The 56,432-nt window shown below is 72.7% G+C and carries 55 protein-coding genes and 1 tRNA gene (1 of these 56 running past the window's edge); 20 read left to right on the top strand and 36 right to left on the bottom strand.

What is annotated here, in order from left to right:
- Positions 1–125, bottom strand: the 5' end (the start) of a protein-coding gene (locus ACIPYW_RS12875) for an SDR family oxidoreductase (protein WP_400414133.1). It extends 1,408 nt beyond the left edge of the window; only the first 125 of its 1,533 coding nucleotides appear in the window; its start codon is at positions 123–125; its stop codon lies off the left edge, out of view.
- A gap of 42 nt (positions 126–167) precedes the next feature.
- Here ACIPYW_RS12875 and deoC point away from each other — a divergent pair, with 42 nt between their 5' ends.
- From deoC to ACIPYW_RS12860, 3 genes are all read left to right on the top strand, one after another.
- The gene (deoC, locus tag ACIPYW_RS12870; protein ID WP_400414130.1) at positions 168–911 is read left to right on the top strand and encodes a deoxyribose-phosphate aldolase; all 744 of its coding nucleotides are present in this window, start codon (positions 168–170) and stop codon (positions 909–911) included.
- Positions 912–1,002: 91 nt separating this feature from the next.
- On the top strand, positions 1,003–1,968 hold the full coding sequence (locus tag ACIPYW_RS12865; RefSeq protein ID WP_400414128.1) for an ROK family protein: 966 nt from the start codon (positions 1,003–1,005) through the stop codon (positions 1,966–1,968).
- Between the two features lie 302 nt (positions 1,969–2,270).
- Positions 2,271–2,681 (top strand): type IV toxin-antitoxin system AbiEi family antitoxin, encoded by a 411-nt coding sequence (locus ACIPYW_RS12860; protein WP_400414126.1) that lies wholly within the window; start codon positions 2,271–2,273, stop codon positions 2,679–2,681.
- Positions 2,682–2,742: 61 nt separating this feature from the next.
- Here the strand turns inward: ACIPYW_RS12860 and ACIPYW_RS12855 are convergent, their stop codons facing one another.
- The 18 genes from ACIPYW_RS12855 to ybaK form a co-directional block, all read right to left on the bottom strand.
- Complete coding sequence (locus ACIPYW_RS12855) at positions 2,743–5,070, bottom strand: bifunctional (p)ppGpp synthetase/guanosine-3',5'-bis(diphosphate) 3'-pyrophosphohydrolase (RefSeq protein ID WP_290131745.1); 2,328 nt, start codon at positions 5,068–5,070, stop codon at positions 2,743–2,745.
- Between the two features lie 72 nt (positions 5,071–5,142).
- Complete coding sequence (locus ACIPYW_RS12850) at positions 5,143–5,490, bottom strand: rhodanese-like domain-containing protein (RefSeq protein ID WP_400414124.1); 348 nt, start codon at positions 5,488–5,490, stop codon at positions 5,143–5,145.
- Positions 5,490–6,491 (bottom strand): protein translocase subunit SecF, encoded by a 1,002-nt coding sequence (gene secF, locus ACIPYW_RS12845; RefSeq protein ID WP_400414121.1) that lies wholly within the window; start codon positions 6,489–6,491, stop codon positions 5,490–5,492. The genes ACIPYW_RS12850 and secF overlap by 1 nt, the downstream gene beginning before the upstream one ends.
- A complete protein-coding gene (secD, locus tag ACIPYW_RS12840; protein ID WP_400414118.1) occupies positions 6,491–8,245 on the bottom strand; it encodes a protein translocase subunit SecD in 1,755 nt (584 codons plus the stop codon). The genes secF and secD overlap by 1 nt, the downstream gene beginning before the upstream one ends.
- Positions 8,246–8,334: 89 nt before the next feature.
- The gene (yajC, locus tag ACIPYW_RS12835; RefSeq protein WP_400414115.1) at positions 8,335–8,733 is read right to left on the bottom strand and encodes a preprotein translocase subunit YajC; all 399 of its coding nucleotides are present in this window, start codon (positions 8,731–8,733) and stop codon (positions 8,335–8,337) included.
- Between the two features lie 102 nt (positions 8,734–8,835).
- A complete protein-coding gene (gene ruvB / locus ACIPYW_RS12830) occupies positions 8,836–9,867 on the bottom strand; it encodes a Holliday junction branch migration DNA helicase RuvB (protein ID WP_400414113.1) in 1,032 nt (343 codons plus the stop codon).
- Positions 9,864–10,484: a Holliday junction branch migration protein RuvA gene (ruvA, locus tag ACIPYW_RS12825; RefSeq protein ID WP_290131751.1), complete on the bottom strand. Its 621-nt coding sequence runs from the start codon at positions 10,482–10,484 to the stop codon at positions 9,864–9,866. The genes ruvB and ruvA overlap by 4 nt, the downstream gene beginning before the upstream one ends.
- Entirely contained in the window at positions 10,481–11,146 is a 666-nt protein-coding gene (ruvC, locus tag ACIPYW_RS12820; RefSeq protein ID WP_400414111.1) for a crossover junction endodeoxyribonuclease RuvC, read from the bottom strand. The genes ruvA and ruvC overlap by 4 nt, the downstream gene beginning before the upstream one ends.
- Positions 11,147–11,148: 2 nt before the next feature.
- Complete coding sequence (locus tag ACIPYW_RS12815) at positions 11,149–11,916, bottom strand: YebC/PmpR family DNA-binding transcriptional regulator (protein ID WP_290131753.1); 768 nt, start codon at positions 11,914–11,916, stop codon at positions 11,149–11,151.
- Between the two features lie 157 nt (positions 11,917–12,073).
- A complete protein-coding gene (pdxT, locus tag ACIPYW_RS12810; protein WP_400414108.1) occupies positions 12,074–12,679 on the bottom strand; it encodes a pyridoxal 5'-phosphate synthase glutaminase subunit PdxT in 606 nt (201 codons plus the stop codon).
- On the bottom strand, positions 12,669–13,589 hold the full coding sequence (gene pdxS, locus ACIPYW_RS12805; protein ID WP_175350594.1) for a pyridoxal 5'-phosphate synthase lyase subunit PdxS: 921 nt from the start codon (positions 13,587–13,589) through the stop codon (positions 12,669–12,671). Before pdxS ends, pdxT begins: the two co-directional genes overlap by 11 nt.
- 12 nt (positions 13,590–13,601) lie before the next feature.
- Complete coding sequence (locus tag ACIPYW_RS12800; protein WP_400414105.1) at positions 13,602–14,255, bottom strand: HIT family protein; 654 nt, start codon at positions 14,253–14,255, stop codon at positions 13,602–13,604.
- A complete protein-coding gene (thrS, locus tag ACIPYW_RS12795; protein ID WP_400414102.1) occupies positions 14,255–16,291 on the bottom strand; it encodes a threonine--tRNA ligase in 2,037 nt (678 codons plus the stop codon). Before thrS ends, ACIPYW_RS12800 begins: the two co-directional genes overlap by 1 nt.
- Before the next feature lie 135 nt (positions 16,292–16,426).
- Positions 16,427–16,969 (bottom strand): adenine phosphoribosyltransferase, encoded by a 543-nt coding sequence (locus ACIPYW_RS12790; RefSeq protein ID WP_400414100.1) that lies wholly within the window; start codon positions 16,967–16,969, stop codon positions 16,427–16,429.
- Between the two features lie 88 nt (positions 16,970–17,057).
- Positions 17,058–17,291, bottom strand: a complete 234-nt coding sequence (locus ACIPYW_RS12785; RefSeq protein WP_290131757.1) for a hypothetical protein — start codon at positions 17,289–17,291, stop codon at positions 17,058–17,060.
- Positions 17,292–17,626: 335 nt separating this feature from the next.
- Positions 17,627–17,749, bottom strand: a complete 123-nt coding sequence (locus ACIPYW_RS12780; RefSeq protein ID WP_400414097.1) for a hypothetical protein — start codon at positions 17,747–17,749, stop codon at positions 17,627–17,629.
- Positions 17,750–17,920: 171 nt separating this feature from the next.
- Positions 17,921–20,575: an ATP-dependent Clp protease ATP-binding subunit gene (locus ACIPYW_RS12775; RefSeq protein ID WP_400414094.1), complete on the bottom strand. Its 2,655-nt coding sequence runs from the start codon at positions 20,573–20,575 to the stop codon at positions 17,921–17,923.
- Positions 20,576–20,688: 113 nt separating this feature from the next.
- A complete protein-coding gene (gene ybaK / locus ACIPYW_RS12770; protein ID WP_290131760.1) occupies positions 20,689–21,174 on the bottom strand; it encodes a Cys-tRNA(Pro) deacylase in 486 nt (161 codons plus the stop codon).
- Positions 21,175–21,240: 66 nt separating this feature from the next.
- On the opposite strand from ybaK, the gene ACIPYW_RS12765 reads away from it, so the two are divergent.
- Together ACIPYW_RS12765 and yidC are read left to right on the top strand one after the other, a co-directional pair.
- Entirely contained in the window at positions 21,241–21,537 is a 297-nt protein-coding gene (locus ACIPYW_RS12765; protein WP_400414091.1) for a DUF6412 domain-containing protein, read from the top strand.
- Between the two features lie 56 nt (positions 21,538–21,593).
- A complete protein-coding gene (yidC, locus tag ACIPYW_RS12760; RefSeq protein ID WP_400414088.1) occupies positions 21,594–22,343 on the top strand; it encodes a membrane protein insertase YidC in 750 nt (249 codons plus the stop codon).
- Here yidC and ACIPYW_RS12755 read toward each other — a convergent pair.
- A complete protein-coding gene (locus ACIPYW_RS12755) occupies positions 22,340–22,558 on the bottom strand; it encodes a hypothetical protein (protein WP_290131763.1) in 219 nt (72 codons plus the stop codon). The genes yidC and ACIPYW_RS12755 overlap by 4 nt on opposite strands.
- A 92-nt stretch (positions 22,559–22,650) precedes the next feature.
- Here ACIPYW_RS12755 and ACIPYW_RS12750 point away from each other — a divergent pair, with 92 nt between their 5' ends.
- Complete coding sequence (locus tag ACIPYW_RS12750; protein WP_400414086.1) at positions 22,651–23,574, top strand: hypothetical protein; 924 nt, start codon at positions 22,651–22,653, stop codon at positions 23,572–23,574.
- 12 nt (positions 23,575–23,586) lie between these two features.
- Here the strand turns inward: ACIPYW_RS12750 and ACIPYW_RS12745 are convergent, their stop codons facing one another.
- The 3 genes from ACIPYW_RS12745 to ACIPYW_RS12735 form a co-directional block, all read right to left on the bottom strand.
- Entirely contained in the window at positions 23,587–24,963 is a 1,377-nt protein-coding gene (locus ACIPYW_RS12745; RefSeq protein WP_400414083.1) for an MFS transporter, read from the bottom strand.
- Positions 24,964–25,232: 269 nt separating this feature from the next.
- Positions 25,233–27,251: a collagen binding domain-containing protein gene (locus tag ACIPYW_RS12740; RefSeq protein WP_400414080.1), complete on the bottom strand. Its 2,019-nt coding sequence runs from the start codon at positions 27,249–27,251 to the stop codon at positions 25,233–25,235.
- Positions 27,252–27,369: 118 nt separating this feature from the next.
- Positions 27,370–27,831: an NUDIX domain-containing protein gene (locus ACIPYW_RS12735; protein ID WP_400414078.1), complete on the bottom strand. Its 462-nt coding sequence runs from the start codon at positions 27,829–27,831 to the stop codon at positions 27,370–27,372.
- Positions 27,832–28,081: 250 nt separating this feature from the next.
- Here ACIPYW_RS12735 and ACIPYW_RS12730 point away from each other — a divergent pair, with 250 nt between their 5' ends.
- The gene (locus ACIPYW_RS12730; RefSeq protein ID WP_400414075.1) at positions 28,082–28,930 is read left to right on the top strand and encodes a universal stress protein; all 849 of its coding nucleotides are present in this window, start codon (positions 28,082–28,084) and stop codon (positions 28,928–28,930) included.
- Positions 28,931–28,948: 18 nt separating this feature from the next.
- Here ACIPYW_RS12730 and ACIPYW_RS12725 read toward each other — a convergent pair whose 3' ends face one another.
- From ACIPYW_RS12725 to ACIPYW_RS12715, 3 genes are all read right to left on the bottom strand, one after another.
- The gene (locus ACIPYW_RS12725) at positions 28,949–29,995 is read right to left on the bottom strand and encodes an SGNH/GDSL hydrolase family protein (protein WP_400414072.1); all 1,047 of its coding nucleotides are present in this window, start codon (positions 29,993–29,995) and stop codon (positions 28,949–28,951) included.
- A gap of 117 nt (positions 29,996–30,112) precedes the next feature.
- Positions 30,113–30,469, bottom strand: a complete 357-nt coding sequence (locus tag ACIPYW_RS12720; RefSeq protein WP_400414070.1) for a PRC-barrel domain-containing protein — start codon at positions 30,467–30,469, stop codon at positions 30,113–30,115.
- 48 nt (positions 30,470–30,517) lie between these two features.
- Positions 30,518–31,513 (bottom strand): glycosyltransferase family 9 protein, encoded by a 996-nt coding sequence (locus tag ACIPYW_RS12715; RefSeq protein ID WP_400414067.1) that lies wholly within the window; start codon positions 31,511–31,513, stop codon positions 30,518–30,520.
- A gap of 102 nt (positions 31,514–31,615) precedes the next feature.
- Between ACIPYW_RS12715 and ACIPYW_RS12710 the strand changes: the two genes are divergently transcribed.
- The 7 genes from ACIPYW_RS12710 (at position 31,616) to ACIPYW_RS12680 (ending at position 38,379) form a co-directional block, all read left to right on the top strand.
- On the top strand, positions 31,616–32,167 hold the full coding sequence (locus tag ACIPYW_RS12710) for a D-glycero-alpha-D-manno-heptose-1,7-bisphosphate 7-phosphatase (RefSeq protein ID WP_400414065.1): 552 nt from the start codon (positions 31,616–31,618) through the stop codon (positions 32,165–32,167).
- The gene (locus ACIPYW_RS12705; RefSeq protein WP_400414063.1) at positions 32,164–33,231 is read left to right on the top strand and encodes a glycosyltransferase family 9 protein; all 1,068 of its coding nucleotides are present in this window, start codon (positions 32,164–32,166) and stop codon (positions 33,229–33,231) included. Before ACIPYW_RS12710 ends, ACIPYW_RS12705 begins: the two co-directional genes overlap by 4 nt.
- Before the next feature lie 71 nt (positions 33,232–33,302).
- Positions 33,303–34,319, top strand: a complete 1,017-nt coding sequence (locus ACIPYW_RS12700) for a glycosyltransferase (RefSeq protein ID WP_400414061.1) — start codon at positions 33,303–33,305, stop codon at positions 34,317–34,319.
- Positions 34,316–35,617, top strand: coding sequence for a glycosyltransferase (locus tag ACIPYW_RS12695; protein WP_400414059.1), 1,302 nt, complete (start codon positions 34,316–34,318; stop codon positions 35,615–35,617). The genes ACIPYW_RS12700 and ACIPYW_RS12695 overlap by 4 nt, the downstream gene beginning before the upstream one ends.
- Positions 35,614–36,234, top strand: coding sequence for an SIS domain-containing protein (locus ACIPYW_RS12690; protein ID WP_290131776.1), 621 nt, complete (start codon positions 35,614–35,616; stop codon positions 36,232–36,234). The genes ACIPYW_RS12695 and ACIPYW_RS12690 overlap by 4 nt, the downstream gene beginning before the upstream one ends.
- On the top strand, positions 36,231–37,610 hold the full coding sequence (locus tag ACIPYW_RS12685) for a PfkB family carbohydrate kinase (protein WP_400414056.1): 1,380 nt from the start codon (positions 36,231–36,233) through the stop codon (positions 37,608–37,610). Before ACIPYW_RS12690 ends, ACIPYW_RS12685 begins: the two co-directional genes overlap by 4 nt.
- A gap of 64 nt (positions 37,611–37,674) precedes the next feature.
- Positions 37,675–38,379 (top strand): SDR family oxidoreductase, encoded by a 705-nt coding sequence (locus ACIPYW_RS12680; protein WP_290131778.1) that lies wholly within the window; start codon positions 37,675–37,677, stop codon positions 38,377–38,379.
- A 164-nt stretch (positions 38,380–38,543) separates the two neighbouring features.
- Here the strand turns inward: ACIPYW_RS12680 and ACIPYW_RS12675 are convergent, their stop codons facing one another.
- A complete protein-coding gene (locus tag ACIPYW_RS12675; protein WP_400414054.1) occupies positions 38,544–39,638 on the bottom strand; it encodes a glycosyltransferase family 9 protein in 1,095 nt (364 codons plus the stop codon).
- A 119-nt stretch (positions 39,639–39,757) separates the two neighbouring features.
- Here ACIPYW_RS12675 and ACIPYW_RS12670 point away from each other — a divergent pair, with 119 nt between their 5' ends.
- Genes ACIPYW_RS12670 through ACIPYW_RS12660 form a run of 3 tightly spaced genes read left to right on the top strand, consistent with a single transcriptional unit; the run spans position 39,758 to position 43,523 of the window.
- The gene (locus ACIPYW_RS12670) at positions 39,758–41,182 is read left to right on the top strand and encodes an aldehyde dehydrogenase family protein (protein WP_400414052.1); all 1,425 of its coding nucleotides are present in this window, start codon (positions 39,758–39,760) and stop codon (positions 41,180–41,182) included.
- Positions 41,179–42,669 (top strand): D-glycero-beta-D-manno-heptose 1-phosphate adenylyltransferase, encoded by a 1,491-nt coding sequence (gene rfaE2 / locus ACIPYW_RS12665; protein WP_400414050.1) that lies wholly within the window; start codon positions 41,179–41,181, stop codon positions 42,667–42,669. Before ACIPYW_RS12670 ends, rfaE2 begins: the two co-directional genes overlap by 4 nt.
- The gene (locus ACIPYW_RS12660; RefSeq protein WP_400414048.1) at positions 42,666–43,523 is read left to right on the top strand and encodes a glycosyltransferase family 2 protein; all 858 of its coding nucleotides are present in this window, start codon (positions 42,666–42,668) and stop codon (positions 43,521–43,523) included. The genes rfaE2 and ACIPYW_RS12660 overlap by 4 nt, the downstream gene beginning before the upstream one ends.
- A gap of 113 nt (positions 43,524–43,636) precedes the next feature.
- On the opposite strand, the gene phoA is transcribed toward ACIPYW_RS12660, so the two are convergent.
- The 8 genes from phoA to ACIPYW_RS12620 form a co-directional block, all read right to left on the bottom strand.
- Positions 43,637–45,319: an alkaline phosphatase gene (gene phoA, locus ACIPYW_RS12655; RefSeq protein ID WP_400414046.1), complete on the bottom strand. Its 1,683-nt coding sequence runs from the start codon at positions 45,317–45,319 to the stop codon at positions 43,637–43,639.
- Between the two features lie 127 nt (positions 45,320–45,446).
- On the bottom strand, positions 45,447–45,863 hold the full coding sequence (locus tag ACIPYW_RS12650) for an SIP domain-containing protein (RefSeq protein ID WP_290131784.1): 417 nt from the start codon (positions 45,861–45,863) through the stop codon (positions 45,447–45,449).
- Positions 45,864–45,889: 26 nt separating this feature from the next.
- On the bottom strand, positions 45,890–46,561 hold the full coding sequence (locus ACIPYW_RS12645) for a TetR/AcrR family transcriptional regulator (RefSeq protein ID WP_400414044.1): 672 nt from the start codon (positions 46,559–46,561) through the stop codon (positions 45,890–45,892).
- Positions 46,558–48,621 carry a CocE/NonD family hydrolase gene (locus ACIPYW_RS12640; protein WP_400414042.1) on the bottom strand — a complete coding sequence of 688 codons (2,064 nt, stop codon included), beginning with the start codon at positions 48,619–48,621 and terminating at the stop codon, positions 46,558–46,560. Before ACIPYW_RS12640 ends, ACIPYW_RS12645 begins: the two co-directional genes overlap by 4 nt.
- A complete protein-coding gene (locus ACIPYW_RS12635) occupies positions 48,618–50,432 on the bottom strand; it encodes a dipeptide ABC transporter ATP-binding protein (RefSeq protein ID WP_400414041.1) in 1,815 nt (604 codons plus the stop codon). Before ACIPYW_RS12635 ends, ACIPYW_RS12640 begins: the two co-directional genes overlap by 4 nt.
- Positions 50,429–51,322 (bottom strand): ABC transporter permease, encoded by an 894-nt coding sequence (locus tag ACIPYW_RS12630; protein WP_400414040.1) that lies wholly within the window; start codon positions 51,320–51,322, stop codon positions 50,429–50,431. Before ACIPYW_RS12630 ends, ACIPYW_RS12635 begins: the two co-directional genes overlap by 4 nt.
- The gene (locus ACIPYW_RS12625) at positions 51,319–52,350 is read right to left on the bottom strand and encodes an ABC transporter permease (RefSeq protein ID WP_400414039.1); all 1,032 of its coding nucleotides are present in this window, start codon (positions 52,348–52,350) and stop codon (positions 51,319–51,321) included. The genes ACIPYW_RS12630 and ACIPYW_RS12625 overlap by 4 nt, the downstream gene beginning before the upstream one ends.
- Positions 52,347–53,948, bottom strand: a complete 1,602-nt coding sequence (locus ACIPYW_RS12620; RefSeq protein ID WP_400414038.1) for an ABC transporter substrate-binding protein — start codon at positions 53,946–53,948, stop codon at positions 52,347–52,349. The genes ACIPYW_RS12625 and ACIPYW_RS12620 overlap by 4 nt, the downstream gene beginning before the upstream one ends.
- Positions 53,949–54,160: 212 nt before the next feature.
- Here ACIPYW_RS12620 and ACIPYW_RS12615 point away from each other — a divergent pair, with 212 nt between their 5' ends.
- Genes ACIPYW_RS12615 through ACIPYW_RS12605 form a run of 3 tightly spaced genes read left to right on the top strand, consistent with a single transcriptional unit; the run spans position 54,161 to position 55,808 of the window.
- Positions 54,161–54,754 (top strand): molybdopterin-dependent oxidoreductase, encoded by a 594-nt coding sequence (locus ACIPYW_RS12615; RefSeq protein WP_400414036.1) that lies wholly within the window; start codon positions 54,161–54,163, stop codon positions 54,752–54,754.
- On the top strand, positions 54,751–55,536 hold the full coding sequence (locus ACIPYW_RS12610; protein WP_400414033.1) for an FAD-binding oxidoreductase: 786 nt from the start codon (positions 54,751–54,753) through the stop codon (positions 55,534–55,536). Before ACIPYW_RS12615 ends, ACIPYW_RS12610 begins: the two co-directional genes overlap by 4 nt.
- Entirely contained in the window at positions 55,536–55,808 is a 273-nt protein-coding gene (locus tag ACIPYW_RS12605; protein ID WP_400414031.1) for a DUF6510 family protein, read from the top strand. Before ACIPYW_RS12610 ends, ACIPYW_RS12605 begins: the two co-directional genes overlap by 1 nt.
- Before the next feature lie 288 nt (positions 55,809–56,096).
- Here ACIPYW_RS12605 and ACIPYW_RS12600 read toward each other — a convergent pair.
- Positions 56,097–56,168: transfer RNA gene (locus ACIPYW_RS12600), tRNA-Gly, on the bottom strand.
- Positions 56,169–56,432 lie beyond the last annotated feature (264 nt).

Here is a 56,432-nt window from a genome sequence, read left to right as displayed (position 1 = left end):
CAGGGGACGTCCTGCAGCTTCCGGGGCGTCCGGACGAAGACCCGCACGGTGTGACCGGCTTCGAGGAGTCTGGGGACGAGGCGACCGCCGATGTACCCGGTGGCGCCGGTGACGAGGACGTGCATGCGGGGCACGGTACGCGCGTCGCCTCCGGGTAGGCTTGCCGGGTGGACAACGCAGCCATCCCCACCCCCGGCCACCTCGACGCGGACGCGGTCCGGGCCCTCATCGACCACGCGATCCTGAAGCCCGAGCTCACCCGCTCCGACGTCGACGCCCAGCTCGACGAGGCCGCCGCGTACCGCGTGTTCAGCGTGTGCGTCCGGCCGAGCGACGTCGCGCACGCCGTCGAGCGTCTGACCGGCACCGGGGTCGGCGTCGGCACCGTGATCGGCTTCCCGCACGGCACCACCTCCACCGCCGCCAAGGTCGCCGAGTCGCTGCAGGCCCTCGCCGACGGCGCGTTCGAGCTCGACATGGTGCAGAACATCGGTGCGGCGAGGTCCGGCGACTGGGAGCGCGTCGAGCAGGACGTCCGTGCCGTCGTCGACGCCGCCGGCGACACCGTGGTGAAGGTCATCCTCGAGACCGCGTTCCTCACCGACGACGAGATCGTCGCCGCATCGCGCGCCGCACAACGCGCCGGTGCCGCGTTCGTGAAGACCTCGACCGGCTTCGCCGGCGGGGGCGCGACCGCCGGGCACATCCGCCTCATGCGCGACACCGTCGGCGCCGACACCGGCGTGAAGGCCTCCGGCGGCGTCCGTGGCCTCGACACCCTGCTCGAGATGGTCGACGCGGGCGCTGACCGCATCGGCACGAGCGCCTCGGCGCGCATCCTCGACGAACTCGCGCACCGCAGCGAGACCGGCGCCGCGTCGTCGCTCGGCGACGACACCTCGTCCTACTGACCCCACCCCCCGCCGGGGCCGAGTACCTGCGGGACGCCAGCCGGCGGACCGGACGTGCACCGAGCCTCCAGGCCGTCGCACCGGAGCGATCATGACCGACAGCACCACCCAGCCCCACCTCGCGGGGCAGTCCCTCGCACTCGCCGTCGACCTCGGCGGCACCAAGGTCGAGGCCGCCCTGGTCACCGACCAGGGCGTCGTCCTGCCGGCCACGCGGCACCGCAGTCCGACCGGCCCCGGCCGGACCTCCGACGAGCTGCAGGCCGCGGTCGACGAGGTCGTCACCGCCACGCTCGCGACCCTGCCCGCGGACGCGGTCCTCGTCGGCGTCGGCATCGGTTCGGCCGGCCCCGTCGACGAGGTCCACGGCCTCGTGTCCCCGCTGAACATGCCCGTCTGGCGCGGCTACCCGCTGCGGGACCGCGTCGCGCAGCACGTGCCCGCCGGGGTCCCCGTGACACTCCGCATGGACGGCCTCGCGATCACCCTGGCTGAGCACTGGGTCGGCGCAGCGCAGGGGTCCGACCACGTGATGGGCATGATCGTCTCCACGGGCGTCGGCGGCGGGCTCATCCTGCACGGCCGCACGGTCAGCGGCCCGACCGGCAACGCGGGCCACATCGGGCACGTGGAGTGCGGCGGGTTCGACGACCCGTGCGCGTGCGGCGGCACGGGCTGCCTGGAGGCCGTCGCGTCCGGTCCGAAGACCGTCGCCTGGGCGCAGCGTCAGGGCTTCGCCGGCACGACGGGCGAGGACCTCGCCGCCGCGTACGAGGCCGGCGACGAGATCGCCGTCGGAGCGGTGCGGCGCAGCGGTCGCGCGCTCGGACAGGCGATCGCCGCGGCGACGAGCCTGGTCGACCTCGAGGTCGTGGCGATCGGCGGTGGCTTCTCCCACGTCACCCCTGACCTCTTCGAGTTCGCGCGGCAGGCCGTGGCGGAGCGCGTCGAGTTCCCGTTCGTGACGAAGGTGCGGATCGTTCCCACCGGGCTCTCGCAGGACGGGCCGCTCATCGGCGCCGCTGCGCTCGTGCACCGGGCGGACGTGCTGCGCTGACCGACCGTCGCTGACGCGCGCCGTGCCGCGGTGCGGCATGCGTCCCCACGGTGCGCTGACGCGTGTCGGCCGGGAGGCACGGGTCGTCACCGCCCCGCCCCTCCGGTCGCTCCGTGGCCCTGTCCACAGCCCGGCCCGGTCGGGCAGGTCGGTCCGGCAGGATGTCGGGGTGCCCCGCTCGCGCCTGCTGACGACCGACGACTGGCCGGAGGCCGAACTCCGGGCCGCGGTGCTCGCCGGGGAGCTCGTGCCCGTCGGTCCGTGCTGGGCGTCACCGGCCGAACCGCAGGACCCGGCGTTGCGTGCCGCAGCGGCTGCGTGGGCCCTGCCGGACCACCGCGGCCTGGGTGTGGGGCGGACTGTCCCGTCCACCGCTCCCCCACGAGTGCGTCGTGCCCTCGCACGTGCGGCTCCGGGTCGACCCCGCGACGGTCCGGGTGCGCGAGGTCGCGCTACCGCACGAAGACGTCCGGGTCCTCGCGGGGCTCCGGGTGACGACACCACCGCGGACCGCGATCGACCTGCTCCGGGCGCCCGGGCCGACCGCGGGCCGCATGCACGCCGCCGACGAGGACGCCGTGCGGGGTCTCGTCGGGGCTGGCGTCGTCGGCACGGACGAGCTGCGGCGAGCCCTCGGTGCGCTCGGTGTCGTGCCGATGGTCCGCCAGGCCGAGCGGCGTCTCGCCGCGCTGTTCGGCTCCGAGCCGGCGTGACCGGGCTCGGCCGGGGCTCGCCTCGCTGCGACGCGGTCCGCCTCCCTGTGGACGGCGAGCGTCAGCCGGCGCTGACGCGGTACACGTCGTAGACGGCGTCGATGCGCCGCACCGCGTTGAGTACCCGGTCCAGGTGGGTGGTGTCGCCCATCTCGAAGACGAACCGGCTCAGTGCCAGTCGGTCGGACGAGGTGGAGACGGTCGCCGAGAGGATGTTCACGTGGTGGTCGGTCAGCACCCGGGTCACGTCGCTGAGCAGGCCCGAGCGGTCGAGTGCCTCGATCTGGATCTGCACGAGGAACACTGATTTCGACGACGGAGCCCACTCGACCTCGATCATGCGGTCCGGCTCGTTCATGAGGGACTTCACGTTCGAGCACGACGCCTGGTGCACGGAGACACCCTGGCCGCGGGTGATGAACCCGACGATCTGGTCGCCGGGCACCGGGGTGCAGCACTTGGCGAGCTTCACGAGGATGTCCGGTGCACCACGGACGAGGACGCCGGAGTCGCTGTTGCGGAGCTGGCGGCTCGTGATCTGCCGCGGGAACGCCAGCTCCGGCTCGTCCGTCTCGGTCTCGGTCTGGACGCTGCCCAGCACCTTCTCGATGACGGACTGCGTCGAGACGTGCCCCTCCCCGATCGCCGCGTAGAGGGCGGAGACGTCCTCGTAGCGCATCGAGGACGCGACCTCGGCGATGGTGTCCTGGCTGAGGATGCGCTGCAGCGGCAGGTTCTGCTTCCGCATCGCACGGGCGATGGCGTCACGGCCCTGCTCGATGGCCTCTTCGCGACGCTCCTTGGTGAACCACTGCTTGATCTTGTTCCGGGCGCGCGGGCTCCGGACGAAGGTCAGCCAGTCCTGGCTGGGACCGGAATCGGGGTTCTTCGACGTGAAGATCTCGACGACGTCACCGCTCGACAGGGTGCTCTCGAGCGGGACGAGCCGCCCGTTGACCTTCGCCCCCATCGTGCGGTGACCGATCTCGGTGTGCACGGCGTACGCGAAATCGACCGGGGTGGCGCCCGACGGCAGGCCGATGACCTTGCCCTGCGGCGTGAAGACGTAGGTCTCCTTCGCGCCGATCTCGTAGCGCAGCGAGTCGAGGAACTCGCCGGGATCGCTCGTCTCCGCCTGCCAGTCGGTGATGTGGGCGAGCCACGCCATGTCCTGGTCGTTCTGGCTCGACGAGTCGACGTCGCGGCCGGTGACGCGCTGCTTGTACTTCCAGTGGGCAGCGACACCGAACTCGGCGCGCTGGTGCATCTCGTGCGTGCGGATCTGGATCTCGACCGCGCGCCCCTGGGGCCCGAGGACGGTGGTGTGCAGCGATTGGTACAGGTTGAACTTCGGCGTCGCGATGTAGTCCTTGAACCGGCCGGGCAGCGGCGTCCACCGAGCGTGCACGGAGCCGAGCATCGCGTAGCAGTCCCGCACGGTCGGGACGAGCACGCGGATCCCGACGAGGTCGTAGATCTCGTCGAACTCGCGCCCACGCACGATCATCTTCTGGTAGATCGAGTAGTACTGCTTCGGTCGGCCCATCACGTCACCGCGGATCTTCGCGGCCTTGAGGTCCTTCTTGAGCGTGCCGATGACGTTCTGCACGAACTGCTCGCGCTTCGGCTGCCGTTCCTTCACGAGGCTGTCGATCTCGACGTAGAGCTTCGGGTGCAGCACCGCGAACGAGAGGTCCTCGAGCTCCAGCTTGATCATCTGGATGCCGAGCCGGTGCGCCAGGGGCGCGTAGATCTCGAGCGTCTCCTTGGCCTTGCGCGTCGCGGAGGCGGACTCCACGAAGCCCCACGTGCGGGCGTTGTGCAGGCGGTCCGCGAGCTTGATCACGAGCACCCGGATGTCCTTCGACATCGCGATGACCATCTTGCGGACGGTCTCGGCCTGTGCGCTGTCGCCGTACTTGACCTTGTCGAGCTTCGTGACGCCGTCGACCAGCATCGCGATCTCGTCACCGAAGTCGGCGCGGAGCTGGTCGAGCTGGTAGTCCGTGTCCTCGACGGTGTCGTGCAGGAGCGCCGCGGCGATCGTGATCGTGCCGATGCCGAGGTCGGCGAGGATCTGCGCGACCGCGACGGGGTGGGTGATGTAGGGCTCGCCGGACTTGCGCTTCTGCCCGTCGTGCGCCTGCTCGGCGACCGAGTACGCCCGTTCGATGAGCGTGACGTCGGCCTTCGGGTGGTGCGACCGCACTGTGCGGATGAGCGTGTCGACCGCTCCGGCCGGCTGCGCACGGGAGAACAGGCGCGGGAGCAGGGAGCGGAGCGAGCCGAGGTTGCCCGTGGTGTTCGGGCCGATCGGACTCGTCGGACGGGCGGGCGAGGCCGGGCGGCTCGCGGCGTCCGACGGCGACGATTCGCGCGTGTCGGTCATGATGCGCCTCCCGAGACCTCGTCCGGTGCGGAGTGCCTCCGCGCTCGATCCGACAAGACTACGCGCGTCCGGTCAGTGCTCGTGACGCGGTTCGCTCTGGGCACCGCGGACGACTTCGGCACCCGACTGCTCCCACGCGGTCATCCCGCCGACCACGTTCACGGCGGAGACGCCCGATTGTTCGAGGGCAGCGACCACACGCGCCGAACGACCGCCGGAGTGGCAGATGACCATCGCGGGCGTGTCGCCGCCGTCGATCTCCTGCCATCGCGACACCAGCTCGGACATCGGGACGAGCGTCGCCTCGGGAGCGTGGACCTCGTCCCACTCCCCCTGCTCGCGGACGTCGAACAGCTTCGCGCCCTCGGCAAGCCGGCGCCGGGCCTCCGCGACGTCGATGTCGGTGGTGTCCACGGCCATCAGACGTTCGCCGTCGCGTCGACCTGCTGCTGCCGCTTCGCCGCGGCCTGTTCCTTCTTGGCGTCGGCCTGCTTGATCTTCGGCTCGTTCTCCCGGAGGTGCGCGTACATCGGCGACGCGATGAAGATCGTCGAGTACGTGCCGACGATGATGCCGATGAACAGCGCGAGCGAGATGTCGCGCAGCGTGCCGGCGCCCAGGACGTACGACCCGATGAAGAGGATCGCCGCGACCGGCAGCAGGGCGACCACGGAGGTGTTGATCGAGCGCACGAGGGTCTGGTTCACCGCGAGGTTCACCGACTGCTTGAACGTCCGGACGCTCTCCTGGCTGGTGTTCTCACGCACCTTGTCGAAGACCACGACGGTGTCGTACAGCGAGTAGCCGAGGATCGTCAGGAAGCCGATCACGGCCGCCGGGGTGACCTCGAGGCCGACGATGCCGTACACGCCCGCCGTGATGAGGAGGTCGTGCAGCAGCGCCGTCATGGCGGCCAACGACATCTTCCACGTGCGGAAGTACAGCGCCATGACCACGGCCGCGAGGGCGAGGAAGATCACGAGGCCGCGGATGGCCTGCGCGAGGACGTCCGCACCCCAGGTCGCACCGATGAACGTCGCCGCGACCTGGCTGTCCGGGACGTCGTACGCCTTCGCGAGCGCGTCCTGCACCTCGGTCGTCTGCCGGTCGGTCAGCTGACCGGTCTGCACGCGGATGCCGTGCTGGCCGAGCTGCGACACACGCGGCACACCCTCGGGGACGATCGACTCGACGGTGTCGGTCGCGATCGCCTGGTTCGTGGTCTTGACGTCGGAGATGGTGAACTCCGACCCGCCCGTGAACTCGATCCCGAGCTGGTACCCGCCGCGGAGCCACGGGATGCCGAGGGAGAGCACGATCATCACGATCGCGATGAGGTACCACGTGCGACGGCGTCCGACGATGTCGTAGGAGCGCTTGCCCGTGTAGAGGTCGCTGCCGAACTGGCTGAAGCTGGCCATCAGTCGTCCTTTCCGTCCGGCGTCGTGCCGTTGTCGCCCGCGGCTTCGCGGGCCTTCCGCTCGGCGATCGTCTGGCGGCGCTGCGCCTCACCGGCGCTCCGCTGCTGACGCTTGCCGTCCACGACCGGTGCGCGGAACTGCGCGCGGCCCCGGTAGACGGCCCCGAGGGCACTCGGGTCGAGCCCGCTGAACTTGTGGCCCTCGCCGAAGAACCGGCTGCGTGCGATGAGCTGCATCATCGGGTGCGTGAACAGCACCACGACGACGACGTCGATCAGGGTCGTGAGGAGCAGCGTGAACGCGAAGCCCTTCACGTCACTGACGGCGAGGATGTACAGGACCACGGCGGCGAGGAAGTTGATCGAGTCCGACGCGAGGATCGTACGCAGGGCTCGACGCCATCCGGACTCGACGGCACCCTCGAGACCGCGGCCGTCCCGCAGCTCGTCGCGGATGCGCTCGAAGTACACGATGAACGAGTCCGCGGTGATGCCGATCGCCACGATCAGACCTGCCACACCCGCCAACGACAGCCTGTAGTCGACGCGCCAGGACATGATCGCGATGACGAGGTAGGTCAGGGCTGCTGCGACCCCGAGCGACAGAACCGTCACGAACGCGAGCGCCCGGTACTGGATGACCGAGTAGATGATCACCAGGATGAGGCCGATCAGGCCGGCGACGAGACCGCCGACGAGCTGTGCGGTCCCGAGCGTCGCCGAGATGTTCTCGTTCGACTGGACCTGGAAGTTGATCGGCAGCGCGCCGTACTTGAGCTGGTCCGCGAGGGTCTTCGCAGAGTCGGCCGTGAAGTTGCCGGTGATCTGCGCCTTGCCGTTGGTGATCGCCGCGTTCGACGCCGGAGCGGTGATGACCGTGCCGTCGAGGACGATCGCGAACTGGTTCTGCGGCGCCTGCAGCTTCACGAGCCGGCTGGTGACGTCGCGGAAGTCGTCCGAGCTCTTGCCCGAGAACGTCAGGTTGACGGCCCACTGACCGGTGGACGCACCCTGCGAGTCCGTGGCGAGACCCGAGGTGGCGTTGCTGATGCCGGAGCCCGAGACCTCGACCGGACCGAGGATGTACTTCGCGGCGCCGTCCTGGTCGCACGTCACGAGCGGTTCGTCGTCCGGAGCGGCGGTGACGTCGTCCGGTGCATTGCAGTCGTAGTTCGTGTAGAGCGCCTGGAGCGCCGGCGTGACCTGCGAGAGGTCGCTGCCGTTCGTCGGCTTCGTGCTCGGCGTGGCCTGCAGCGAGGCCGGCGGCGTGTAGGGCGTCGGCGAGGCCGAGGCGCCGTCACTGCCACCGACCGCCGTGTTCGTGGCGGCCTCGGTGTACAGCACCGGACGGAAGGTCAGCTTCGCCGCTGCTTCGATCCGGTCGATGGTCGCCTGGTCGGGCTTGCCGGGGATCGAGACGACGATGTTGTTCGTGCCCTGCGTGTTGATCTGCGACTCCGACACACCCGTCGCGTTGATGCGCTGACGGATGATGTTCACGGCCTGGTTGAGCTGCTGGCTCGTGACCGAGCCGCCCTCGGTGTTCTGGGCCGCGAGGGTCAGCTGCGTGCCGCCCTGCAGGTCGAGCGCGAGCTCCGGGACCCAGCTGGCGCCCGCGAACCACTTGTCGGTGTCGTCCTTCGTCGTGCTGGCGAGGATCGAGGCGGCGGTGTTGAGTCCTGCGAGGACCGCCATCAGGATCACCAACCAGGTGAGCGAGCGGAGCGCCTTCTTGACGGGTGTCGATCGTGCCACCGGTCGTCTCGTCTTTCTGTCAGGACCGACGACGCGAGCCGACGGCAGGAGTGATGCTGCCGGGCCTCACGACCCGACAGCCCAGAACATCAGTTGTCGTTCTTGCGGTTCGGCTCGTCGGAGCGCTCACCGTAGGCCGGGGCCTGATCGTCGACGACCGGCTGGCCGTTGAGCTCGGTGACGTGCTTCGGCTCGTCCTCCGGCGTGACGGCGGTGTCGACGTCGTCGGCGGTCGCGTCCACGACGCGGGAGAGCGTCTGGCGGTGCACGGTCACGATCGTCCCCGGGGCGACCTCGACCTCGGCGGTGACCTTCTCGTCATCGACCGAGAGGAGCTTGCCGTAGAGGCCGAAGGACAGCATGACCTGCGCGCCCGGGACCATCTTGGTGGCGAGCTCCGCCTGCTGCTTCTTGCGCTTCCGGCTGTTGTAGAACATGAAGGCCGCGAACGCCACGACGATGACGATGAGGATGACTTCTTGACCCATGATGCGATGCCTTCTCTGGTTGCTCGGTTTCGGGCCGTAGCAGTCTAGGGCACTCGATGCTGGGCGACGTGTGCGCTCGAGGGCTGCTCGGTCCGTGGGGGTTCAGTCGCCGTCGCCGAAGAGCGCGGGACCGGCGCTCGACTGCCCCGGCGTCATGCCGAAGTGCCGCCATGCCTGCGGCGTCGCGATCCGACCGCGAGGGGTGCGGGTGACGAGACCGAGCCGGACGAGGAACGGCTCGACGACCGACTCGATCGTCTCGGATTCTTCACCGACGGACACCGCGAGCGTGTTCAACCCCACGGGCCCGCCGTCGAACCGGGTCAGCATCGTCTCGACCACGGCCCGGTCGAGTCGGTCGAGGCCGAGTTCGTCGACGTCGTACAGCTCGAGGGCGCCCTGCACCGCGGCCATGCCGTCGCGGGGGCGGTGGACCAGCGTGAAGTCGCGGACGCGTCGGAGCAGCCGGTTCGCGATGCGCGGGGTGCCCCGGGAGCGCCCGGCGATCTCGCGCAGGGCGGAGCGGTCGATGTCGAGCTCGAGCAGGTGCGCGGCGCGGATGAGTACCTGCTCCAGCTCGTCCTTCTCGTAGAACTCGAGGTGGGCGGTGAAGCCGAAGCGATCGCGCAGCGGGTTCGGCAACAGGCCGGCCCGGGTCGTCGCGCCGACCAGCGTGAACGGTGCGAGGTCGAGCGGGATGCTCGTCGCGCCGGCCCCCTTGCCGACCATGACGTCGATCCGGAAGTCCTCCATCGCGAGGTAGAGCATCTCTTCCGCCGACCGTGCCATGCGGTGGATCTCGTCGATGAACAGGACTTCACCCGGCACCAGTGACGAGAGCACGGCTGCGAGGTCGCCGGCGTGCTGGATCGCTGGACCGCTCGACATCCGCAGCGGCCGGCCGGACTCGTGCGCGACGATCATCGCGAGGGTGGTCTTGCCGAGTCCGGGCGGCCCCGCCATCAGGGTGTGGTCGGGTGTGCGCTCCTGCATCGCCGCCGCCTTGAGCAGCAGGTCGAGCTGACCGCGCACCTTGCGCTGTCCGACGAACTCGTCGAGGGAACGGGGGCGGAGGGCGCCTTCGAAGGCGAGTTCCTCCTGCGACTCCGCGCCGGCGGCCGTGATGCCGCTCATCGGCCCGCTCCGGCCGGTCGGAGGGCCCCGAGCGCGGCGCGGAGGAGCGCTTGGGTACCGAACGTCGCGGCGGCCGGGTCCTCGGTGACGACGGCGTCGACCGCAGCGCGCGCCGCGTCCTCACGCCAGCCGAGGCCGACGAGGGCGACGACGACGTCCTCCGACGCGGGGTGCGCACCGGGCGTCGACCCGGCGGCCGCCGCGGTGGGCTGCTCGAACGCGGCGAGCTTGCCGGCCAGGGCGACGGTGATGAGCTTCGCGGTCTTCGGACCGATGCCGGACACCTTGCGGAACGCAGCGTCGTCCTCGTTCGCGACGGCGGTGGCGATCTGCCCCGGGTCCAGGTGGGCGAGCACCCCGAGGGCGGACTTCGGCCCCACACCGGACACGCTGCGGAGGAGGTCGAACACGCGGAGCGCGTCGGTCGTCTCGAAACCGAACAGGAGGTGTTCGTCTTCGCGCACGATCATCGCGGTGCGCACGAAGACCTCGGCCCCGTGGCGCATCGTCAGGGCGTGCGCGGGCGTGACGGTGACGGCGTACCCGACTCCCCCGACCTCGATCACCACGCTCGATCCGGCGACGTCGATGCAGGTGCCCCGGAGACTCGCGATCATGCTCCGAGCCTAGGGCCGCCCACCGACGTTGCCCCCGCACCACGCGCGACGCCGCGCGAGCCGCCACGCGCTGCAGCGGCCGCCGCGCGGGCCAGGGGCGAGTCGGCGCCGGAGCCCTGCTGCGCGTCCCGCCAGGCACGCTGCGCCGGGGTGAGCGACGACGGACCGGACCCGACCTGGTCGGGCGATCCGAGCCTCCAGGCGTGGCACACCGCGAGGGCGAGGGCGTCCGCGGCGTCCGCGGGCTTCGGCGCCTCGGCGAGGCCGAGCACGGCGGCGACCATCGTCTGCACCTGTCGTTTGTCGGCGTTGCCGTACCCGGTGATCGCCGCCTTGACCTCGGACGGGGTGTGCAGCCCGACCGGCAGGCCGCGTGCCGCCGCCGCGTGCAGTGCCAGGCCCGCCGCCTGCGCGGTGCCCATCACGGTGCGGACGTTCGCCTGCGCGAAGACCCGCTCGACGGCGACCGCTTGCGGACGGTGCTCGTCGATCTCGGCGGCGATGCCGTCCGCGATCCGGAGGAGGCGCTGCTCGAGCGCCATGTCCGCCGGTGTCCGGACGACGGTCACGTGCACGAGCCGGGCACGCCGGTTCGGTGCGACCTCGACCACGCCGACGCCGCACCGGGTGAGCCCGGGGTCGACCCCGAGCACCCGGAGCACGGCTACTCGCCCTCGTCCTCGTCGAGCTCGGCCTGGACGTCCGCGGGGATGTCGAAGTTCGAGTAGACGTTCTGCACGTCGTCCGAGTCCTCGAGCGCGTCGATCAGCCGGAACACCTTGCGGGCGGTCTCGGCGTCGACCGGGACCTTGAGACCCGGGACGAACTCGGCGTCGGCCGAGTCGTAGTCGATCCCGGCGTCCTGCAGGGCCGTGCGGGCCGCGACGAGGTCGGTCGCCTCGGTGATGACCTCGAAGCCGCCGCCCTGGTCGATGACGTCCTCGACACCGGCGTCGAGCACGGCACCCATCACGGTGTCCTCGTCGAGGCCGTCGGTCTTCGTGACCGAGATCACGCCCTTGCGGGAGAAGTTGTACGCGACGCTGCCCGGGTCGGCCATGGTGCCACCGTTGCGCGACATCGCCGTCCGGACCTCGGCCGCGGCGCGGTTCTTGTTGTCCGTGAGGCACTCGATCAGCATCGCGACGCCGTTCGGGCCGTAGCCCTCGTACATGATCGTCGTGTACTCGATCGACTCACCGGTGAGACCGGCACCGCGCTTGATGGCGCGGTCGATGTTGTCGTTCGGCACCGAGGTCTTCTTCGCCTTCTGCACGGCGTCGACCAGGGTCGGGTTCCCCGACAGGTCGGCGCCGCCCATCTTCGCGGCGACCTCGATGTTCTTGATGAGCTTGGCGAACGACTTGGCACGGCGCTGGTCGATGACCGCCTTCTTGTGCTTGGTCGTTGCCCACTTGGAATGCCCGGACACGGTGCTCCTTGCGTCTTGCGGAAGATCCTGGTCAGTCTACCGAGCCGGGAGGCACGGTGTCGGTCCGGCGCGCTGGTGCTGTGGACAGCACGTGGCCGGTCGAGGGAACCACCAGGTTGGTCGGGTCAGGCACTGGTCGGGTCAGGCACTGGTTGCATCAAGCACTGTGGACGAGGTCGAGGAAGCGCCGGTGGAACCGGTCCTCCCCCGCGACCTCGGGGTGGAACGCGCTGGCGATCACGTTGCCCTGCTGCACGGCGACGACCTGGCCGTCCGGGAGCGCCCCGAGGACCTCGACCCCTGGGCCGTGCTCCTCGACCACGGGTGCGCGGATGAACACGGCGTGCACCGGGGCCTCACCGAGCTCCGGCATGGGGATGTCGATCTCGAACGAGTCGTTCTGGCTGCCGAACGCGTTCCGCCGCACGGTCGTGTCGAGCACGCCGAGGGTCTGCTGCCCCGGGATGCCCGCGGCGATGCGCGACGAGAGCATGATCATGCCCGCGCAGGTCCCGTATGTGGGGAGACCACCGCGGATGGCGTCGGCCAGCGGCTCCGCGACACCGAACGCACGCGAGAGCTTGTCCATGACGCTCGACTCGCCGCCGGGGACGACCACGCCGTCGAGCGACGCGATCTCCTCCGGACGGCGGAGCGGCACGACGTCGGCGCCGAGTTCGGTCAGCGACGCGATGTGCTCGCGGAAGTCGCCCTGGAGCGCGAGGACGCCGATGCGCGGATGCGCCGTCGGACTACCAGCCACGCTCGGCCAGGCGGTGCGGCGCGGGGACGTCGGCGACGTTGATGCCCACCATGGCCTCGCCGAGCCCGCGGGAGACCTCGGCGATGACCTTCGGGTCGTCGTGGAAGGTCGTGGCCTTGACGATCGCGGCCGCGCGCTTGGCCGGGTCGCCCGACTTGAAGATGCCGGAGCCGACGAAGACGCCGTCCGCGCCGAGCTGCATCATCATCGCGGCGTCGGCCGGGGTGGCCACGCCACCCGCTGTGAAGAGCACAACGGGGAGCTTGCCGGTCTGCGCGACCTCCTTGACGACGTCGAACGGCGCCTGGAGCTCCTTCGCGGCGACGTAGAGCTCGTCCTCCTTGAGGTGCCGGAGGGCAGCGATCTCCTTGTTGATCGTGCGGATGTGCTTGGTGGCCTCGGACACGTCGCCGGTGCCGGCCTCGCCCTTTGAGCGGATCATGGCCGCGCCCTCGGTGATGCGACGGAGGGCCTCACCGAGGTTGGTCGCACCGCAGACGAAGGGGGTGGTGAAGTTCCACTTGTCGATGTGGTTGACGTAGTCGGCGGGCGAGAGCACCTCGGACTCGTCGATGTAGTCGACGCCGAGCTCCTGCAGCACCTGCGCCTCGACGAAGTGTCCGATGCGGGCCTTCGCCATGACGGGGATCGACACCGCGGCGATGATCTCCTCGATCATGGACGGGTCGGACATGCGGGCGACGCCGCCCTGTGCCCGGATGTCGGCGGGGACGCGCTCGAGCGCCATGACGGCGGTGGCGCCGGCTTCCTCGGCGATGCGAGCCTGCTCGGCGTCGACGACGTCCATGATGACGCCGCCCTTGAGCATCTCCGCGAGGCCGCGCTTGACGCGGTCGGAGCCGGTGATCGAGGTGCCGGGGGTGCTCGGGGTGCTGCTGCTGTCGCTCATGATGCCGACAGTCTAGTGCTCCGCGGACCACCCTTCCGCGACGAGTCGGCGGGTCTCGCCGAGCAGCTGCGACATCGACTTCGTGCGCGCGATGATCGGGAAGAAGTTCGAGTCGGACTGCCACCGCGGGACGATGTGCTGGTGGAGGTGCCCGGCCACACCGGCCCCCGCGACCTCGCCCTGGTTCATGCCGATGTTGAAGCCGTCGCAGTGCGAGACCGCACGCAGGACGCGCATGGCCGTCTGCGTCAGCTCACCCATCTCGCGGATCTCGTCCGACGTGGCCTCGTCGTACAGCGGCACGTGCCGGTAGGGGCACACGAGCAGGTGGCCGTTGTTGTACGGGAACAGGTTGAGCAGCACGTAGGCGTGCTCCCCGCGGGCGACGATGAGGGCGTCCTCGTCGGACTTGCGGGGTGCCTCGCAGAACGGGCAGTCGTCCTCGTGGCCGCGGCCCCGGCCCTCGCGCCCGGCGTCGATGTACGCCATCCGGTGCGGGTTCCAGAGGCGCTGGAAGGCATCCGGCACAGCGGCGCCGGTCGCGGCGTCGCGGATCACCAGCAGGTCGTCTCCGGAACCCGTGCCGGGGGCCGCGGAACCGGCCACGTCGGCGACGTGGCCGGTTCCGGGGACGTGCTCGGTGCCTCCCGGCCGCTCCTGGTCCATCAGACCTGCGCGCGGTCGCGGATCGCGGTCAGGATGCGCTCGACCGCTTCGTCGACCGGCACGGCGTTGTCCTGCCGCCCATCGCGGAAGCGGAACGACACGGCTCCGGCGTCGCGGTCGTCGCCGCCCGCGATGAGCTGGAACGGCACCTTCGCCTTGGTGTGCGTGCGGATCTTCTTCTGCATGCGGTCGTCGGAGTGGTCGACCTCGGCGCGGACGCCGTGCGACCGGAGCTTCGCGATGACCTCGTCGAGGTAGTCGCCGTACTCCGCCGCGACCGGGATCCCGACGACCTGCACCGGGGACAGCCACGCCGGGAACGCGCCGGCGTAGTGCTCGGTGAGGACGCCGAAGAACCGCTCGATCGAACCGAACAGGGCACGGTGGATCATCACCGGGCGCTGGCGGGATCCGTCGGGCGCGGTGTACTCGAGCTCGAACCGTTCCGGCAGGTTGAAGTCGAGCTGGACGGTGGACATCTGCCAGGTGCGGCCGATGGCGTCCCGCGCCTGCACGGAGATCTTCGGGCCGTAGAACGCCGCGCCGGCGGGGTCGGGCACGAGCTCGAGCCCGGACTCCTCGGCGACCTCTCGCAGGGTGTTCGTCGCGACCTCCCACACCTCGTCGTCGCCGACGTACTTCTCCGGGTCCTTCGTGGAGAGTTCGAGGTAGAAGTCGTCGAGGCCGTAGTCGCGCAGGAGCGAGAGCACGAACTCGAGGGTCGTGGTGAGCTCCTCCTTCATCTTCTCCTGCGTGGTGAAGATGTGGGCGTCGTCCTGGGTCATGCCCCGGACGCGGGTGAGGCCGTGGATCACGCCGGACTTCTCGTTGCGGTACACCGTGCCGAACTCGAACATCCGGAGCGGCAGGTCGCGGTAGGAGCGGGCCTGTGAGCGGTACGCGAGGATGTGCATCGGGCAGTTCATCGGCTTGAGGTAGTAGTCCGCGCCCTGACGGGTGACGTTGCCGTCCTCGTCACGTGCCTCGTCCATGTGCATGGCCGGGAACATGCCGTCCTTGTACCAGCCGAGGTGACCCGACTGCTCGAACAGGTCGCCCTTGGTGATGTGCGGCGTGTAGACGAACGAGTAGCCCTCCTGCTCGTGCCGGCGACGCGAGTAGTCCTCCATCTCGCGGCGGATGATGCCGCCCTTCGGGTGGAAGATCGCGAGGCCGGAGCCGATCTCGTCCGGGAACGAGAAGAGGTCGAGCTCGGCACCGAGCTTGCGGTGGTCGCGCTTCGCAGCTTCCTCGAGCCGGACCAGGTACGCCTTCAGCTGGTCCTTGTCGGGCCACGCGGTGCCGTACACACGCTGCAGCTGCGGGTTCTTCTCCGAGCCGCGCCAGTACGCCGCCGCGACGCGCATGAGCTTGGACGCGTTGCCGATCCACCGGGTGTGCGGGACGTGCGGACCGCGGCAGAGGTCCTGCCACACGACCTCGCCGGTCTTCGGGTCGACGTTCTCGTACGCCGTGAGCTCGCCGGCACCGACCTCGACGCTCTCGCCCGAGTCACCGGCGTCGGCGGCGCCCTTGAGGCCGATGAGCTCCTGCTTGTAGGGCTCCCCCGCCATGCGCTCACGGGCTTCCTCGTCGGTCACGACGACGCGACGGAAGCGCTGGGCCTGCCGGATGATCCGGTCCATGCCCTTCTCGATCGCCTTGAGGTCCTCCGGCGTGAAGGGGTCGGCGACGTCGAAGTCGTAGTAGTAGCCGTCCGTCACGGGCGGTCCGATGCCGAGCTTCGCGTCGGGGTTGATCTGCTGCACGGCCTGCGCGAGCACGTGCGCGGCGGAATGGCGGAGGATGTCGAGGCCGTCCTGCTCGTCGAGGGTGACGGGCTCGACGAGGTCACCCTCGTGCACCTCGGCGTCGAGGTCCTTCAGCACCCCGGCGACGCGGATCGCGACCACGCCGCGGACTCCGTCGAACAGCTCCGTGCCGGTCGTGGTCGTCGTCGCGGTGCGGGGCTCGGGTGCCTGGGGAAGGTCTGCGGGCTCGGCGCCGTCGGCGGGCGCTGCGACTGACTCGGTCACGATCGTGGTGCTCCTCGATTGGTTCAGGGGTGCGTCAAGACTAGTGCGCCGCGACCGCGGCGCGGCCCGCCTGTGGAGCGTGCCGGGGGCGCGTGCGGGTGTGCAGGAACGGCCTGGAGGCGCGGTGCGGTTCCGTCAGGCCGGGACGGTGCCGAGCGTGGTCACCGGGACACGGGCCCCGACCCGCTCGCGGCCCGCGAGGCCGTCGAGCTCCAGCAGCGCGGCGAAGCCGATGGCCTCGTAGCCGGCGCGCTCCAGGAGCGTGATCGTCGCGGCCGCGGTGCCGCCGGTCGCGAGGACGTCGTCGACGACGAGCACGCGGGTGCCCTGCGGCAGCTGACCGGGGCGCAGCTCGAGCTCGGCCTCGCCGTACTCGAGGGCGTACTGCTCGCTGAGTACCTCGCCGGGGAGCTTCCCGGCCTTGCGGACGGTCAGGACGCCGACCTGGTGCTGCGCGGCGATGCCCCCGGCGAGGGCGAAGCCACGGGCCTCGATGCCGGCGACGGCCTGGAAGCCCTCACCCACGGCGAACGGTGCCGCGAGCGCCTCACACACCCGGCCGAACGCCACCGGGTCAGAGAACACGGGCGTGACGTCGCGGAACAGGATCCCCGGCTTCGGGAAGTCCGGCACGATCGCGGTGAGTCGGTCGACGAGGGCAGCTGCGGTTTCGGTCACCGCACAACGGTACGGCAGTGGCGGCGGTCGGCCGGACCTCCCAGCGCCCCGGCCGGGAAGCCGGGGCGCTGGGAGGTCAGCACGTCGCTCAGCGCCAGAGCTGCATGGCGCCGCTCTGCAGCAGCAACCGCAACTGGCTGTCGCGCTGCTCACGCTCGATCCGCTGGCGGGTCTCGAAGTCGACCGACACCCGGACGGGCGTGGTGCGCCGACTCCACAGGATCAGCCAGAGGCCGACCCGGAGGGCGATGCGGTCGGGCAGCGAGACCCGACGGCGCACCGCACGGGTATCGGGAGGACGAGTGGAGGTCTTCGTGGACATGGTGGTGGATCCCCTACTGGATGGTCGCCCGGACGTCTTCCGGGCGCGACGGAACGACCCGTGTGCGGGCCGGATGAAATGACGGATGAATGCACGACGAACCACCGCACCGGCGCAGTGCGCGATGTCGGAAGAATGCGTCGGAATGCATTCAGGAATGCGTGGCGATGGCGAGGGCGTCCGGTCGGCCACCGTCGTCGACCGACGCGTCCCCCGGGACGCAGCACCCGGACCGCTCACAGCGGTACGGGTGACGGGCGTCACGGGCAGCGACCGCGAGCGGGAGGCTCGGCAGCGCTGTCAGCGCGGGCGTGCGGAGGAGCGGACGCTTCCGGTCAGCGGACCCGGACAGGGGTGCCGAAGAGTCCGGTGATGCCACGGAACGGCGCGGTGCCGGTGAACGGCACAGTGCCGGTGAACGGCGTCGTGCGGTGCGTCGTGATGGTGGTGATCATCATGGTCTCGCCCCCTCTCGGTCTCGTGCTGAACGGTGCTCGTGAACACTATCCACACCGGGAATGTCCGCGCAAGCATTTCCACGAAAATGCTTCGGAATTGTTCGCCGACAACGACAGAACGGCCCGGTGTCGTGCAGACACCGGGCCGTTCAGGCGACCAAGAGAGCGGGATCAGACCTCGGCGGGCTGGGCTGCGGTCACGGTGAGCACACCGTCCGCCACGTCCACGCGGACCGTGTCGCCGCTCCGGACCGTCCCGGCCACCACGAGGGTCGCGATCCGGTCGTCGACCTCGCGCTGGATCAGCCGACGGAGCGGGCGGGCACCGTACTCGGGCTCGTAGCCGTGCTCAGCGAGCCAGGCGACGGCCTCGTCGGAGACCGACAGGGTCATGCCCTGGCCGAGCAGCCGGAGCGCGGTGTCCTCCAGCAGGAGCGCCACGATCGACGAGATCTGTGACGACGTCAGCTTGCGGAACAGCACGATCTCGTCGATGCGGTTGATGAACTCCGGCCGCATCGCTTCACGGAGCTTGCCCATCACCCGGGCACGCAGGTCGTCCTCCGCGAAGCCCTCCGCAGCCCCGACCGCCGAGAACCCGAGGGCGCCGGAGCGCGACGCGAGGAACTCGGACCCGATGTTCGACGTCATGATCACGACCGTGTTCCGGAAGTCGACCGTGCGACCCTGGCCGTCGGTCAGTCGGCCGTCGTCGAGCACCTGCAGCAGCAGGTTGAAGACGTCCGGGTGGGCCTTCTCGACCTCGTCGAGCAGGATCACCGAGTACGGGTTCCGACGGACGCGCTCGGTGAGCTGCCCGGCTTCGTCGTAACCGACGTACCCGGGAGGGGCACCGACCAACCGCGAGACCGTGTGCCGCTCGCCGAACTCGCTCATGTCGAAGCGGAGCATGGCCGACTCGTCGCCGAACAGCGAGGACGCGAGCGCCTTCGCGAGTTCGGTCTTGCCGACGCCGGTCGGTCCGAGGAACAGGAAGCTGCCCACCGGTCGACGGGGGTCGCCCATGCCGGTCCGACTGCGCCGAACTGCGCGGGCGATCGCCTGCACGGCGTCGTCCTGACCGACGACGCGCTCGTGCAACTCGTCCTCGAGGACGGCCAGGCGGGAGCGGTCGCCCTGGCTCAGGCGTGTCGCCGGGATGCCGGTGGCGCGGGAGACCACGCTGGCGATGTCGGCCTCCGTGATCTGCCGGTCACCCGGTTCCGGACTGGTGGGCCCACGCCGCCGGTCCCGCGGCGACGCGTCAGCGGCGTCGCGGCCGTGCCGGTGGGGAGCGCGGCTCGCGCCCGCCTCCGAGGCGGCGGTGATCCGGGCCTCCAGGCCGTCGATCTGGTCGCGCAGGCGCGACGCCTCCTCGTAGTGCTCCTCCGCCACGGCAGCGTCCTTGGACGCGCTGAGCGCGGCGATCTCGACGCGCAGCGCCTCCACGTCCACGTCGCCGGACAGCGCGAGCCGGCGGCGGGCACCGGCCTGGTCGACGAGGTCGATGGCCTTGTCGGGCAGGTGCCGGTCCGTCACGTAGCGGTGCGACAGCTCGACGGCCGCGCGGAGCGCCTCGGGCGTGTAGGTCACGTCGTGGTGCTCCTCGTAGCGAGGTGCGAGGCCCGTGAGGATCGCGACGGCGTCCTCGACGCTCGGCTCCCCCACGGTCACCGGCTGGAAGCGACGCTCGAGCGCGGCGTCCTTCTCGATGCGGCGGTACTCGTTCAGGGTCGTCGCGCCGACCATGTGCAGGTCGCCGCGCGCGAGGCGCGGCTTGAGGATGTTGCCGGCGTCCATCGAACCGCCCTCGCCACCACCGCCGGCGCCCACGAGCGTGTGCAGCTCGTCGACGAAGACGATGAGCTCGTCCGCGTGCTCGGCGATCTCGTCCACGACCTTCGTGAGGCGCTCCTCGAAGTCCCCGCGGTACCGGGCACCGGCGAGCATGCCGGGCAGGTCGATCGCCACGACGCGCTTGCCCTGCAGGAGCGCCGGGACGTCACCGTCCACGATGCGCTGCGCGAGTCCCTCGACGATCGCGGTCTTGCCGACGCCGGGTTCGCCGATGAGGACGGGGTTGTTCTTCGTGCGGCGGAGCAGGATCTCGACCGTCTGCTCGATCTCGTCCGCTCGACCGATCACCGGGTCGATGCGTCCGTCGCGGGCACGGGCCGTGAGGTCGGTGCCGTACTGGTCGAGCGTCGGCGTGGAGCTCTGCTCGGCGCCTCCGCCGTCCGAGGTCATGCCGGGCGCCGGGCGTCCCGCCCGAGCCGCAGCCGACGCCTCCGCCGCGTACTCCTGCATCACCTGCGGGGTGACACCGGCGCTCGCGAGGAGCTGTCCGGTCACGGTGTCCTGGTCCATGACGAGTGCGAAGAAGACGTGCTCCGGGTCCGTGTAGGTGCTGCCGAAGCCCTTGGCGGCCTGGGTCGCCTCGAGCAGGATCCGCTGGGCGGTGCCGGTCAGTGCCGGGCGACCCTCGGTCAGTGCGTCGTCGTCGGACGGTGCGGGCAGCCGCTGCTCGACCTCGTCGGCGAGGCGCTCCGGGTCGGCGCCGGCCCGGCGGACGACCGCGGTGAACGGATCGGTCCGGACGAGGACGTGCAGCAGGTGCAGTGCGTCGATCTCGTGCTGGCCCTGCTCGGTCGCGTACTCGGCGGTGCGCTGGAGCAGCTGGTGGGTGCGACGGCTGAGCAGCCGCGTGATGTCGACGGGGCGTCCGAACGGGACCGGCCGCTGCTGACCGGTCTGCTGCGCCGCGATGAGCCGCGCGAGGAACTCGTCGAACGAGTCGCTGCCGGCGGGGCCGAACGTCTCTGGCAAGGGTGCCTCCTGGTTGGACTTGAGTGCCTTCGACTCAATGCAACGCAGAGGCGGGCGGACCATTCCCGGTCCGGGGAGGAACTTGCGGCGACTCGGCTCAGGTCGGTGCCGACTCAAGTCCGGGCGATGGGCTTCGCGATCGCGTCCGTGACCCGCACGAGGTCCGCGGGGGTGAGCTCGATGTCGAAGCCCCGGCGTCCACCGGACACGAAGATGCTGTCGTACGCCAGCGCCGACTCGTCGAGCACGGTCCGGAGTGCGGTCTTCTGCCCGACGGGGCTGATGCCGCCGACCACGTAGCCGGTGCGCTTCTCGGCGAGTGCCGGGTCGGCCAGCGTGGCCTTCTTGCCGCCGACGGCCGCGGCGATCGCCTTGAGGTCGAGGCGGTTCGCGACCGGCACGATGGCCACGGCGAGGGCGCCGTCCACCGACACCACCAGGGTCTTGAACACCTGCTCCTCACGAAGCCCGAGGGCGGCGGCAGCCTCCTCCCCGAAGTTCGTGGCGGTCTCGTGGTGCTCGTACACGTGCGGCGTGTACGGCACGCCCGCGCGGTCCAGTGCGACCGTCGCGGGGGTGCTCGGCGATGCAGCGGTCATGCCGCGATCATGCCGCTCACCGGACGCCGGACCGGGGCGGCGCGCGGACGCTACGCTGAACGCACCATGGTCGTCGTCGAGTTCCTGCTGCGCCTCGTCGCCGTGCTCGGCGCGGGGGCGCCCGTGGCGACGGGAGCGGGCGACCTGCTCCCCGCGGTCGTCGTCACGGCACTCGGCAGTGCCGCGGTCGTCGCAGTCGTGGTCCTCACCGCGATCGTCGCCGGCGTGCTCGCCACGCCCCCGCCCGGCACCGTGGTCGACCACGCCGCGTGGGCCGTGCTCCGGACGGACATCGCGTCGTCGCACCCGGACGCGGACGGTCACGCGCGACCGAGGGCACCCGGAGTCGTCGCACCGGTCTGACCACGTCGGTGGTCGGACCGCTCCGCGACCCCTCCACCTCGACCGATCGGACCCCCGTGGACCTCACCACCCTGCCCGTCGTCGGCACGCTCCTGCACGCCGGCGCCGACCTGCTCACCGCCCTCACGGGCTGCTTCCAACCCTTCGCCGGGTCGTTCGCCGCGGCGCTCGCCGTCGTCGCCCTCACCCTCGCCGTCCGCGTGCTGCTCGTGCCGTTGTCCGTCCTGCAGGTGCGAGCCGAGCGCGATCGACGCCGCCTCGCGCCGCAGCTCGCCGAACTGCGTCGCCGGTACGGACGGGACCGCGAGCGACTCCAGCGCGCCGTCCAGGAGCTCTACACCTCCGAACGGGTGTCGCCGCTCGCCGGGTGCCTGCCGGTGCTCGCGCAGGCCCCGGTGGTGTCGCTCCTGTACACCCTCTTCACGCACGCGACGATCGGGGGCGTGGCGAACACGTTGCTCGAGGCGACGTTCGTCGGCGTGCCGCTGGCGCACTCGCTCGTGGTCACGCTCGCCTCACCGCTCTGGGTGCACGCCTGGGTCGTGCTCGTCCTGCTCGCCGTCCTCGCGCTCGTGGTGGAGGCGACCCGGCGCGCGAACCTCCGGTGGAACCCCGTGGAGCCCACGGACCCGAGCGTCCCCGGTGCCGCCGTCGCGGCGTCCGTCGCGCGGGTGGCGCCGTTCGTCACGGTCGTGTTCGCCGCGGTCGCGCCCCTCGCCGCGGCGCTGTACGTCGTCACGAGTGCCGCGTGGGCACTCGGAGAGCGCGCGGTGCTCCGACGGGCGCTGGAGCGTGCCGCCGGCTAGCCGCCCTGCCCCTCCTGCTGCGGGCCCTGGTCGACGGGGTCGTACTCGGTGCCGCGGCCCTGTTCCTCGTCGGCGGTCGGCACGTGGCGTTCGGTGCCGGTCCCGCCCGGGCTCGTCGCGACGTAGTCGGCCTCGCCGGACTGGGTGTCGTGGCTGAGCGGCTCGAGGGTCTCGTCGTCGGCCGGACGGGGCTGGTCGTTCGCGGAGCTGGTCATCGCTCCTGGGTACTCCTCGCGCACTGGGTGAACACGGTCGCCGCCCGAGTGCGACCATGGGGCGGGCAGCAGGACCCGGAACGGGAGTACGCATGGCCGACGACGACCTGGCGAAGGAGCGAGCGCGGCTCGAAGCCGTGGCGTGGGGTGCCGACTCGACACCCGCGGAGGCCGCTCGCGCACGCATCGCGCTCCAGGACCTCGCCGCGGGCCGGCTGCCACGGCGGCCGTCGTCCGCCGAAACACCCGCGGAGTGCGGGGGCGGGCGGACCGCCGAGCCGGTGGCACTCCCGGAGCACGGGACCGCCAACGCCCCGGAGGTGGCTGCCGCTCGGGCCGGTGACGCCCCCGCCGTCGACCGACGTGGCGACCCCGGCTCGGGAGCGGCTGCCTCCGGAGTGGTCGCCTCCGGACCGACGGTGCCGCCGGCGACCGTGGCGTCGGCCGACCCCGAGGCGGCGGCGACGACGGATGACGGCGGCGGGGCGAGCCTCCAGGCAGGGTGGCGCCGACGCGTCCACGACCTGCTGTGGACCCGCCGCCCCCGCGTGTGGATCGCGCTCGGCGCGGCCGCCGCCGTCGGGGTGGCGTTCGCGGCCGGCACGGTCGTCGGGACGGCGCGGCCGTCGATGCCCGCGGCGCCGAGCATCACGCCGACGGCGGGCACCGTGACGCTGGAGCAGTTGCTCGACGTGCCGCAGACCTACGCGGACCAGCTCCCGGGTCCCGTCGACGCGCCGGTGAGCCTGCACAGCACCCGGCTGATCTTCACGAACCGGGCCCTCGACGGCGGCGACCTGGAGACGCCGTGGAACGTCTGGGCGGGGGTCGGTACCGACCGTTCGACCATCTGCCTCGTGGCGACGGCCGACCGGATCGAGTCGTCGACGGCCTGCTACCCGAGGGAGGACGCGCTGCACGGCTCGGTGTCCCTGTCCGCGCAGTCCAGGAGCGGGACGCTGACCCTCTGGTTGCGCGGTGGCGGGGTGCAGGGCACGGTCACCGACTCGTACTGAGCACCGCTCGCGCTAGGCGGTCGGCTCGCCGGAGCGGTGGGTGCGGACCGCGCCGGTGACGACGGCGACCGACCCCGTGAGGGTCTGGATCGCCCGGCTGATCGTCGGGACCGACGTCGTGACGACGGCGAGGGACGACGTGATGGCTTCGATCGACGAGGTCGACAGGTGCTCCTGCGCGTGCGAGTGCACCGGGAAGCCCTTGCGTGCCGCGACGACGACCCCGAGCGAGGCGAGCAGGACCGCACCGCCGGCGAACGGCATCCACTGCAGTCCCACCACGCCGAGGGCCTGGCCACCGAGCGCCGCTCCCCCGGCGATGCCGATGTTCGACGCGCCGTTGACGAGGGCGCCGGCGATGTCGGGCGACACACCCCCGGTCCGGATCGCGGCCGCCATGAACAGGGTGCCGGTCGTGCCGTTCGCCGCCATCCAGACACCGGCGACCGCCATGGTGCCGACGAGCGACCCGTGCACGAACGGCAGCACGGCGAACGCGGCGGCCATCACGGCGACGGCGACGATGAGGGTCTGGCGGGGCGCACGGTCGACGAAGAGCCCGGCGATCCAGAGCCCGACGACCCCGGTGGCCCCGAGGACGAGCAGGGCACCGGAGACGAGGTGCGCGTCGAGCCCGGCGTCGATCGCGTACGGGCCGATGTACGTGTAGACGACGTAGTGCCCCGCGAACAGCAGCAGGTCCGCGACGACGACCGAGAGCAGACCGGTGCGCGCCCAGGCACGCGGCGAGCCGATGTGCGGCGACGACGCACCGCGGACGGCCGGGAGGAACGCCAGCGCGACGCCGGCGAGCACGGCCGACGCCACGGCGACCGAACCGACGGCCGGACGCCAGCCGATGGTCTGTGCGACCCACGTGGCGATCGGCACGCCCAGCACGAAGCCGAGCGAGCTGCCCGAGTACACGAACGCGATCGCGCGGCCCGCGAGGCGCGGCGGCACGATGCGGGTGGCGTACGCCGACGCCACCGAGAAGAACAGCGCGTGGGCGACGCCGCCGACGACCCGGCCGGCGCACACCACGGCGAAGGACGGCGCGAGCGCCACCATGAGGTTCGACACCGCGTAGCCGACGAGCGTCGCGACGAGCACGGTCTTCCGGGGCAGCCGTGCCGTGAAGGACGTCAGCGGCAGCGCGAGCAGGGCCACGGCTGCGGCGTACACGGTGACGACCACGCCCATCGTGGACTCGGAGACGCCGAGGTCACGGCTCATGGTGCCGAGCAGCCCGACCGGCATGAGTTCGGTGGTGATGGCGAAGAACGTCGCGAGCCCGAGCACGGCGATGCCGACGATCGAGCCCGTCGTGACGGTGATCGGCCGCGTGTGTGCCGGCACGGCCGAGGTTCGGGTGGTGGTGGTGGACACGGGGCTGACCTCCTCGCTGGGGACGTCCGAGCGCACGGCGAAACGACGTCCGGGACGACGAGGAGCTGCGCGCTCGAGCTGTGGATGGTGTTGTGGGTACGACTCCACGGCGAGTGCGCTCCTCCAGTGTTGCACGATGCACTCGAGGTGCGCGAGGGGCTACCGCTGAGAACTTCCTCGGAGCGCTCCAACGGCGTCGGTCCGGGGTTTGTTCCCGGAACGACGAACGGGGTGGGACCGAGCGGTCCCACCCCGTTGCGCGACAGGTGTCAGTCGTGGAGGTGCGTCCGGCGACGGTGCCGCACGGAGCGGTACGTCAACAGGCCCGCGCCGAGGAGCACGAGCACGCCGGCGGCGACCAGCCCCGGGCCGAGGTCCGCACCCGTGTAGGCGAGGGCGCCCGACGTTGGACCGGAGCCCGTGGCGGCGACCGGTGCGGTCGTCGGGGCGGCACTCGCGGTGGGCGTCGCCGTCGGGGTGGGGCTCGGGGTCGCGGCGGCAGCGACGACGAGGTCGTCGACGGTCACCACGGCCCCCGCGTCGGGGCCGGAGGTGAAGTCCACCGTGGCGGTGCTCCCGGACACCGTGACCGTGTAGTCGGTCGCGGGGTTGAGCCCCTGGAGCGTGTAGCGGCCGTCGGTGCCCGTGGTCGCGGTCACCGGCTCGCCTGCATCGGCCTCGGCGGGGGTTGCCGTCACGGTGCGACCGGCGACCGGTGCGTCGTTCGTGTCGACCACGCGGCCGTTCGCGCTGGTGACGACGGCCTCCGGAGCAGGCGGCGTGACGAACGCGAAGTCACGGGTCTGGGCCGGGCCACCGCCCACCAGTGTCACCGCGTTGCTCGCCGTCGCTCCCGTCGCACCCGGTGCCGGGAGGGCCGAGCGCACCGTGTACGTGCCGTCCACGGTCGTGAACGAGTACCTGCCGTCGGCATCGGTGACCGTCGTGGCGACCACCGTGCCGGCACCGTCGAGGAGGTCGACCGTGACGCCGGCCTGGGGAGTGCCGTCGAGCCGGACCACGCCGGTGACCGTGCTGACCGCGTCGGTCTCGATCGGCCGGGGCCGGGTCGGGGCCGCCGGAGCTGCCTGGCCCGTCGTGACCCGCACGGGGTCGGCGCCGTCCACAGCGACGGTGACCGCCGTGTCCGGCGACAGGCCGGAGGCGGTGTAGTAGCCCTCGTCGTTGGTGATCGTCGTGATCGGGGTCGTCGCATTGGGGTCGGTGATGACCACCGGGACGTCCGCCGCGGGGTTGCCGGCCGTGTCGACGACCTGGCCGATGATCGACGTCGTGCCCGCGGGCGACGTGAACGCGAAGGGCACGACCCGGTCCTCACCCCCGGGGACCCCGTTCAGCGAGACACCCGTCACCGACGCTGCTCCGGTGGCTCCGGGCGGCGGCGTGATGGACACCGTGTAGTCGTTGATGACCGGCAGCTCCGGGAACGCGTAGGTGCCGTCGGCCGCGGTCGTCGTCGTGTACAGGGTGCCGCGGGGTGCCTCGACCGTGACGGTCGCACCGGGGATCGGCGCGCCGTCGAGCGTGGCGGTGCCGGTGATCGCCGCGGTGCGGTTCGCGAACCACGTCTGGTAGACGGGGAAGCCGCTGCGACGCTCGAACGTGAGCGTGAGGCTCGTGAGCGGCACGGTGGGCGTGAACCACGCGGTGGCGCCCGAGGTGTCGACGGAGCCCGCGTTGCCGGCGAGCGTCAGCGACGGCCCGTCCCAGCTCGGGACGTCCCGTCCGGTGGTGCCGTCCGGGTCGGACGGGCAGGACCATCCACCGGCGGTGGAGGCCGAGCAGGAGTTGTACACGCCGGAGAAGCCGAGGTCGGCCGCGGTCGCGGTTCCCCCGCCCTGGGTCGTCGCTGCGATCGTCACCCGGTCGGCATCGACGTCACCGAGGACGAACGACCAGCTGCTCGCTCCGGGCGTCGGCGTCGCGAAGGTGTACGTCGTGACCGACGGCTGGCCGGCGGCATCGGCGAGCGGCCGCTGGTTCAGGTAGGTGTTCCCACGGCTCGAGCCGTAGGCCGCACCGGGACCGGTGTTCGGCCCCTGCCAGGTCGAGTTCCCGCTGATCACGGTCGCCTGGCGGGCGTTCGACTCGAAGGTGGTCGCCGGGAACCCCGGCAGGGTCATGGTGCCGGAGTAGTCCCGGGCCTGACCGGCGAGGGTGAACGTCCCCCAGTGTCCGGCCGGTTCGGCGGAGGCCGACGACGCGCCGACGAGCGCGAGTCCCCCTCCGAGTGCGAGGGCGGTCAGTGCCGCCGTGACGGTGCGCAAGCGCCGCATCGTGCTCCCCTGCTCGTGCTGTCCTGGTCCCTGCACCAGACGTCGCAATCTCGACGTTCGCTCAGGCTATCCAGCGAGCGCGAACTCCGTCCGGATCGCCACCTGCCCGTTACGCGGATCGGACCGCGCGGACCAGGGCGTCGAGGGCCGAGAGCTGTCCGAGGACGAGCAGTTCCCGAGCCTCGTCGACGGGCATCCAACGCGCGGCGTCGACCTCCGGCACCTCCACGAACCGACCGGAACCGCGCGGGAGCTCGAGCCGCACCGTGTTGCTCACGACCCCGGCGACCTCGAAGTGCGGCGCGTGCAGGGCGAACACCCGCACGACCTTGGCGGACTGCCGGTGCTCCCCGAGGTCGACGACGTCACCGTCGGGAGCGGCGGACCCGATCTCCTCGGCGAACTCCCGCCGCGCCGTCGCGAGCGGGTCCTCACCCGGCTCGACCTCGCCCTTCGGGATGGACCACGACCGCGGGCGACGCTGCCAGAACGGCCCGCCCATGTGCGCGACGAAGACCTCCGTGCCGGTCGGCCCGGCGCGGTGGAGGAGGAGTCCGGCACTCGTGCGCACGCCTCGAGGCTACGCAGCGCGCGGCACACCTGTCGGTGCGGTCACGCAGTGTGCGGCGATCCGCCCGGGAGGCACGGTGCCGGCCCGCCTCGTGCCTCCTGTCCGGCCCGGTGTGCGCCCGCGACCGGTGGCGCGACACCTCGGAGGAACCGCAGGGAGCGTGCAGCCGGCGCTGCGCACGCGGGAGTACGCTCCGCGGCCAAGGAGCGCCGACAGACGCCCCGACACCGGCACGAGGAGGTCGATCGGGATGGACGAACGGTGGTCGACGGTGACGTTGGCAGCGGACGCGGCGAGGCCCCACGAGCAGGCGCTGCGGTGGGTCGCCGGCAGGTCGGGGACCGGCATCGAACGGGTCCGGGTGATCGGCGTCGACCCGGCGCAGGAGGGCCGTGTCCGCGCGGACGGCAAGCGGGTCGCCGATGCGCTCGCCGACGCCGCACGAACGGCTCTGCCCGGCGTCGAGGTCGTGGTCGACCGGCACGCGGGGTCGTTCGTGAACGCGCTCGTGACAGCGTCCGACGAGGGTGACCTCCTGGTGGTCGGATCGTGGCGGAGCCGCCGCGGGACGACGGTGGGATCAGGGCCGGCCCGGGTGGCGGAGCGCGCGCCGGTACCCACGGTCGTCGTGCCGGACGGGCCGCACCCGATCGACGGCGACGTCGTCCTCGCGGTCGAGGAGCCGCTCGACGAACGGGCGGTCGCGATCGCGGTCGACGAAGCAGAGCGGCGGCACCGGCGGCTGACCGTGCTCCGGGCGTGGGAGATGCCCGTCCTCACCCGGACCGGCCTCACCGACTTCGCCGAGGATCCGATGCGCTGGCGCGCGCGGAACGCCGAACTGCTCGACCGGGTGACGGCCGAACTGCGGCGGCGGTACCCGCACCTGCGGATCCACCCGCTGCTGGTCGAGGGACACCCCGGTCACGCGATCGCGGCGCACTCGCGCACGGCGTCGCTCGTCGTGCTCGGGCAGGGCCACGTCCACGCCCTCTCCGGTTCGGTTCTGCACGACGTGCTCCGCGAGGCGGTGTCGCCGGTGTGCGTCGTCCCACCGACCGCGCACGCCGCCGCCGAGGAGCGCGAAGCGACCGCGTGACCCGGGCCGGGCCGTCGGTCAGCCGGCGAGGTCCCGCACGGCCGACGCGACCCGGTCCGTCAGGTAGGCGACACCGCGCTCGTTCGGGTGCAGGGCGCCCGGCTCGAGGTCGATGCGCTGCAGGTTGCTCGCGCCGTCGAGCGACACCCCGGAGACGTAGGGCCGCTTCGTCGCGCAAGCGGACCGCGCCTGCGTGTCCGCGAACACGTCGACGAACCGGACCCCGGCGGCACGGGCGGCCTCGGCGGACACGTCGTCGAGTTGCTCCTGGACGCCGTGCAGGTACACGACGTCGGTGTCGGTGAACGGGTACGTGTCGGTCGGGAACGAGCCCGCGAGCGTCCCGAGGTCCACCGCCGCACGGAAGCAGCCCTTCGCCGGCGTGTGCTCCGCGTCGGGGAAGATCGCCGGGTAGCCCAGGAACACGATGACGGCGTTCGGCGCAGCCTCCTGCACGCGAGCGAGCGTGTCCGCGACGCCGAGCGCGACCCGGGAGGCGATCTTCGTGGCGAGCTGGTCCTCGCCGTCGTGGACGAGGGTGCTCTCGCACGACGGGGCATCGCGTCCGGAGAACACCGGCCCCTTCGCGCTGAGTGCCAAGCACGACGCGGCCGTGCCGAAGAGGTCGGCGTCGTTGCCGCCGATGGTCAGCGTGACGAGCCGCGTCGACGCGGACAGTGCACGGATCTGCGGCGGGACACCCCTGAACTGGAAGCCCGAGGTGACGTCGTCGCTCGTCGCGCCGCCGCACGTGACGTCGGTGAGCTGCAGCCCGAAGCGCTGCGCGATCCGGTGCGGGTAGTCGCGGGCGGACTGCCCGCAGGCGTTCGTCGGCAGGTGACTCGGGTCGTCGAGCCCGTACCCGGCCGAGTACGAGTCCCCCAGTGCCACGTACTCGCTCCCGGGCGGGACGTCGGCGAGTCGCTCGGGCGGGTCCGACGACACCGGGAACGGCTGCGGCTGCGGCCACGACGGCGCGGCCTCGGCGGCCGAGTGCCCCGGCGCCACGCCGGTCGTCACGAGGACGCAGACCGCAGCGATCAGGGCCAGGACGGCTGCGGACACCGGGCGGACCGAGCGGGACAGGGGGACCTCCGGCGGGGACGGGACGGGCGGACGAGAACGGGCGGACGGAGCGCCCAGGTTAGCGGCTCGTCCTCGGCGTCACCCGCGGCGTGCCCCTCAGCGCCGCCCGAGTCGTCGCTCGCCGTTGCTGCCCGTCTGGTAGGTCAGCCCGTAGTGCTCGTACAGGCCCGGCTCGACCGCGGCGTCGAGCTCACCGTCCGTCGCGATCGACGGCGCGTCCTTCACGAGCTTCTTCGGGAACGCGACGACGAGGTGCTTCGGGGCGACGAGAGCACCGGTGAGCGGGACGAACACGAGCTTCTGGAAGCCGACGAGCCCCGTGGTCACGGCACCGAACGCCGGGTCGGAGGTCGCCGTGTCGTAGTAGATGCTCTCGAGCGTCCCGATCTTCTCCTCGGACTGGTCCACGACCGGCAGGCCGATCCAGTCCCGGATGTTCGCGGCTTCGAACACGGTCGTTCCCTCCCGGCGGCCGGACCCTCCGGCTGCCCGCTCCCGAACCTACTGACGAACGGCTGGACCCGACCGCACCGGCACGACCCCGAGTCCGTCCACGGCCGCGAGCACGTCGTCCGGCCCCACCGCGAGCAGCGCCGGGTCCGGCTCCTCGGAGAACACGTCGCCGCGTCGCTGCGCTGCGTCGGTGAGCACGACGTGCGGACCGGAAGCCGGCGGACCCCACGCCTCGGGCGGGGCCGGGCCGAACAGGACGACCGACGGCACCCCGTAGGCGGAAGCCAGGTGTGCCGCGCCCGTGTCGACGGTGACGACCACCGCGGCGTCGGCCACGACCGCCGCGAACGGCTGCAGGTCGAGGACTCCCGCGAGGACCGCCCGCGGCGGCAGGTCGGCCGCGTCCGCGACCGCACGGGCGCGGTCGACGTCGTCCGCGCCTCCCGTCAGGACCACGTCGTGTCCGCGCGCCCGGAGCCCGCGCACCACCTCGGCGAAGCGGTCGGTCGGCCAGTGCCGTGCGCCGTGGAAGGCCCCGACGTGCACGACCGCGGCGCCGGACGCGACGGACGGCGTCGCCGGCCGGTCGATCGCGACCTCGTCCGGGTCGGCGGGGATGCCGTGCCAGGTGAGCAGGCGTGCCCACCGCTCGCGTTCGTTCAGGCCCTCGGGCCACTCCGGACCGTCGTGTCCGCGGTCCGGGTCCCGGTGGCCGACCACCCGGCCGGGTCGGAGGGCCTCGAGCAGGTCGTTCGACTCGGGTCCCACCCCGTGCAGGTTCACCGCGACGTCGACGGAGCCGGTCGGGGCGGCGATCGGGTGGTCGAGCCCGTGCTGGGCGAGGTGCACGTCGACCGCCGGGACGAGCTCGACGACGGGGGCGAGCCAGGCCGTCGTCGCGAGGGTGATCCGGTGGCCGGGGAACGCACGACGCAGCGCGGTCAGGGCGGGCACGGCGACGAGCAGGTCCCCGAGCTTGATGGCGCGGAGCACGAGGAGCTCCGGTCGGCCGTCGGACGGAGGCATGGTCGGCAGGGCGGTCACGGTCGCGGACGCTAGGCGGGCGTCCCTGCGGGCGCGGTCAGCCCCGCGCGGAACGGCTCTTCCTGGGCCGACGCGGGGTGCCGGACCGGTACTGCTCGGTGCATGGCCCTCGCACCGGACCGCCCCGTCGGCGGCGTCCTCTTCGATCGTGACGACACCCTCGTCATCGACGTGCCCTACAACGCCGACCCGCACCTGGTCGTCCCGGTTCCGGGGGCGCACCGGGCCGTCGAGCGCGTCCGCGCCGCGGGCCTGCGGACCGGGGTCGTGACGAACCAGTCGGTGATCGCGAAGGGCATGGCCTCCCGGGCGCAGGTCGACGCGACGAACGCGCGGGTGGACGAGCTGATCGGCCCGTTCGACGTGTGGTGCGTCTGCCCGCACGACGCCGACGACGGCTGCGAGTGCCGGAAGCCCCGACCCGGCATGGTCCTGCGCGCCGCCGAGGCGCTCGGGGTGCCCGCCTCCGAGCTCGTCGTGATCGGGGACATCGGCGCCGACGTCGAGGCGGCCCGGGCGGCCGGGGCGCAGGGCATCCTCGTCCCCACCGCGCGGACCCGACCGGCCGAGGTCGACGCTGCGGACACCGTCGCCGCGACCCTCGACGACGCCGTGACGCTCGTCCTCGCACAGCGTCCGACGCCGGTCGCGTGAGCGGCACCCGCGGCCCGCGCGCCCTCGTCGCGCGGCTCGACTCCTTCGGCGACGTCCTCGTCGCCGGTCCGGCAGTGCGTGCGGTCGCCGCCGGCGCCTCGCACGTCACGCTCCTCTGCGGCCCGCAGGGTGCCCCCGCGGGCCGGTTGCTCCCCGGCGTCGACAGCCTCCGGACGTGGGCGGCACCGTGGGTGACCGAGACCGCCCGACCCATCGACGACGCCGTCGTCGACGAGTTCCGCGCACTGGTCGCCGAGGAGCGCCCGGACGAGGCCGTCGTCCTGACGTCCTTCCACCAGTCCCCGCTGCCGCTCGCGCTGCTGCTCCGGCTCGCCGGCGTCCCGCGGGTGAGCGGCGCGTCGGTCGACCACCCCGGGTCGCTCCTCGACGTGCGCCTCCGACCGGGCGAGGACCTGCCCGAGGACCTCCCCGAGCCCGAGCGTGCGCTGCGCATCGCGCGGGCCGCGGGCTTCGCGCTCCCCGACGACGATGCCGGGAGGCTCGCGGTGCGCCTCGACGCCGCCCCACCCGCGTCCGTGGCCGGTCTGGGCAGGTACGTGGTCGTCCACCCCGGTGCGAGCGTCCCGGCCCGGGCGTGGCCGGCCGAGCAGCACCGAGCGCTCGTCGCCGCCTACGCCGCCGTCGGGGTGCCCGTGGTGGTCACGGGATCGCCCGGTGAGCGGGCACTGACGGCCGAGGTCGCCGGGTCCACCGGCATCGACCTCGGCGGCTCGACGACCCCGGCGGAGCTCGCCGCAGTGCTCGCGGGAGCGGAGGTGGTCGTCGTCGGCAACACCGGTCCGGCGCACCTCGCGGCCGCCGTGGGCGTGCCGATCGTCAGCCTGTTCTCCCCCGTCGTCCCGGCGGTGAAGTGGGCGCCGTACGCGCCGCTCGTCGAGGTGCTCGGCGACCAGAGCACACCGTGCCGCCTCAGCCGCGCCCGCGAGTGCCCGGTCTCGGGCCACCCCTGCCTGGCCCGTGTGTCCGTCCAGGATGTGCTGGATGCGCACCGGCGACTGCAGGACCGCGCTTCGCGGATCACCGAGCACCTTCCTGCGCCGTAGCCGGGTGAGTGCTGCGTAGCGTGCGCCACTGCTTCTCCTTCTCCTCCTGCTCCTCGACCCGGAAGGCCTGCATGCGCATCCTCGTGTGGCACGTCCACGGCGGCTGGATGGACGCCTTCGTCCGCGGCCAGCACCAGTACCTCGTCCCGACGACCGCGGCGCGCGACGCCGACGGCCTCGGACGCGGAGGCCGGGACTGGCCGGACTCGGTCGTCGAGATCGCGCCGGAGGACGTCGCCGACGTCGAGGTCGACGTGGTCGTGCTGCAGCGCACGGAGGAGCTCGAGGCGGCCGAGCGGCTGCTGGGGGGCCGCTCGGTGCCGATCGTGTTCGTCGAGCACAACGCACCACGCGTCGACGTCCCGAACAGCCGCCACCCGCTGCGGGACCGCGGCGACCTCGTCATCGCCCACGTCACGCACTGGAACGCCCTCATGTGGGACTGCGGCACCACGCCGACGACCGTCGTCGAGCACGGCGTCGTCGACCCCGGGCCGCTGTACACCGGGTCCCTCGGACGCTTCGGTGTCGTCATCAACGAACCGGTCCGCCGCGGCCGGGTCGTCGGCACGGACCTGCTCCCCCGCTTCGCCTCGGTGGCGCCCGTCGACCTCTGGGGCATCGGCACCGAGCGGATCGGCGAGCTCGGCTTCGGCGACCGCGTCGTCGCGCAGGGAGACGTCCCCGCCGACCCGATGCACCGCGCGCTCGCGGAGCGTCGTGCGTACGTGCACCCGAACCGGTGGACGTCCCTCGGGCTGTCGCTCATCGAGGCGATGCACATGGCGATGCCCGTCCTCGTCCTCGCGACGACGGACGCACCACGGACCGTGCCCGCCGACGCCGGCGCGATCGCGACGGACGTCGACGAGCTGGTCCGTGCCTCCCGGCTGCTGCTGGAGGACCCGGACGAGGCGCGCCGACGCGGTGCCGTCGCCCGGGAGGCCGCGCTGGAGCGCCACGCGCTCGCGCGGTTCACCGCCGACTGGGACGACCTGCTCGACCGGGTCGTCACCGACCACCGGACCGCGCGCACAGCGCGGCGGAACGGCACGACCGAGGTCGTGCTCGAAGGGAGTGCCCGATGAAGATCGCGATGGTCTCCGAGCACGCGAGTCCGCTCGCGACCCTCGGCGGCGTCGACGCCGGCGGCCAGAACGTGCACGTCGCCGAGTTGTCCGGCGCGCTCGCCGACCGCGGTCACCAAGTGACCGTCTACACCCGACGCGACGCGTCCGACCTGCCCGTGCGGGTGCTCCTGCGCCCCGGCGTCGAGGTCGTCCACGTCGACGCCGGACCCGCCCGCGCGGTGCCGAAGGACGAGCTGTTCCCGTACATGGGCACGTTCGCCTCGGTCCTGGCCGCCGAGTGGTTCGTCGACCGGCCCGACGTCGTGCACGCGCACTTCTGGATGTCCGGGCACGCCGCCCTCGAGGCCGTCGCCCTGGTACAGGCACGCACCGGCGGGGTGCGGATCCCCGTCGCGCAGACGTTCCACGCGCTCGGGGTCGTCAAGCGCCGCCACCAGGGAGCGGCGGACACGAGCCCCGTCGAGCGCGAGTGGGTCGAGCCCGCCGTCGGGAGGAGCGTCGACCAGGTCGTCGCGACCTGCTCGGACGAGGCGTTCGAGCTCAAGGCCCTCGGTGTCCCCCTGCACCGCATCTCCGTCGTGCCGTGCGGTGTCGACGTCGAGACCTTCCGGCCGGACGGACCCGTCGAGGCTCGGGGCCGGACGCAGCGGGTGCTCACCGCGTCCCGACTCGTGCAGCGCAAGGGCGTCGGCACGACCATCGCGGCCGTCGCCGAGCTCGTGCACGAGGGCCGCGACGTCGAACTCGTCGTCGTCGGAGGTGCCGGTGTCGCGGGGGCCGACCTGCCCGACGACCCGGAGTACCAGCGCCTCGACGCACTCGCCCGGTCGCTCGGCATCCGGGACCACGTGCACTTCCGCGGGCAGCTCGGCCAGCACGACATGCCCGCCGTGTACCGGAGCGCCGACGTCGTGGTGTGCGCCCCCTGGTACGAGCCGTTCGGGATCGTGCCCCTCGAGGCGATGGCGTGCGGCCGACCGGTCGTCGCGTCGAGCGTCGGCGGCCTCATCGACACCGTCGTGGAGGACGCCACCGGCCTGCACGTCCCGCCGCGCGACGAGGACGCCGTCGCGACCGCGATCGGCACGCTCCTCGAGGACCCCGAGCGCCGTGAGGCGTTCGGTGCCGCCGGCCGCGAACGCGCGGTCGCCCGGTACACGTGGCAGAAGGTCGCCGCCGAGAGCGAGCGCGTCTACGACCGGCTCATCGCCGGCGGCGGCGCGGTCGCGGACACCCGCTCCGGCGCACGTCGCGCCCCCCGTCGCACCGCGACCACCGAGAGGACCGCACGATGACCATCTCCCCGACCCAGCCCGCGACCGGGACCGGCGTGGACAGCGTCCGGCTCGTCCGCGACCACGTCGCCGCGTCCGTCCCCGTCATCGCCTCGCTCGTCGACCACGGCGACCACATCGCGGCCTGGGCCGACGACATCGCGACGCGACTCGTCGCGGGCCGGCGGCTCCTCGCCGCGGGCAACGGCGGATCGGCGGCCGAGGCGCAGCACCTCACGTCCGAGCTGACCGGCCGGTTCGACGGCGACCGTCCGGCGTACTCGGCGATCTCGCTGCACGCCGAGACCTCCGCCGTCACCGCGATCGGCAACGACTACGGGTACGACGAGGTGTTCGCCCGCCAGGTCCGGGCCCATGCCCGCGCCGGGGACGTCGTCGTGCTGCTGAGCACGAGCGGCAAGAGTCCGAACCTGCTCCGCGCCGCCGAGGCCGCACGGGCCGTCGGCGCACTCGCGATCGCCATGACCGGGCCCCGGCCGAACCCCCTCGCGTCGATCGTCGACGACGCGATCTGCATCGACGGCCCCTCCGCGAACGTGCAGGAGGCGCAGCTCGTCCTCGTGCACGCCCTGTGCCGCGCGATGGAGCCGGCCCTGCGCCGCGGAGCCCGCCGGTGACCGGCGCCGCGCGGAGGATCGTCGTCGTCGGGGACACCCTGCTCGACGTCGACGTCTCCGGCACGAGCGAACGCCTGAGCCCCGACGCCCCGGTGCCCGTCGTCGACGTCCGCACCGACGACCGCCGCGCCGGTGGCGCCGGACTCGTCGCGACCATGCTCGCGAAGGACGGCCACGACGTGACCCTCGTCACCGTGCTCTCGGACGACGGCCGCGGCGAGGAGGTCCGTGCGCTCCTCCCCGGTGTGCGCGTCGTCGCCGGGCCGTCCGGTGCACCGACGCCGGTGAAGACCCGCGTCCGCGTCGTCGACCACGCACTCGTCCGCATCGACGAGGGCTGCGCGACCCCGCCCGTCCCGGACGTCACCGCCGAGATGACCGCCGCCCTCGCCGGGGCCGACGCCATCGTCGTCGCCGACTACGGCCGGGGCGTGGCCGCCGCGCCCGCTCTCCGCGCGGCACTGTCCGCCGTGGCCGCGCACACGCCCGTCGTCTGGGACCCCCACCCGAAGGGCGCCGAGCCGGTCCCGGGGACCACGATCGCCACCCCGAACACCGCGGAGGCCCGTGCTTCCAGCGGCCTCGGCGGCGACGGCGTCCCGTTCGCGACCGACGCCGCCGCAGCCCTCCGCGAGCGCTGGGGCACACACGCCGTGGCGGTCACGATGGGCGACCGCGGCGCACTCGTCGCCTCCTCGTCGGGCAGCCGCTTCGTCCCGGCCCCCTCCGCCACGGTCGGCGACCCGTGCGGCGCGGGCGACCGACTCGCCGCCGGGGTCGCGGTCGCGCTCGCCGACGGAGCCGACGTCGCCGACGCCGTGGCCGCCGGGGTCGCGGACGCCTCCGCCTACATCGCGGCGGGTGGCGTGGCCGCGCTGTTCGCCGACCACGGTGCCGAACCCGTGGCCGTGCCGGGCGTCGACCGCGACGCGATGCGCCTGGTCCACCGGGTCCGCGCCGAGGGCGGCACCGTCGTCGCCACCGGCGGCTGCTTCGACCTGCTGCACGCCGGACACGCCCGGACCCTGTCGGCGGCCCGGGCGCTCGGTGACTGCCTGGTCGTGTGCCTCAACTCGGACGACTCCGTCCGGGCGCTCAAGGGTCCCGAGCGGCCGATCATGACGCAGGACGACCGCGTGGAGCTCCTGCTCGCGCTGGACTGCGTCGACGCCGTCGTTGTCTTCGACGAGCACACGCCGGACGAGGCGCTCCGCCGGTTCCGTCCGGACGTCTGGGCGAAGGGCGGCGACTACGACGCCGCCGACCTCCCCGAGGCGGCCACCCTCGCCGAGTGGGGCGGACGCGTCGTCACCGTCCCCTTCCACCCCGGCCGCTCCACCACCCGTCTCGCCGCGGCGCTCGCGCACGTCGGCTGAGCGGCACGCCCTGCCCGCAGCACGCGGGACCGGGACCGTGCCCCACCCTCACGAAAGGAAGTCCATGCCCGTCCCCACCACCCCCATCGGTCGCGTCCTCGTCACCGGCGGCGCCTCCGGGCTCGGCGCAGCGGTCGTCGCCGCCGTCACCGAGGCCGGCGGCACCCCCGTCGTGCTCGACCTCGCCGTCGACGCCGTGCCCGAGGGCGTCGACGCCGTCGCGGTCGACGTCACGGACACCGCCGCGACCGAGCAGGCGGTCCGGGACGCCGCGGAGCGGCACGGCGGTCTCGACGCGGTCGTCACCGCCGCCGGGATCGACAAGCCGGCCCCGATCGGCGGCATCTCGTCCGGCGACTGGGAGCGCATCGTCGCCGTGAACCTCCTCGGCACCGCCGCGGTCGTCCGTGCCGCGCTGCCCGCCCTCGAGGCCACGCACGGCCGGGTCGTCACGATCTCCTCGTCACTCGCCCTGCGCGGCGTCGGCGACGGCACCGCCTACTCGGCGTCGAAGTTCGGCGTCCGCGGGTTCTCGCAGGCACTCGCCGCGGAGACCGGCGGTCGGATCGGCGTCACCAACGTGATCCCCGCCGGCATGCGCACGAACTTCTTCGCCGACCGCACGGAGCAGTACAAGCCGGGTCCGGACGCGCAGCTCATCGAGCCGGAGTACGTCGCGAACGCGATCGTCTTCGCCCTCGCGCAGCCCGCGGGCTGCGAGATCCGTGAGCTGTCGATCATGCCGGCGACCGAGCCGAGCTGGCCGTAGGCGTCACCAGGCGTTTGGTCGCGACCACGTGACGGACGGGAGGCGCGGTGCCGGCTGGCACCGTCCTCCCTCGCAGGCTCGGTCGGCGCGCCCCGCGCAACGCTTCGCGTCGCCGCTGAGCGGGGCGCGCCAGTCGGTCACGTGGTCGCGTCGGGGCGCGACCGTCAGCGTCGCGGCGCGACCGTCGCCAGCAGGTCGGCGACGTCCGTCAGGACGACCTCGGGTGTGACCTCGTCGACGAACGACGGGTCGTGCGCGCAACGTTCGGCCGTCCACCCGACCTGCGTGACGTCGATCCCGCACACCGGGCACCGGGTCACGAAGGACATGTGGACGCGGTGGCGGCCACGGTCGAACGGACCCGCGTTGACGACGTTGCCGAACCAGAACACGCCGACCGTGGGCGTGCCGACCGCGACCGCCAGGTGTCGCGGCCCGGAGTCGTCGCCGACCATGACGTCGGCAGCGGCGAGCACCACGGGCAGCTCCGTCAGGGCCAGGGTGCCCACGAGGTCGTGCAGGCGTGCGGGGTCCCCGAGCTCGGCGCGGATCGCGTCCGCCGCCGCCCGGTCCGAGGCGTCACCGACCAGGACGACGTCGTCCCCGGCCGCCAGCCGTTCCCGGGCGACCGCAGCGAAGCGCTCCGGGCTCCAGCGCCGCCGCGGGTCCGTCGCTCCGGGGTGCAGGGCGACGAGCCGGTCCGCGACCCCCAGCCGCTCGCGGACCGCGGCCCGCTCCGGCTCCGTCACGAGGAGGCGCGGGTCGAGCGTCACCGGAGCGGCCCCGGCGAGCGAGACGACCTCCAGCGCGCGGACCACCTCGTGCTGGTAGTAGACGTAGCGGGCCCAGCGTTCCAGGACCTCGGCGTCCTCGGTGGCGGTGCCGACGGTGTGCCGGGCGCCGAGCGCGAGCAGGAACGGGTTCGAGTTCCGACCACCGCCGTGGAGCTGCACGGCGAGGTCGAAGCGTCCGCGCGTCCGGGCGTCGAAGTCCTCCCGGCTGGGCGCGCCCGCACCGGAGTCCCGGACGCCCGTCGCGATCGGCAGTTCCTCGAAGGCGTGCACGGAGGCGGTGCGACCGGCGAGCACCGCGGGCGCGACGGGGGTGCCGAGCAGGGTCACGCGGGCGTGTGGGTACGCGGCGGCGAGGGCGTCGATCGCGGGCACGGCGAACAGCAGGTCACCGAGTCCCCCGCCCCGCAGCACCGCGATCTCGTGGACGTCGTCGAACCGGGGACCACCGTTGCCGATCAGTTGCACCGGTCCAGGTCTACCCACCCGGGGCCGACCGTCCGGCGGGGGATGGACGAGAAGCGCGGATCCGTGACCGTGTCCAGGGCCGTCCGAGGAACGTGCGAGTCCCGCACGGAAGGACCCGCATGACCCTCGCCGCCCCTCGCACCGCCACCGCCTCCGCCCCGACGGACTCCGGCTCGTCCGACCTCGTCGTCGTTGACCCGGTGGACGGCTCCGTCGCCTCGACCACGCCGCGTGCCACCGCCGCGGACGTGCGGGACGCCGTCGCACGAGCCCGTGCGGCCGCCCCGGCCTGGCGTCGGACGGCTCCTGCGGAACGCGGGGCGCTGCTCCGGGCCGCGGCCGAGCACCTCCGCGGGTACGCGGACGAACTCGCTGCACTGAACACGCGCGAGACCGGGAAGGTCCCCGGGGACGCGCTCGGCGGGGTCGAGGCGGGGATCGGCACGCTCCTGCAGTACGCGGAGCTCGGGCCCGTCCACCGCGGCGAGTCGCTCCGTGGTCAGCACGGCGCCGCCGACTGGACCGTGCCGCACCCCCGCGGCGTCGTGCTCGCCCTGACGCCCTGGAACGACCCGGTCGCGGTGGCGTGCGGGATCCTCGGCGCGGCGATCGTCACCGGCAACACCGTGGTGCACAAGGGCTCCGAGCGCAGCCCGGCCACGATCGCCCGCCTGAACGCCCTCCTCGCCGAGGTCCTGCCCGACGGTGTCCTCGTCGGGGTCGACGGTGACGCGGCCACGGGGGAACTGCTGCTCGAACAGGACGGCATCGACGTGTACGCGCACGTCGGCTCCACCGCGACCGGTGACCGGCTGTCCGAGGTCGCCACCCGCACCCGCGCCCACGTCGTGCGGGAGAACGGCGGGAACGACGCCGTCGTCGTCGACGCCGACGTCGACCCCGCGTGGGCCGCGGCGCAGGTGGCGCTCGGAGCCTTCGCGAACACCGGCCAGATCTGCACGAGCGTCGAGCGGGTGTACGTCCACCGTGCCGTCGCCGACGCCTTCGTCGCCGCGCTCGTCGCCGAGGCCGACCGCCGGACGGCCGCACCCTCCGCCGAGTACGGCCCGCTGGTCGACGGTCGGATGCGGGACGCCGTGCACGCGCAGGTCCGTGACGCCGTCGCCCGCGGGGCCGTCCTCCGCACGGGCGGGGTCGTCCCGGACGGACCGGGGTCGGCGTACCCGGCCACGGTGCTCACCGAGGTGACCGACGAGATGACCGTGATGACCGAGGAGACGTTCGGCCCGGTCGCCCCGGTCCGCGTCGTCGACTCGTTCGACGAGGGCATCCGGCTCGCCGCTGCCGACCGCTACGGTCTCGCGGCGACGGTCCTCACGAACGACACCGGCAACGCGCTGCGTGCCGCGGCGGAGCTGCCGGTCGGCACCGTCAAGGTGAACGCCGTCTTCGGCGGCGCGCCCGGCGGCAGCGCCGAACCCCGTGGTGCGTCCGGCTCCGGGTTCGGGTACGGGCCGCACCTCCTCGACGAGCTCACCACCACGACCGTCGTCCACCTCGAGCCCGCGGGTGGTGTCCGGTGACCGCCGACGTGCGGCTCGTCCGCGAACTCGTGGGTCGCATCGACGACCGCGAGCCGCTCGTCGTCGTCATCGGCGACGGCATCCTGGACCGCTGGACCGTCGGCGAGGCCGAGCGGGTCTCGCGCGAGGCCCCGGCCCCGATCGTCCGCGTGACCGAGAGCATCGCCGTGCCCGGCGGCGCGGCCAACACCGCCGTGAACGCCCGCGCGCTCGGCGCCCGGGTCCGGATGGTCGGGTACGTGGGCGACGACGAGTCCGGTCGGACCCTGCGCGACCGGCTGGCCGCGGCCGGCGTCGACACGACCTTCCTCGTGGAGGTCTCCGGCGCCCGCACCACCACCAAGGACCGGGTCGTCGGGGGGGACCGTGTCGTGGTCCGTGTCGACGACATCGCCGCGCCGCCGGACGACGCCGCCCGGGCACGCTTCGGTGAGGCCGTCGCCCGTGCCGTCCGCTGCGCCGACGCCGCGGTGATCTGTGACTACGGCCTCGGCGTCGACCCGGAGACCGTCGTGCCGGTGCTCGACCGCGACCGTCCGGACGCCGTCGTCGTGGACGCGCACGACCTGACCCGCTGGGCGGGACTGCACCCGGACCTCGTGACGCCGAACGCCGGCGAGACCACGGCACTCCTTGCGCGCGCGGGCGCGGACGGAGCCCGTGTCGACCTCGGCCAGGGCTCCGCCCGTGCGGCCGCGGTCATCGATGCCCGCGACGCGCTCCTCGCAGCGACGGGTGCCCGGGCCGCCGTCGTGACCCTCGACCGCGACGGCACCGTGCTGCTCGACCCCGACACCGACGGAGCCTTCCGGACCCGGGCGACGCCGGCTGCTGAGCAACAGGCGTCCGGTGCCGGCGACACCTTCTGCGCCGGAGCCACCGTGGCGCTCGCCGTCGGCGCCGACCGTCGGCAGGCCGTGTCCTTCGCGCAGGCCACCGCCGACGTCGTCGTCCGCGAGGCCGGCACCTCCGTGTGCTCGGCGCGTGCGCTGGTCGACTCGGTGACCGCCCCGGCGGAGACCGTCGTGGACCACGACGAACTCGCCGACGCCGTCACCGCAGCCCGCGCAGCCGGTCGCCGCATCGTGTTCACGAACGGCTGCTTCGACGTCGTCCACCGCGGGCACACCACGTACCTGCGCCAGGCGAGCGAGCTCGGCGACCTGCTCGTCGTGGCGCTGAACGACGACGACTCCGTGCGCCGCTTGAAGGGCCCGGAGCGCCCGATCAACACGGCGGAGGACCGCGCCGGAGTCCTCGCAGCGCTCGCGTGCGTCGACCTCGTCACGGTGTTCGCGACCGACACGCCCATCCCGCTGCTCCGTCGCATCCGCCCGGACGTCTACGTGAAGGGCGGGGACTACTCGCCCGAGATGCTCCGCGAGACCGCGGTGGTGCGGGAGTACGGCGGTGAGGTCGTCATGGTCGACTACGTCGCGGAGCACTCCACGACCGCGGTCGTGCGACGCATCCGCGAATCCTCGTGACCGCACGCTGGTCCGGCGACTGGGCTCGGCCCCGGGTCGACGGGGCAGCGCCCGCGGTCGACGTCCTGGTACCGACGGTCGGCAGGTCCGCCGAACTCGCGACGACGCTCGCCGGGCTCGCGGCGCAGATGGACGTCGACCTGCGGCTCGTCCTGAGCGACCAGTCCACGGACGGGGACGCCGCCTCCCGGCCCGCCGTCGCCGCCATGCTCCGCGTCCTGGAGGCACAGGGCCGGCCCGTCACGCTCCGCACCCACCGTGAGCGGCTGGGTCTCGCGGAGCACCGGCAGTTCCTGCTCGACCACGCCTCGGCGCCGACCGTGCTGTTCCTCGACGACGACGTCTGGCTCGAACCGGGCACGGTGCGGCGGATGCTCGACGCCCTCCGGACGCTCGACTGCGGTTTCGTGGGGTCGGCGGTGCAGGGGTTGTCGTACCTCGCCGACCGGCGCCCGCACGAGACCGCGGTGTTCGAACCGTGGTCGGACGGTGTCGAGCCGGAGGTGGTCCGCCGCGGGACCCCGGCCCACGACCGCTGGTCGCTCCACAACGCCGCGAACCTCGCCCACGTCGCCTCGGACCTCGACGTCGAGCACGGCGGTTGGGTGCCCTACCGGGTGGCCTGGGTCGGTGCCTGCGTGCTCTACGACCGGGAGCGGCTCGAGTCCGTCGGCGGCTTCCGCTTCTGGCCGGACCTGCCGCCGGAACACGCCGGCGAGGACGTCGTCGCCCAGTGGCGCGTGATGGAGCGCTTCGGCGGCGCGGGGATCGTGCCGTCGGGGGCGGTGCACCTGGAGTCGCCCACCACGGTCACGGACCGACGCGTGGACGCACCGGACGTCGTCTTCCGCTGAGGACGGTGCGCCGCGCCGCGTGACGGGCGCGGGACGGACCGCGTGACGCACCGCGTGACGGACGGGAGGCCCGTGGCGATCCCGCCACGGGCCTCCCGTCCGCATCACGCGCGTCAGCGCACGCGCACCTGCGCGGTCGCGACCTTGCCGGTCTGCGAGCCGGTGAAGGTGAGCGTCGTGGTGGCGCGCTCGGCGCGCCACGTCGTCGCCGCGGTGCCGTCGACCAGGTCGAGCGTGCCGAGGTCGGTGTCGCCGAGCTGCACCCGGACCTGGCGGTCGCCGGCGAACCGGCTGCCCGTGACCGTGACGCGCTCGCCACGACGCGGCGACCGGTCGGACACGTCGACCCGTGCGCCACGGCTGAGCGCGGCGACGTCCTCCGACAGGCCGAGCCCGTCGCGGATCGTGAAGAACGTGTCGGTCTGGTCGGAGAGCCCGACGACGTTCGCGGCGCCGGGGCCGTACGCGGCGATGCGGACCTGCGTGCCGGTGTGCTGCTGCGAGCCGCCGGCCGCCGCGGTGCCGTAGGACACCTTCATCGTGGTGCCGTCGGCCGTCACGAGCGCGGTGGAGAGCGCCGCCGGCGGCGTGTTGTCGACGATCTGGCTCGAGTGGGCGTGGTCGGCGGTCGCGATGACGAGCGTGTTGCCGTCCTTCTTCGCGAACGCGAGCGCGGCCTGGACGGCCTCGTCGAAGTCGATCGTCTCGCCGATCTGACCGCAGGCGTCGGCGGCGTGGTCCTGCTTGTCGATGCTGGCGCCCTCGACCTGGAGGAAGAAGCCCTTCTTCCCGTGCTTCTGCTGCAGGAGACCGATCGACTTGTTCGTCAGCGACGCGAGCGAGAGCCCGGTGTCGAGACGTGCCGGGTTCGGCGTGCAGCGCGTCGGTGCGGCGTCCGCTCCACCGACGGTCGCGGTGGTCGGGGCGAAGCGCGTCGGGAAGTTGCCCGGCGTGAAGAGCCCGAGGAGCGGCTGGCGCTGGTCGGCCTTGCGGACCGCAGCGAGCCCGGCGGCGTCGTCGACGAGCTGGTAGCCGCGATCGTCGGCCTGCTCGAACAGGGTCTTGCCCTCCCACTGGCCGGCCTTCGCGGTCTGCTCGAAGCTCGCGGAGCCGCCGCCGAGGGCGACGTCCGGGCGGGCGTTCAGCAACTGCTCGCTGATCGAGCCGAGGCCGCCGGCCTGCAGGGCGTCGGTGCCGCAGGCCGCGGTGTCGGGGCCGTAGCAGGAGCGCGAGCCGACGTGCGCGACCTGCACGGCGGGGGTGGCGTCCTGGATCTCGGCGGTGGAGACGTCGCCGGTCTTGTAGCCGTTCGCCTTCGCGAGTTCGAGGAGGGACTGCTGGGGCTTCCCGTCGACGTCGACCGAGATGGCGCCGTCGTAGGTCTTCGTGCCGGTCGCCCACGCGCTGCCGGACGCCGCCGAGTCGGTGACGTAGTCGGGCTTGCCCTTGTTCTCCCCGCTCTTCACGAGCGAGTACGTGGTGTACGAGCCGGTCATCGGCAGGGCGTCGAGCCCGGGGAGCCGGCCTGCTGCGCCGTACTGGTAGTTGCGCGCCACGGTGATCTCGGAGTCGCCCATCCCGTCGCCGATGAGCAGGATGACGTTCTTCGCGCCGGCGTTCTGGATCGCCTGACGGACGTTCCGGGTCTGGTCGCCCTGGTGGCGGGCGGCACCGCCGTGCTGGTTCAGCGCGAGCTGGGCGACGGCCTCGGCCGTGCCCGGCAGTGCGACGGCGCCGACGATGACGGCTGCGCCGAGCGCGAGCGCCGCACGGCGTCGCTTGGTCGTGTGCTGCATGTGGTGGATCCCCTCTGGACGTGCCCCGAACGGGTGCCGTCAGAGGATGCCTGTGCAGCGGTACAGGCTCGTGAACGCGCCACGACCGGCAGGTGAACGACGACGTGCAGCGGACAGCCCGCCGCGGTCAGCCGCCGATCTCGACCTGCTGGCCGGCGTCGTCGAGGTCGAGCTGCACGACCGACCGGGCCCGCTCGACCCAGGGGCTCTCGGTGCACCCGATCCAGAGCACGGTGCACGGCTCGCTGCCCGCGACGCACCACTCCGCCGCCCAGCCGATGACGGCCTCGGCCAACGCCTCACCGCGGTCCGCGAAGACGAGCGACGCGATCCGTGACCCCCTGGTGCTCCGGACGAGCCAGGTGACGCCGACGCGGGGCGGGGCGGGCAGGATGCGGACCTCGTCCGCGAGGGCGACCTCGACGAACACCTGCCCGTACGCGGTGTCGGGCAACTCCAGGAGCTGGCGGTGGATCTCCGGCAGGTCGTCGGCGCAGCCCGCGACGAGCACGCGCGGGGCGGGCTCCTGCCGGTTCCTGGTCATCCGGACACCGTAGGGCCCGTGCGCGCTCACGACAAGGGTTCCGTCGGGACCCGCACCAGCGCGGGACCGAGTTCGTGGGCGAGGAACGACCACATCCACTCGAGCGCGACGGAGGTGGTCAGGCCCGGCACGCCCTGCTGGATCTGCGTCGCGACGCCGTCGCTGTACGCCGCGAGCTGGAGGGCGACGGTCTCGGGGTGCGCCGACGCCGCGAACACGCCGGTCTCGACGCCGCGGCGCAGGACCCGCACGAGGCAGGCCTCCCAGACGCGGATGCGTTCGGCGTACTCGGCCGCGACCTCCGGCCGGCGGACGACGGCGGTCCAGTAGTCCGACCAGACCCGCCAGTGCTCACGGACCTCCTGCCGCTCGGCGAACAGCGGTTCGACGAGCATCCGGACGGCCCGCACCGGGTCGGGTTCGGCGTCGACGGCCTCGACGATCGCGCCGTAGAAGCGCTCGGTCTCGAGCACCACGACCTCGTTGAGGATCTCGGCGACGCTGTCGAAGTGGTAGGTGACCGTCCCGACCGACACCCCCGCCTCGGCAGCGATGTCGCGGAGGCCGGTGGCGCCGACCCCGCGGCGGACGATGACCTCGCGGGCGGCCGCGACGATCATCGCCCGGCGGACCTCGGGGCGCTGCCGGGCACGGGTCCGGGAACCGCCCGCCGCCGGAGCACCCGACGCCGCGCTCACGCGGACGTCCGCGGCACGTCGTCGACGAACGTGTGCTCCGCGACGAGCACCTCCGGCGTGCCCGCCGCGCCGTCCCGCGCCCACGCCCGCACGGTGTTCTCGACGTGGAACGTGTCCTCGGACGCGCTGAGCTCCGAGGTCGTCTCGAGGCGCGCCGCCCAGTCGTCTGTCGCCAGTCCGATCGCCCACCGCGACGACGCCCGGGCGCTCGTCGGGTCGCCGGTCCGGATGCGGTAGGTCTCGCGCGCGTCCTCGGAGAAGACGAGCCCGTCCGGGTAGACGCGGCCCCCGCCGTAGCCGGGATCGACGTCGAGCGTCCACTGCCCCGTCTCGACGTCGTGCGTGACGGTCCGCTGCGGCAGCGGCTCCGACGGCTCGACGCGCTCGATCGCGAGCGGTGTCGACCGCTCCGGCGCCTCGAACGTGACGCCGTCGTCGGTCGTCCTCGTCCACAGCGGCAGCCGGAGCGCGGACGCCGACGGATCGACCACGAGGGTCGGGCTCTGGCCGTGCGGCCACACCCACGGCCAGTACGCCGTCGACACCGCGATCCGGAGGCGGTGCCCGGCGGCGAACCGGTGTCCGGTCGAGACGAGGCGCACGGGGAGCACCGTCGGCTCACCCGGTTCGAGCGGGTCGGCGCGGTCCATCCCTCCCCGGGCCGACGCGTTCAGCACACCGCGCGTGACGAGCGTCGACGACCCGTCCGGCGCGACGTCGCACAGGCGCACGGTGACGGTGGCGCGCGGCAGGTCGCTCGTGACGGTCAGGTCCACGAGGACGTTCCCGAGCAGGTCGAACGACTCGTCCACCGGCAGGTCGAAGCACACCGACCGTCCGTCCTCGGCACGCTGGTCCGGCGGCAGGTCGGTGGCGTTGCCGAACGGGAAGAACCGGCCGGCGTCGACCCCGGTGTGCTCCGGCGACCGGACGACGACCGCGCCGTCCGTGCCGCCCTGCAGCGCCGACAGCGGCACCGCCCGCACGGACGTCGCCGTGGAGGGCCACGCCTCCGCACCCACCCAGCGACCGCGTCGCTGGTCGTAGTACGACGCGGGTGCTTCGCCCTCGTTGATCCACGCCCGCAGGGCCGGGTCGTCCTCGACGCCCGTGTCGATCCCTCGGAGCCATCGGTCCCACCAGCGCAGCGTCTCCTGCAGGAAGCCGATCGACGGCCCCGGCGCGAGCCCGCGGTCCGGGTACTGGTGCGACCACGGCCCGACGATGCCCCTGACCGGCGCCGACACGTTCGCGACCAACCGCAGCACGGCGTCCCGGTACGGGTCCGCCCACCCACCGACCGCGAGGACCGCGGCGGAGATCCCGGCGTAGTCCTCGGCGGCGCTGCCGTGACGCCAGTAGTCGTCGCGCTCCTGGTGGGCGAGCCACGTCGGCGTCATCGGACGGTTCGCGTCGAGCCGCTCCCGCCACCGCTCGACCCACCCGTCGCCGACGACCTCGGGGCGCGGCGGACGCGAGTTGAACGCGAACATCGTCGCGCCCCACGCCGCCATGTCGATCCCGAGGAGCGCCCCGCCGACGTAGTGCACGTCGTTGTCGTACCGGTCGTCGGTCGAGCAGACGGTCACGATCGCCTTGAGCGCCTCGGGGGCGCGGGCCGCGAGCTGGAGCGCGTTGAACCCGCCCCACGAGATGCCGAACATGCCGACGGCTCCGGTCGACCACGGCTGCTCGGCGAGCCACGCGATCACGGCCTCGCCGTCGCGCAGTTCCTGCTCGCTGTACTCGTCGTCGAAGAACCCGTCGGACGACCCCGTCCCGCGGACGTCCACCCGCACCGAGGAGTACCCGTGCTCGGCGTACCAGGGGTGCCGCTCCGAGTCACGCGGCGCCGTCCAGTCGTCGAGCCGGTACGGCAGGTACTCGAGCAGCACCGGGACGCGCTGCACCGGCGCCCCGGACGACGGCGAAGCGGACGCGGGCGACCAGATCCGGGCGTGCAGCCGCACCCCGTCGGGCATCGGGATCCACTCGTCACGGACGACGACGCCGTCCGGCAGGCCGTCGGGCGTCCCGATCGCGGTGAGGTGCTGGGTCATCCGTCCACTCCGTTCCCGACGCCCACGGCGCGGTCCGTCCAGTTCCGCACGAGGTGGCCGTCACCGTGGTCGGTCCACCCCTCGTCGTGCTGCCAGTGCTGCACGCCGTCGTCGACGTCCGGCAACTCTGTACTGCCCGGTTCGAGCGTCGCGGCGAGCAACGTCGACGTGTACGGGTGGTTCGACCCGCCGAACACCGCCTCGGTCGGCCCGATCTCGACGATCCGACCGCCGGTCATGACCGCGACCCGGTCCGCGACGCCCCGGACGACGGCGAGGTCGTGGCTGATGAAGAGGCAGCTCAGCCCCCGCTCGCGCCGCAGGTCGGCGAGCAGCGCGAGGATGCCGGCCTGCACCTGCACGTCGAGCGCCGTCGTGATCTCGTCCGCGATCACGAGACGGGGCTCCGCGGCGAGTGCGCGCGCGATCCCCACGCGCTGCCGCTGCCCGCCGGACAGCTGCGCGGGCAGCCGGTCCGCGAACTCCGGGCCGAGGCCCACCAGGGTGAGCAGCTCCCCCACCCGCTCACGCGACGACGACCCCGTGAAGAGCCGCAGCGGTCGGCCGATCGCCGAGCCCACCGTACGGCGGGGGTTCAGCGACGTGTCCGCGTTCTGGAACACCAGCTGCACCGCGCGCCGGAGGTCGGGCGACCGCGCCCCGACCGGGACCCCGAGGTCACCGGACACCGTGCCGTCGTCGAAGGCGAACGTCCCCGACTCGGCCGGTACCAGCCCCGCGAGCGCGGTCGCGAGCGTCGACTTGCCGCTCCCCGACTCCCCCACCACCGCGAGGGTCTCGCGCGGACCGACGGTGAACGAGACCCCGTCGACGGCGGCCGGCAGGCCGCGTCCGTACCGGATCACCAGGTCCTCGGCCGTCACCACCGGACGCGTGCCGACGGGAGGCCCGGAGCGCGTCGCGTCGTCGGCGACCGTCCCCGGGACGGTCACCTCCAGGGCCGGGCAACCCGCGCCCCCCCGCCGTCGCCCGTCCGGCACCGCAGCCAACAGGGCACGCGTGTACTCGTGCTGCGGCGACGCGAAGAGCGCCGCCGTCACGGCGTGCTCGACGACCTCGCCGGCGCGCATGACGGCGATCTCGTCGGCCATCGCCGACACCACGCCGAGGTCGTGGCTGACGAGGAGGACGGCCATGCCGAGCTCACGACCGAGCTCCGCGACGAGGTCGAGGACCGCCGCCTGCGTGACGACGTCGAGCGCGGTCGTCGGTTCGTCGAGCACGAGGACCCGGGGCCGGGCGGCGACCGCCATCGCGATCGCGACACGCTGCTGCTGCCCGCCCGAGAGCTGGTGCGGGAAGCGCCGGACGATCGTCTCCGGTGACGGCAGACGGACGAGACGCGCGAGCTCCGCCACCCGCTCCGGGCCGTCGGGCTCGCCGTGCGCCCGGAGCGCCTCGCGGATCTGCTCGCCGATCCGCATCGACGGTGTCAGTGCCTGTCCGGCGTTCTGGGCGACGACGCTCGCCGTGCCGCCGCGGAGGGCTCGGCGACCGGCCGGTGAGAGCGCGAAGACGTCCTCGCCGCCGACCCGGACGGTGCCGCGCTCGACCACGGAACCGGCACGGAGGTGCGCGAGGAGCGTGCGGGCGACCGTCGACTTCCCGCTGCCCGACTCCCCGACGAGCCCCAGGGTCCGGCCGGCGGCGATCGTGAACGACACCCCGCGGACGACCGGGACGGTCCGGGACCCCGCGGCGTAGGAGACCGCGAGGTCGTCGACCTGGACGACGGGACCGTCGGCAGTCCCGCCCGGTGTGGTCGCGGTGGTCGTGGCGGTGGCGGTCATGCGCTCGCTCCCTGCGTCGCACGGTCGACGCCGAGGGACTTCGCGAGTCCGTCCGCGGCGAGGTTGAGGCCGACCACGAGGGTGGCGAGGGCGACGATCGGCGCGAGCGTGCCGAGCGGCACGACGGTCAACGCCGTCCGGTTCTCCTGCACCATGAGACCCCAGTCCGGCGTCGGCGGGTTCGCACCGAACCCGAGGAACGACAGCGACGCGACGAGCAGCACGATCCAGGACGCCCGCATCGCGTACTCGACGAGCACCACGTCGAGCACGTTCGGCAGGATCTCCCGGAACACGATCGACAGCGGGCGCTCGCCGCGGGCGCGCGCTGCGGTGACGTAGTCCTGCGTGATCACGGTGCGTGCGGCACCGCGGACCACGCGGGTCACGGCGGGGGCGTAGACGATCGTGACCGCGAGCACGATGACCCAGAGCCCGGCGTCGAAGACCGTCACGACGACGAGGAGCGCGAGGATCGACGGCACGCTGAGCAGGGCGTCGACGATCCGCATCACGACCTCGTCGAACCAGTTGTCGGCGTACGCGGTGACGGCGCCGAGGACGGTGCCGACCGCGACCGCGATGGTCGTCGCGAGGAAGGTCACGAGGAGCGCGTACCGGCCGCCGTTCAGCGTGCGGGACAGCACGTCGCGGCCGTACTGGTCGGTGCCGAGCCAGTGCGTCCACGTCGGGCCGGAGAGGACGTCGCCGGCGTTCGTCACGACCGGGCTGTGACCGGCGATCACCGGCGCCAGCACCGCGAGCACGAGGTGGACCGCGATGAGACCGAGCCCGACGGACAGGGCGGTGGAGCCGCGCAGCGGGGCGAGGACACGGCCGACCGCACCGGGTCGCAGGGTGCCGGTCGGACGGGGGGCGACGGCGGTCATGCGGCTGCCTTCCTGGATCGGCTCGTCGCGCTCGCGCGTCGGACGCGGGTCCGGCGATGGCGTGTGCGGAGCTTCGGGTCGAGCACGAGCGCGACGAGGTCCGCCGCGAGGTTGCACACGACGTACACGACCGCGCTGAGGAGCGCGATGGCCTCGATGGTCGGCAGGTCGCGGTCGTACACGGACTCGAGCATGAGCTTGCCCATGCCGGGGTAGTTGAAGACGTTCTCCACGACGACCACGCCGCCGAGCAGCCACGCCACGTTGAGCGCGATCACCGTGAGGGTCGGCAGCAGGGCGCTCGGCACGGCGTGCTTCCACACGACCCGGCGCATCGAGAGGCCCTTGAGCTCCGCGGTCGTGACGAACTCGGACGCCATCACGTCGATCGTCGAGGACCGCGCCGTCCGCACGATGTACGCGGCCATCGCGAGCGTGAGCACGATGATCGGCAGCCAGATGGTCGGCAGGAGCTCACCGACCGTGGCGTCGCTCCCCCGCAGCACGACCGCGGGGAACAGCGGCAGGCCGATCGCGAAGAGCAGCACGAGCACGGTCGCGACCATGAACTCGGGGACGCTCATCACGACCAGGCTGACGATCGAGACCACCCGGTCGGTGGCGCGGCCGCGACGGACCCCGGCGAGCACCCCGAGGAACAGCGACAGCGTGACGCCGACGAGCATCGCGGGGACGGCGATGAGCATGCTGTTCCGGAAGGCCGTGAAGAGCGTCGGTGCGACGGGTTCGCCGCTGACGAGCGACGTCCCGAAGTCGCCGTGCACCGCACCGCCGAGCCACTCGAGGTAGCGCAGCCACACGTTCTGGTCGAGGCCGAGGGACTCGCGGAGCTGCTTGACGGCCTCGGGTGTGGCGTTCTGCCCGAGGAGCTGCTGCGCGACGTCGCCGGGCAGCGCCTGCACCGCGAGGAACACGAAGAGCGACGCAAGGACCACCGTGAGCACGGCGATCCCGAGTCGGCGGAGGACGGGGACGATGACGTCCGTCGGTCTGGTGGTGGTCGTCATCGGCGCAGTCCGATCCGGAGCCAGTCGAACTCGAAGCCGTACTCCGAGTAGTTGACGACGTCGCGGGACAGCCCGACCAGGCGGTCCCCGAACATCGGGGTCATGTCGGCGCCGTCCTCGACGATGAGTCGTTGGGCGTCCTGGTAGAGCGTCAGGCGCTTGGCGTCGTCCATCTCGGCGCGGGCGTCGTCGAGCAGGGCGTCGAACCGCTCGTTCGACCAGGCGCTCTCGTTGTAGGAGGACCCGGACCGGAAGATCTGGTTCAGCAGCTGGTCGATCGGGCGCCCGGTGAACCAGTAGCTCACCATGAGCGGCTTCTGCATCCAGATCTGCGTGTAGTACGAGTCCGAGCTGGCGTTCTGCACCGTCAGGCGGATGCCCGCGTCCGCGACGGCGTCACGGTAGGCCACGGCCATCGGGGTGAAGACCGACTCGTAGCTCGACGTGTAGATCGATGCACGCAGGTCCGACCGGCCGGCGGCCTTGAGCAGTGCCCTCGCCTTGTCCGGGTCGTGCTCGCGGTGGTCGTCCACGAACGCGGCGAGCTGCGGCGGCACGGGGTTGTCCCAGCCGGGCGAACCGGTGCCCTGGAGCGCGGTCTCGACGATCGAGCGGGGGTCGTAGGCGAGCTTCATGGCCTGGCGGACGCGGGGGTCGCGGAACTCGTCGCTCGTCGCGAGCATCGGGATCGTGTACCACTGGGCGTTCTCCGAACGGGCGATCGTCGCCCGGTCCGACGCCGCCACGACCCGCGCCGTGGCGAAGTCGAGGTTCGTCTGCGAGATGAGGTCGATCTGTCCCGCGAGGAGGGCGTTGACCCGCGCGGTGGTGTCCTGGATCGAGAAGAAGTCGATGCCGTCGAGCGCCGGGCGCCCCGCGAAGTGGTCGTCGAACGCCTCGACGCTCCCGGCACCGGCCGGGGTGAACGACGACAGCCGGAACGGGCCCGTGCCGATGCCGGTCCGCCCGATGTCGGCCACGGCGTCCGCGGGGACGATGTAGCACTGGTACGCCGTGAGCAGGGACGGGAACTCCGCGTTCGGCTTCGTCAGCGCGAACCGGAGCGTGTACGGGTCGACGGCGGTCATCGACCGGGCGTCCATCACCTCGCCGAGGACCCCGGCCTGCGGGCTGCCGGTCTTCTCGTCGAGGATGTGTTGGATGCTCGCGATCGCGTCGTCCGCGACGAAGCGCGACCCGTCGTGGAACCGCACGCCGCGGCGGAGCCGGAACGTCCACTCGGTGCCGTCGGCGTTGGCGGACCACTCCTCGGCGAGGTCGGGGACCGGCTGCCCCTGCTGGTCGAGCTTCACGAGCCGGTTGTACAGCGCGCCCAGGTACTCGTAGGCGGAGAGCGAGCTCGCGGCGTCGAGGGTCTCGGCGGCCGAGGCGGCTGGCCGGGCGACCCGGAGTCGGCCGCCGCGTCGTGCCGTGCCGGTCGCGGCGACCTCGGGCAGGGCGTTCGTGCCGGCCGATGCGCCGGAGCTGCACCCGGTCAGGGTGAGCAGGCCGAGGCCGGCGAGTCCGGCGGCGCCGGACAGGAGCGTCCGGCGGCTCGGGCCGCGGGCGTTCCGGGGCTCGTGGACGATGGGCTGCATTCGGGGTGACCCCTCCTGGTAATCGTTCCGGTGAACGATAAGGGAACTTCGGGGATCCCCCAACCCCCTGCAGCCGGCCGCCGGACCCGTCCGGAGCGGCTTCGATGCGCACGGGTGCACCGATCCGGCGTGGTCGGTCCGGTGTGCGCGGGCAGCCTGAGTGTTTACCAACCCGTTACATGCGGGGCGACGAGCAGGCGGGATGATCGAGCATGGCGACCTTCACCCGCGGCTTCGGCGGTCGACGGCACGAACGCGACGACTCCCGCATCCCGCCCGGCCAGACCCTCGTCCAGGACTGGCCCGTCCTGTCCGCCGGCGCGACGCCCGAGATCGAGCGGTCGGACTGGTCGTTCTCCGTCCGGACCGAGAGCGGCCTGCACTCCTGGACGTGGGACGAGGTGCAGGCACTCGGCGTCGAGGACGTCACGGTCGACATCCACTGCGTGACCCACTGGACGAAACTCGACATGCCGTGGCGCGGCGTCCCTCTCGATCGGCTGTTCGCGGACGTCGAGACGTCGCTCGACTTCTGCATGGTGCACAGCTTCGGCGGCTACACGACGAACGTCCCGCTCGACGAACTGCTCGACGGGCAGTCCTGGATCGCGTTCGAGGCCGACGGCGAACCGTTGACACCCGAGCACGGCGGACCCGCACGGCTCCTCGTGCCGCACCTCTACTTCTGGAAGAGCGCCAAGTGGGTGCGCGGGATCGTCATGCAGTCCGACGACGAGCCCGGGTTCTGGGAGAACGCCGGCTACAACATGCACGGCGACCCCTGGAAGGAAGAGCGGTACTGGTGAGCGGCGGACCCCCGTCCACCGGCCTGGAGGCACGGCTCACCCCCGATCCGTCGGCACCGGTCCGTCGACGGCCGGCGTGGCACCCCGCGACGGTCGCCTCCGTCACACCCGAGACCCCGAACGCCCGGCGCCTGGTCCTCGACGTCCCGACCTGGCCCGGCAACGACCCCGGCCAGCACCTCGACCTGCGCCTCACCGCCGAGGACGGCTACCAGGCGACCCGGTCCTACTCGGTCGCGTCGGCGGGATCCGGGACGCAGGTGGTCCTCGCGGTCGACCGGGTCGACGGCGGCGAGGTCTCCCCGTTCCTGGTCGACGCGATCGAGGTCGGCGACGTCCTCGAGGTGCACGGTCCGCTCGGCGGCTGGTTCGTCTGGCACCCGTCGCCGGAGGCCCGGCCGGTGCAACTCATCGCGGGCGGATCGGGCATCGTGCCCCTCGCGGCGATCGCCACAGCGCACGCCGAGGTCGGCGACGCTGAGCCGTTCCGCTTGCTGTACGCCGTGCGGACCCCCGACGACGTCTTCTTCCGTGACGAACTCGACCGGGCCGCCGACGCGGGGGTGACCACCACGTTCGTGCACAGCCGACGAGCCCCCGCCGGCGAACCCGTGGGACGCCTGACCCGGGAAACCCTCGCGGCCGCGGTCTTCCCGCCCGATGCGCGAGCCCAGGTCTACGTGTGCGGTTCCACCCCGTTCGTCGAGCAGGTGCTCGGGTGGCTCACCGAGCTCGGGCACGACACGAGCGACGTCCGCGCCGAACGGTTCGGGGGCAGCTGATGTCGATCGTCGACGGCAACGCGCTCGCCGGGGTGCTCGTCGAGCGGTTGGGACCGGACGCGACGACGGTCCTGCTCCGGTGCCCGGGCTGTGCGAGCGACGGTGTCCTCGCCCGGACCCGTGTCCACCTGACGGCGATGGGAGCCGTCGCGCGCTGCCGCGACTGCGACACCGTGCTCGTCACCGTCGTCGACTCTCCGACCGGCCACCGTGTCCGGTTGTCGGGCACCGCCCGTCTCCACGGCCGGAGGGACGGCACACCGGCGGCCTGAGCGCAAGCGTGCAGCCGGATCCGGCGGGGATCATGCGAGAAACCGCAAACACGAACCCGGCACCCATCCGGGGGGCGAGCTGCTCCGGATGCTCCATCGGGCGTGCGGACCACCCATCCGCCACGACCCAGGGGCACGGTGGCCCCGACGCCGACGAGCGCGGGCACCCGAATCCTGCGCCCGCCGTGCGTCCCGCGTCCGTGGTGCCCGCCGCGGACATCCACCGGCCCGGTACCCGTCGCGGTACGACGAAGGCCCCGGTCGCTGCGACCGGGGCCTTCTGTTGCGAGCGGATGACGAGATTCGAACTCGCGACCCTCACCTTGGCAAGGTGATGCGCTACCACTGCGCCACATCCGCGTACCGGAACAGCGTAGCCCCTCCATCCCGCGGAGCACAGCCGACGGCTTCCGTCGGGCGCGTCGACCCCCTCCAAATGGGGCGCCGTTCCCCCGTTTTCTGGGGACAACCCGGGCGTGCCCTGGGCATTGCCTCCTGCCTACGCTCGACCAACACGATCCGACCCGGCCTGGGGAGACCGGTCCGGACCGTCGCGGCACCGAGGGACCGGCGCCGTCAGCGATCCGTGCTGCTCCGGGGCAGCACGGCCGAGACAGGGAGTGG

Source organism: Curtobacterium sp. NPDC089689, assembly GCF_044749145.1.
Classification (GTDB): Bacteria; Actinomycetota; Actinomycetes; order Actinomycetales; family Microbacteriaceae; genus Curtobacterium.
The sequence above is the reverse complement of the archived record's forward strand: the minus strand, read 5'-3'. Positions and strand labels throughout refer to the sequence as shown.

Excerpts from the sequence above, each read along its gene's own strand:
- ACIPYW_RS12865 (WP_400414128.1), top strand. The coding sequence starts at position 1,003 with ATGACCGACAGCACCACCCAGCCCCACCTCGCGGGGCAGTCCCTCGCA.
- ACIPYW_RS12855 (WP_290131745.1), bottom strand. The coding sequence starts at position 5,070 with ATGACCGACACGCGCGAATCGTCGCCGTCGGACGCCGCGAGCCGCCCG.
- ACIPYW_RS12850 (WP_400414124.1), bottom strand. The coding sequence starts at position 5,490 with ATGGCCGTGGACACCACCGACATCGACGTCGCGGAGGCCCGGCGCCGG.
- secF (WP_400414121.1), bottom strand. The coding sequence starts at position 6,491 with ATGGCCAGCTTCAGCCAGTTCGGCAGCGACCTCTACACGGGCAAGCGC.
- yajC (WP_400414115.1), bottom strand. The coding sequence starts at position 8,733 with ATGGGTCAAGAAGTCATCCTCATCGTCATCGTCGTGGCGTTCGCGGCC.
- ruvB (WP_400414113.1), bottom strand. The coding sequence starts at position 9,867 with ATGAGCGGCATCACGGCCGCCGGCGCGGAGTCGCAGGAGGAACTCGCC.
- ruvA (WP_290131751.1), bottom strand. The coding sequence starts at position 10,484 with ATGATCGCGAGTCTCCGGGGCACCTGCATCGACGTCGCCGGATCGAGC.
- pdxS (WP_175350594.1), bottom strand. The coding sequence starts at position 13,589 with ATGAGCGACAGCAGCAGCACCCCGAGCACCCCCGGCACCTCGATCACC.
- ACIPYW_RS12800 (WP_400414105.1), bottom strand. The coding sequence starts at position 14,255 with ATGGACCAGGAGCGGCCGGGAGGCACCGAGCACGTCCCCGGAACCGGC.
- ACIPYW_RS12785 (WP_290131757.1), bottom strand. The coding sequence starts at position 17,291 with ATGTCCACGAAGACCTCCACTCGTCCTCCCGATACCCGTGCGGTGCGC.
- ACIPYW_RS12780 (WP_400414097.1), bottom strand. The coding sequence starts at position 17,749 with ATGATGATCACCACCATCACGACGCACCGCACGACGCCGTTCACCGGC.
- ybaK (WP_290131760.1), bottom strand. The coding sequence starts at position 21,174 with ATGACCGCTGCATCGCCGAGCACCCCCGCGACGGTCGCACTGGACCGC.
- ACIPYW_RS12765 (WP_400414091.1), top strand. The coding sequence starts at position 21,241 with ATGGTCGTCGTCGAGTTCCTGCTGCGCCTCGTCGCCGTGCTCGGCGCG.
- ACIPYW_RS12755 (WP_290131763.1), bottom strand. The coding sequence starts at position 22,558 with ATGACCAGCTCCGCGAACGACCAGCCCCGTCCGGCCGACGACGAGACC.
- ACIPYW_RS12750 (WP_400414086.1), top strand. The coding sequence starts at position 22,651 with ATGGCCGACGACGACCTGGCGAAGGAGCGAGCGCGGCTCGAAGCCGTG.
- ACIPYW_RS12730 (WP_400414075.1), top strand. The coding sequence starts at position 28,082 with ATGGACGAACGGTGGTCGACGGTGACGTTGGCAGCGGACGCGGCGAGG.
- ACIPYW_RS12710 (WP_400414065.1), top strand. The coding sequence starts at position 31,616 with ATGGCCCTCGCACCGGACCGCCCCGTCGGCGGCGTCCTCTTCGATCGT.
- ACIPYW_RS12700 (WP_400414061.1), top strand. The coding sequence starts at position 33,303 with ATGCGCATCCTCGTGTGGCACGTCCACGGCGGCTGGATGGACGCCTTC.
- ACIPYW_RS12695 (WP_400414059.1), top strand. The coding sequence starts at position 34,316 with ATGAAGATCGCGATGGTCTCCGAGCACGCGAGTCCGCTCGCGACCCTC.
- ACIPYW_RS12690 (WP_290131776.1), top strand. The coding sequence starts at position 35,614 with ATGACCATCTCCCCGACCCAGCCCGCGACCGGGACCGGCGTGGACAGC.
- ACIPYW_RS12680 (WP_290131778.1), top strand. The coding sequence starts at position 37,675 with ATGCCCGTCCCCACCACCCCCATCGGTCGCGTCCTCGTCACCGGCGGC.
- ACIPYW_RS12670 (WP_400414052.1), top strand. The coding sequence starts at position 39,758 with ATGACCCTCGCCGCCCCTCGCACCGCCACCGCCTCCGCCCCGACGGAC.
- phoA (WP_400414046.1), bottom strand. The coding sequence starts at position 45,319 with ATGCAGCACACGACCAAGCGACGCCGTGCGGCGCTCGCGCTCGGCGCA.
- ACIPYW_RS12650 (WP_290131784.1), bottom strand. The coding sequence starts at position 45,863 with ATGACCAGGAACCGGCAGGAGCCCGCCCCGCGCGTGCTCGTCGCGGGC.
- ACIPYW_RS12640 (WP_400414042.1), bottom strand. The coding sequence starts at position 48,621 with ATGACCCAGCACCTCACCGCGATCGGGACGCCCGACGGCCTGCCGGAC.
- ACIPYW_RS12635 (WP_400414041.1), bottom strand. The coding sequence starts at position 50,432 with ATGACCGCCACCGCCACGACCACCGCGACCACACCGGGCGGGACTGCC.
- ACIPYW_RS12630 (WP_400414040.1), bottom strand. The coding sequence starts at position 51,322 with ATGACCGCCGTCGCCCCCCGTCCGACCGGCACCCTGCGACCCGGTGCG.
- ACIPYW_RS12625 (WP_400414039.1), bottom strand. The coding sequence starts at position 52,350 with ATGACGACCACCACCAGACCGACGGACGTCATCGTCCCCGTCCTCCGC.
- ACIPYW_RS12620 (WP_400414038.1), bottom strand. The coding sequence starts at position 53,948 with ATGCAGCCCATCGTCCACGAGCCCCGGAACGCCCGCGGCCCGAGCCGC.
- ACIPYW_RS12615 (WP_400414036.1), top strand. The coding sequence starts at position 54,161 with ATGGCGACCTTCACCCGCGGCTTCGGCGGTCGACGGCACGAACGCGAC.
- ACIPYW_RS12605 (WP_400414031.1), top strand. The coding sequence starts at position 55,536 with ATGTCGATCGTCGACGGCAACGCGCTCGCCGGGGTGCTCGTCGAGCGG.